This window comes from Psychrobacter sp. NZS113 (assembly GCF_015864825.1).
GTDB lineage: Bacteria > Pseudomonadota > Gammaproteobacteria > Pseudomonadales > Moraxellaceae > Psychrobacter.
Genome location: NZ_JADYWL010000001.1, coordinates 519,043 through 576,713 on the forward strand (window position 1 = coordinate 519,043; position 57,671 = coordinate 576,713).

The following is a 57,671-nucleotide window of genomic DNA, read 5'->3' on the forward strand; positions in this document are numbered from 1 at the left end:
AACGAAAATCGACTTGACTGGCAATGACACCATTGTGCTCGACCGTGAAAAACTCAATCATTTCAAAACCAAAAAAGAGCAACGTGACTACTGGACGCGTCAACTAAGATTCCAATTGATGAGTATTACGCTGGGTCAAGAAGATGAAAAAGCCAAAGAAAAAGTTTTCCTAAGCAATCCCGACATCACTCGTGGACAAGACTTGGTTCGCAATGATGAGCGGACACCAAGCGAGATTTTACAGAACCGTTTGTCACGTCAGCAAGAGCAGTCAAAACGCCTTACCAACGATGAGATCATGGAAACGGTCTTGAATACAGCGATGCTGACTTATGATCCACACAGTAATTACTATGCACCCATTCAGGCGACTGAGCTACAGATTCAATCTAGTTTACAACTAGAAGGGATTGGCGTTTCTATCCGTCCAGACCGTAAAAATCCAGATTATACTCGTATTGTCACTTTAGTAGATGGCGGTCCAGCGGCTAAATCTGGACAAATCAAGCCAAATGATTTGATCGTTGGTATCGCAAAAGACGGTGAAACCATGACGGATGTGGTTGGCTGGTCAACGCGTGAGATTGTCAGTTTGATTCGTGGTAAGCGCGGAACATCAGTGACTATTAAAGTACGTCAACCTAATACCCCTGATGCTAGCGCCCGTAACGTCACAGTCGTCCGTGATATTATTCAACAAGAAGAGTCAGGTGTTACCCATCGTGTCGTAGAAGTACAGCGTCCTAACATCGATAAAACACCAAAACGCATTGGTGTCCTTGAGATTCCAAGCTTTTATCTGAACTATCAAGCCCGCCGTAACGGTGAAGACTACCGTAGCGTCAGTATCGATACTGAAAAAGCACTAAAAGCGCTCAATAAAGAAAATATTGATGGTTTAGTTGTCGATCTACGTAATAACCCAGGTGGTTCATTAGATGAAGTCGCTAGAATGCTTGGCTTCTTTATTAAGAGTGGGCCGATGGTGCAAATTCGTGACAATCGCGGCAATATTCAAGTCTACCGTGACGATGATGGTGGTGAGCAACTTTATAGTGGCGATATGACGGTCATTACCAACTTAGCATCTGCGTCAGCCAGTGAGATATTTGCGGCTGCTATTCAAGATTACGGTCGTGGTCTGGTCGTCGGTAGTACAACGACAGGTAAAGGCTCTGCTCAGATTCAACTGGATAGTTTGGCACTAGGGTCAGCCACTTTAACGCAGCGTAAATTCTACCGTATTACTGGTGGTAGTACGCAGAATAAAGGTGTAGTACCTGATGTTGAACTGGTCAATATCTACGACGATGCCACCTTTGGCGAGCGTGCACAGAAAAAAGCCTTGCCGTGGGATACTATCAAAACAGCGCCTTATAAGCCTGAAGGTAAATTTAGTGACACGACACTAGCGACACTCAATCAGCAGTCTAAAATCCGTCAAGAGCAAAATCCGCAGTTTGTTTATTTATCAGCGTTAAATAGTATTCGCGATATGGAAGATGAGAAAAAACCTATCCAGCTCGATATCAATAGTCGCCGGGCTAAAATGCAACTGATTGAAAAACGTTCGTTGGAAGCTGAGAACAAACGCCTTATAGCAACTGGTGAGCGTCCTTATGCCAATTGGAATACGTATCAAGCGGCAATGGATGCAAAATTTGAAGAGCGCAGTCGCATGAAGGCTAGTGAACGTCCAGAGTTACCTGAAGACGAAGCTTTCATCAATGAAGCCGCTTATGTCATGCTGAGCGCTCAACCGAAAGCGTTGCTTAGTCCTCAAGAGAAGCTATAAGCTACAATGCTGTGAATGACAAGAATGTATGATTCAATCCATGTAAGCATATGCTTACATGGATTGACGTTTATACCTCTTACTAACCATGGGTCAATCTGCGATTATAACTGTACGGCACGGCTGAACGAAAAGGTTCATTGGTACTAGGGATTGGTATCTTACAGGTCGCATCAAGGATAGGTGGTTTGCTGGTTAGGGATAACAGGGCTGGATGCCCGAATAGTTACAAGATGCCCCGGGATTAGGTATCTTATAACGATGACATGGATGGTTAGTGATAAAAGCCGCATAACGCTTGTCGTTATGCGGCTTTGTTACGTCTAGAGAATGGTAGTCGATAGATTTTGGCTGAAAAGCTATTGAACGGCATACAGTCTCAGCAGTATTTTCTATAAATTGTAGGTATAAAAATAAGCACAAAAAAAGGGTCAGTAGCGATGGCTACTAACCCTTTTTAGATTAAACGACAGTCACATTGGTGACTTATCGCCTCATCCTTTCTTACTATTCTCTAAAAGAGATTAGTGCTCAACGCCACCAGCACCATGTACATGGCCATGGTTCAGCTCGTCTTCAGTTGCTGCACGTACTTCTTGGATTTCAACGTCAAACGTCAAACGCTTACCAGCCAATGGATGGTTTGCATCAACGGTTACTTCTTCGTCATTTACAGCAGTAACGGTAACTAGCATTACTTGGCCACCAGCTTCTGACTGAAACTGCATACCAGGTTGGATGTCTTCAACGCCTTGGAAGTTGTCACGTGGTACGTGCTGTACTGCTTGCTCTTGATACTCGCCGTAGCCATCAGCAGGTTCAACTACTGCATTGACTCGTTCGCCAGCAGACTTACCTTCTAGCTGTTGCTCAAGGCCTGGGATGATGTTGCTATGGCCATGCAAATAAGCAAGTGGTTGACCTTCTGGTGATTGGTCAAGAATGTTGCCTTCGTCGTCTTTTAGTGTGTAATTGAATTTGACGGCGGTATCTTTTGCGATAGTAGTCATAAATTATCCTAAATATATCTGTGTAAAAAATTAAATACGGTTGCAATAAACCTAAAAAATCCAATTAGCAAGCCAAATAGCCACGTCATGAGTCAATTATCATCAGTTTATTAAAGTAACTTTAGCAGTTAGCGTCTTTAATTGAGATGACGCATATAACTTTCAAGGTAAAAACAAGAAAAAATGCCATTTAATCTTAATAAATGTCACATTTTATCAAAATAAACACTGTTTTAAGCAGTTTAGGGTGAGCTATTGGGTATTCGTGGTTTGGCGGTTGCGTTTTTGGGTAAGGGCTTCTAACATAATGATAAAAACAAGGATGAAAAAGACGATGACTTCTGTTACCAATACTGCAAATAACCAATTCATAAATAGCAATACCAACAATAATGATGTGAACAATACCAACGTAATCGCTGATATCAGTTATCGATTCAATTTTGATCGTTTCTTTGAGCATCTGATCGATGTGTCGCTGAGCTTTACGGCAACGGCCAATTCCCCTCAGCTTTGGTTGCCAGCATGGATACCGGGTAGTTATCTGATGCGTGAGTTTGCCCGCAACATCACTGCCGTTCACTATCAGGTGTTAGACAGTCAAGCAACGGATAGCAAAACAACTAGCCAAACAACAGATGGCGACACACCACTTAAGACTTATCGTGCGCAAAAAATAGACAAACATACTTGGCAGCTACCTCAAGTAGAGGCAGGGCAGACAGTAGAGGTTCACTATGAAGTGTATTGTTATGATCTATCGGTACGTACTGCCTATGTTGATCAGCAGCGCTTATACGGCAATTTTACCTCGCTTGCACTAGCAGTTGAGGGACAAGAGCATACGCCTGTCAATGTGAGCTTAATCGTTCCGGCCGCATTTTTTGCAGACAAAGAAGAAGATCGTGTTGTTCTGGCATCTGGTTTGAACTCTACCCCTCTAAAACTCGACGGTCAGCATGCTTACGGGCTACAAGCGGATAATTATCACGAGCTGATTGATTACCCTTTTGAAATCGCAGAACAAGACAAGTTTGATTTTATTATTCAAGATAACGAACATCAGACGCTACATCATAGTTTTTACCTCGCTGGTAAGCATAATGCCAATATGGGCAGGTTGCAGCAAGATATCACTCAGATTTGCCAGACGTATTTAGGCTGGCTAGGTGATGCACCTTTTAGTGATTACACGTTTATGACTTTTGCCAGTGGTCAAGATTACGGTGGCCTTGAGCATATCAACTCTACCAGCTTGATTACCCCGCGCCGTGACTTGCCAAGTATTGATGAGCCAAAGATACCAAGCGCAGATTATCAGCGCTTTTTGGGTTTATGCAGCCATGAGTATTTTCATTCATGGTGGGTTAAGACCGTACGCCCTGATGTCATGCTAGAGGTTGATTTGCGCCGTGAGGCTTTCACGCCGTTACTTTGGGTGTTTGAGGGTTTTACGTCTTATATCGATGACTTTATGTTGCAAGCATCAGGTGTGATTGACAAAACAAGCTATCTTAAGCTATTGGCTGAGCAAATCAATCGCTACTATCAAACCGATGGCCGTGCGTATCAAAGTGTCGCAGAGTCGAGTTTTGATGCTTGGATTAAGTTATATCGCAATGACGAAAATACAGGTAATGCGGGTATTAGCTATTACAATAAAGGGGCACTGGTTGCGTTATGTTTGGATTTGACGCTGCTACAAAACAGCGCTGGTCGCTATCGTCTATTTGATGTGGTCAAGGCCTTTTATACTCAAGCTAAGCAAAATGATAACCAACGTGTTGGCATCAGTAGTGCTGATATGGGTGCGGTAATCAGTCAGTTTATGCCGTTAGCGGATTGGGAGGATTTTGAGCATCGCTATGTCAACGGTGTTGAGGAGTTACCAATTGAAGCGCTGTTGGCTGCCAATGGTACTAACATGCGTACTAATAGTAAAGAGACCGCCGATAAGCATGTGCCGTGGGGTATGCGTTGTACTGAAACGCCTGCCGGACTAAAGGTTAATCGCGTACAGCGTGATAGCGTGGCTGCCATAGCTGGGATTTCAGCGCACGATGTTATTGTTGCGATTGATGGCATCAAAGCCGATAGTAAACAGTTAGCTTCGTTTAGCAATGCAGTACATAACGTTGAATGTTACTTGTTTCGCCGTGATGAGTTGATACGTGTCAATGTACTACCGAAAGCAGCTATTAAAATGCAACAGCCAGCCAGTACCGATAGTAGTACGAATGACATTAATGAAAAAGCATTTCCGCATAAAGTAAGTCTGCACTTAGCAAAAGATGATGTATCGTCAAGAGCCAGTGATGAGCACTCTCTAAATAATGCGGGCTGGCAACCATGGCTTAATGCGATAGAACGTTATCAGAATTAAGGGTATTGAGTTAAGTACACTAATTTAAGGTTATCGATTTTCGCCACTCTGCCTAAGTATTCTGTTTGGATATTTATACAAAATAAAAACCCCTGTTAAATGATTATATTTAACAGGGGTTTTGCGTTATACGCTATCGGTATATTCGGGAGTTTTCTTAAAACATCAGAAGTAACTCAGTCTCTAAGAGTCAGGTGCTTCAGCTTTTACATCTACGTCCTCTTCCCCAAGTTTATCCTCTGTACTTTCATCCGTTTGAGAGTCTGCAATCCAATTTTTCATCTGTTTGATTTCAGGTTGTTGAGTGTCGATGATATCTTGCGCCAGTTGACGCATCTCTTCATCAGTACCATATTTCAGCTGGATAGTGGCCATTTCTACTGCGCCCAGATGATGCGGTAGCATGCCGCGCGTGAATGCCATGTCAGGGATGGGATCGGCAATACCTAGTACCATATCACCATTCAAAACATCCATACTTCTAGCATAGGCTTGTTGCATAGCCTCAGTATTAGGTTTAGTTTTGGCTGTATCAGGATGGCTGGCAAGCCATTTATTCAAAATATCGATTTCAATCTGTTGAGCGTCAATAATCTCTTGAGCAAGCTGACGCACTTTTTCATCAGTACCGTATTTCAGCTGAATTTTTGCCATGTCTATCGCGCCACGATGATGCCCAAGCATGCTTTTAGCGAATGCAGTGTCAGGGTCGTTGTAACTCATACCGATCATCATTTCATCATGCATTCTGGTCATCGATTTTGTATAGTCTTTGAGCACATCAGTCATTTGGCTTTCGTCAATGATGTCTTCATTTTCCGCTAAGTCATTAGCTTCAGTTTCATCTTGAGTCTCTGCTATATCAGTCACTGGCGTGGTGATTTCTTCGTCAGAGGTCGCTTCATTATTTTCTGTTGTCGGCTGACAGGCACTCAGTATGAGCGCAGCAGAAATACTGGTGACCAACAATAAAAAACGATGAGAAGCAATCATGATGTATTCCTATTATAAAATACCAAGTAACAAACAGAGGTAACAAACAAACGTGATCGATTACGCAAAACCAATCGCGTGCTGAATCTTATCAGATAAACCTTACTCATTCGAGACACTATGATTAATAGGTCGTAACGAAACTCATTTATCGTAGGGGAGGCTGCGTGAAGCCAGAATATAATGTGTTAGACGCTGGCATGCTTGTTTTTAATCATCGCTTGCTATGTACTCATTTATTTTAGAAAATAACTGGTGTGAGGTAGCAGTATATTATCAAACTCGACAAAGAAAATATAACCTCGCTCTTTATAAAAATCTAACGCTTGCAATGATGTCGTCTCTAACCGATAGTTTATTACTCCTTCGGAGAGGAGGCCATATTCTAAATATCGTAATAATTTTGAATCAAGCTCTTTTGCACTAGCGGATTCAGATACTCATCATTATTCAACATAGAACCAGCGCCTTTTAATTTCTCCAAGAATATCGCCTACTGTCTGATTGTTCTTGTTTTTAGCAACGCACTAGCTCTCTATCGATATATTGAGCCAATGTGTTTCTCATTGAATTTGTTTAGTCCAGCTCTGACTGATACAAAAGCCGCTTTGCCTTATTTTGTATCTTTAGCCTACAGAAAAGAAGTATCAACCCGTTAAGGCGTTAGTCACGTAAGGTATATGCCTTTCCAAACTACCTTGAAAATTAGAGGTAAAGCACAGTAAAAATGTCATACGTTGTGAGTCAACCTTCAAGCTCTTATTAGACTAAAGTATTTTGAAGAAATAAACGGTTCCTTCTAGCTCTCCTGTAGAGCTACGTGCGAATTGCGGAATTTGACCCACCTCGGTGTAACCAATAGAACGATATAACGAAGATGCAACGTCACCTACACGGGTATCGAGTACAAGTAATGACAAATTGATCTCAGACGCTACAGCTTCCATTAGCGACATTAGTTTCTTACTAACACCTTTACCTCGAGCACCCGTATGAACCATGAGTTTTTCGACTTCTCCTCTATGTGAACCATTAGGCTTAGAACAGAGTGAGAGTTGGACTGCGCCTATTACGCTTCCGTCATCATATGCAAGGAACAATTTCCTAAGTCCTGATGCAAGTTCTGTTTCTACAGATGACCAATATGATTGTATTTCTTGCTCATTGACAGGTGTTAAGAAACCAACAGACGCGCCACTCTCGACACAGTCAATTAGCAATGGATGTAATTGCTCGACTAGATCTAAGGTAGTACTTATTTCCTTTATTTCCATAGAACGCTCCTGATTATTTAACGTTTTGCTATATAAAATCCTGTAACGCGCCCATCAATCATAATATCGACGAACATTTTTGGGTGTTTTATATCTATCTATGATTAATGTCTTATCATCAATATGATTTTTATCCCAACCAATCTTTTTAATAGTGTTGAAAGATTTTTCTTATATAATGCTTTAACTAGCAATTTAGCAATCCAACTATTGAGTAATACCTAACTGCTTACAGCGTTCACTATCTAAATGAATTCGTACAAACTCTCCAACAGCTAAATCACTTAACTCAAACCCTGCCACTGACCAGCGTATCAAACGTAAGCAAGGTAGCCCCACATGTGCAGTCATGCGTCTTACTTGACGATTTTTACCTTCATATATCGTCAATATCAGCCATGAGTCTGGCACGCTTTTACGCTCACGTATCGGTGGGTCACGTTGCCAGAGCGGCATTGGCAATTCATCTTTACTGACATGTTTAATCTCAGCAGGTAGGGTTTTGCCATCTTTGAGAATCACACCTTTTTGGAGCTTGCTAAGCTGCTCAGAAGTAGGAATGCCTTCAACTTGTACTAAGTACGTCTTGCCTTGTTTCCGCCCAGCATTGGCTTTGGGTGGATGGGTGATTGCTTTGTTAACTCGACCGTCATCAGTCAGAATCAGCAAACCTTCTGAGGTCGCATCAAGCCTACCAGCCACGCGCAATGATTTGTCCGTAATGTATTCAGATAGCGTGGTGTGGTTGTTATTGCTGTCATCTCTGAACTGACTTTGCACGGCATAAGGCTTATTGAATAGTACGAGACTAGAGGTCGACATAAACAGCTGTTTCCTAAATATAAATGAGTCAGTATTACTTACTATCCAAATGATGATACACCCTAACATCTAAAATAAAAATGAGCATACGCTCTAGATATACTGCGTCCTGCTACAAAAGTAAGGCAATACGAGCTAGAGGCTTCCACTTCATCTATATTTTGATAGTTTTTTCATATTTTTTGGATACTATATATTTTTCTAATTAAGATAAGCATCTATTATAAAGTGTTTTTCTACTGTTCACAGGGCCACTCATATTTTTTGCTAAGATGAATACAGGGCGTAGGCTGTATGATGGCAGCCAGAAAAGGGGTCTACAATATAATCGTTCCAATACAACTTGGATATGTTATTAAAGACCATAAAAAACACCTCAACGCCCTAAGGCAGTTGAGGTGTTTTATTTACTAAGACTTAAACTTGCTTAATCACTTCTAGATATAAAACCCAAAAGCGATTGAGCTTAACTGTCTAAGTGCGATCGCTTAGGAATTATAGCGATGCCAGTGTTTCGTTAAACAAAGCACTTGGACGCATGGCTTTCTTAGCCAATTCTTCATCGGCATAGTAGTAGCCCTTGATATCTACAGGCTTGCCTTGAGCTTGGTTAAGCTCTTTAACGATAGCATCTTCGCTGTCTTTAAGCTTTTGGGCAAATGGTGTAAATTGTGCTTTTAGCTCGCTATCTTGATCTTGTGCTGCCAGCTCTTCAGCCCAGTACATGGCCAGATAGAAGTGACTACCACGGTTGTCTAATTCACCTGTTTTGCGTGATGGTGACTTGTCATTCAACAGCAGTTTTTCTGTCGCTGTATCTAGCGTGTCAGCCAATATTTTGGCTTTAGCATTGTTATCGTTCTCTGCTAAATGCTCCAAAGATACGGTCAAGGCTAAAAACTCACCCAATGAATCCCAACGTAAATGGTTTTCTTCTACGAGCTGCTCAACGTGTTTCGGAGCTGAGCCACCTGCACCTGTTTCGAACAGACCACCACCTTTCATTAGTGGTACGACTGATAGCATTTTGGCACTGGTGCCTAGCTCTAGAATTGGGAACAAGTCAGTTAGGTAATCACGCAAGATGTTACCAGTAGCAGAGATAGTATCTAGACCACGAGCAACGCGCTCTAGCGTATAACGCATGGCACGAACTTGTGACATGATTTCAATGTGTAGACCTGTAGTGTCATGATCCTTCAAGTAAGTTTGAACTTTTTTGATCAGCTCATTCTCATGTGGACGATATGGGTCTAACCAGAAGATAACAGGTGTGTCTGATTCGCGCGCACGGCGAACAGCCAGTTTCACCCAATCTTGGATAGGATCATCTTTAACCTGACACATGCGCCAGATATCACCTTTTTCGACACGTTTTTCGAGTAATACTTCATCAGTATCTACGTCAACAATACGTGCAATACCAGCATTGCTCGACTCAAAAGTCTTGTCATGTGAGCCGTACTCTTCTGCTTTTTGCGCCATCAAGCCAACGTTAGGGACAGTACCCATTGTCGTTGGATCAAAGTTACCATGCCATTTGCAGAAGTTGATCATTTCTTGATAAATACGTGCAAAGGTAGATTCAGGCATAACGGCTTTGCAATCATATAGTTTGCCATCAGCGCCCCACATTTTACCGCCATTACGAATCATAGCAGGCATTGATGCATCTACGATAATGTCGCTTGGCGAATGGAAGTTAGTGATGCCTTTTGAAGAATCAACCATGGCCAGACGTGGGCGATGCTCTTGGCAAGCATGCAAGTCTTGTTCAATCTCTTCACGCTTTGAGGCTGGCAAAGTTGCAATTTTGTCGAACAAATCAGCCATGCCGTTGTTGACGTTAATGCCTAGCTCGTCAAACGTTGCGCCATGTTTTGCAAAGGCTTCTTTGTAGTAGATACGAACCGCGTGACCAAATACGATAGGGTGTGACACCTTCATCATAGTGGCTTTTACGTGTAGTGAGAACAGAATACCGGCTTCGCGGCAATCTTCCATTTCACGCTCATAAAAGTCTAGCAATGCCTGTTTGCTCATAACCATTAGGTCAATCACTTCTTTATCAAGCAAAGCGATCTTAGGTTTCAAGACTTTATTGGTGCCGTCATCAAGTAACAGCTCCATACGTACGGTACGAGCTTTGTCTAAAGTGATAGATTGCTCGCCATCATAGAAGTCACCGCCATGCATGTGTGACACATGCGTGCTTGACCATTGCTTCCACTCACCCATAGAATGCGGATGCTTGCGAGCATAGTTTTTGACAGCTTTAGGGGCGCGGCGATCTGAGTTACCTTCACGTAATACAGGGTTAACCGAGCTACCTAAGCTTTTACCATAACGGCGACGCAGTTCTATTTCTTCGTCAGTCTGTGGATCTTCTGGGAAATTAGGTAACGCAAAGCCTTTGCTTTGCAACTCTTTGATACAGGCTTTAAGCTGCTGTACAGAAGCACTGATGTTTGGCAGTTTAATGATATTGGTGTTTGGATCTTGTGTCAGACGACCAAGCTCAGCCAAATTGTTTGGTACGCGTTGCTCTTCTGTCAAATATTCTGGGAATTCAGCCAATACTCGCGCTGCAACAGAGATATCAGTTGTCTCAACAGCAATCCCTGCCGTTTTAGTAAACGCTTCGACAATAGGTAAGAATGAAAGGGTTGCTAGAGCAGGCGCCTCATCAGTTTTTGTATAAATAATTTTTGACATTGTAATCGGGTATCCCTTTAGTTGTCGTTAAAAATAATACGTACACATAAATTCGAATATCGTTGGATCATACTATGCAATAACGAATTATGTGGTTAGATCAAGTACATCATATGTAGTCTCAGAAATGTTGGAGACCATTTAAATTTTTCTTTTACGCACGGCTATTAGCGTTCATCAAACAGGCCTCTTAAAACAGTACGGTGCTTTGATTGTCTGTCCGAAATGACCTGAAGGGTGAACTGCTGACTTCATATTATAGTTAATCCACTATAAATCGGCTATGATGTCAATCTTGTATAATGAACTAAGTATACTGTTTTCGCTCATATCCTATGTATCTGAATTATATTAAGCTAATAACAACCTTATTCTACCAGTCATCAGCTTCGATATCATCTTTTCCATGCAACTACTGTCTTTTCATTGGCTTTTATAATGAGATGGAGAATAGGATATCAGCACCATTATAAAACATAGCCACCTCTATTATAGTAGGTGGTTTTTTATTGCATATAGATGAAATTTTGCAAATTGTGACAGCAAACTATCAAAAATTTGCTAGGCTAGGTCACTAATCAATCGGTTATCGATAAATATATAGCGATTATAATAATGACAAACAGTATGAGTTTAGAATACGCGCTGATTAATGATACCAGTTGGCAGAGCCAAGCAGACTGGCAGACACCAGATACGCCTTTTATGTCATTTGCCTTTTGGCAAGCACTGGCAGACACAGGTGCGATTGGCGAGCAAGCAGGCTGGCTACCAATATTTATTTTGGTGCACCGTGTTGCCAATTATGCTGATGGCGAAGACAGCAATGATAAAGAAGACAGCAATGGCAATGCAATAGACGGTATAGAAGGACATGCATTACATCCTGTTGCGGTATTACCCGTATTCATAAAGGGTCATCATCGCGGTGAGTTCGTGTTTGATCATGCATGGGCAGAAGCCTATGCACGCTATGGCATTGATTATTATCCGCGATTGGTCAGTAGCGTCCCTTATACACCGATTACCGGTCAGCGCTTGTGGTTGGCGACAGGCGAAACATTAAGTGAAGAAGTGATAAAAACAGCTATCGCAGGTGTTGATGATATTGCTCAGCAAGTAGGTGCATCCAGCTGGCATGGACTGTTTGTCACGCCCGAGTTGGCTTCTGTCGCGACCGCAGCGCTGCCGACAGATATCGATATAGAGCATGCGTTAGCAGCCCAAGATAATGGCTTAGAGCAAACCGCAATTGAGATGCCTATATTAGAGCGTCAAGGCTGTCAGTTCTTGTGGCAAAATAAAGACTTACTACAAAAAGGTCAGCCATTCGCAGATTTTGATGCATTTCTAATGACACTAAAAGCCAAAAAACGTAAAACCATCCGTGCTGAGCGTCGCAAAGTTGCTGAGCAAAATATCAGCTGTCAGCGTAAGTGTGGGGCGGATATTACCGATGCCGATTGGAAGGCATTTTATCACTGCTATGTGATGACGTATGCGGTGCGTGGTCAACAGCCTTATCTGACGATAGATTTTTTTATGGCATTAGCACAGAGCATGCCTGAGCATTTGATGCTCGCCCAAGCACTCAATGATGATGGCGAAATCATTGCTAGCAGTCTGTTCTTGTACGATAAACCTGATAGCGACAATGTTAATGGTGATGTTGATAATAATGCGACTTTATATGGGCGCTATTGGGGCGCGCTGGGCGAGTACGACAGTTTGCACTTTGAGCTGTGCTACTATCAGGGTATCGAGTTTGCCATTGAGCAAGGTCTGACGTATTTCGATCCAGGTACGCAAGGGGAGCATAAACTGATTCGTGGTTTTATCCCAACCACGACGCACTCGCTGCACCGTATTTATGATCCACGTTTTGTACCCGCGATTGCAGATTTTTGCCGCAAAGACCGTGAGCACATGGCGCAGTATCGTCAGCAGGCATTTGAGGCCTTGCCGTTTAATGCGGACAATATGCCAGAGTTTGATACGAACAATTAGTGCCAGCTCCTCTTATTTAATACTTCACAATTAGCCGTTAACTATGTCCAGTACTCAAACGTCCTGTTTTAGCAATCCCTCACCTCCTAGTGAGCTACTACCGTGGCTCAACGCCAAAGGCTCTCTCACTGCCATGCTGGAAGTAAAAGCTGGGCAGCCTTTGCGTGTAGAGCGCAGTTTTGAGGGCTATCGGCAGCTGTCTCTGATACAAAAGCAACAATTGGACCTGCAAGGGTCAGCGCTTAATCGTCCGATGTTGGCTTGGGTGCGTGAAGTACAGCTTTATGGTGATGATGAATTACCATGGGTACAAGCACAAAGTATCTTTCCGCTATCCAGTCTAAAAGGCCGCGCACGCCGTCTACAACAGCTCAAAGGTACTCCCATCGGTTATGTGCTATTCAAGCGCAGCCGAACACTACCTAATCAGCGATTTATTCAGCAAACGGCCACAGGTTGGCAACGGCAAACCCGTTATGATTGGTATGGTCGTACGCTAATGATCAGTGAAACGTTCCTACCTGAGTTTTTATCTAGCCACGCTTAAAAATATTTTATGCCTATATACGTGTAAAACAGCATATCGCCAAGAATTCATAGCAGGTAAATCCTTTATTTTATTGGCTATTTATCTGTGTTATATGGTCATTTAATTCCCTCATCTTAAGGTGAGGTTTTTTTGCGTTCGCAGCACAAATTTTCATGTTACACTTAATCTTTAGCGATGATATCGATGCATATGTGTATCGAATTTATTGCCGAATTGGACAACTTCATGGCTGGCCACTCGCCTGCGTTTATTCTTATTTTAATCTCAGCTAATAGACCCCATTCACAATAATGGTCATACCATAAAACAGATTGTAGAAAAACAACAGACTGCTGAAAAACAGTGCAGAGGTATCACGCGTACTTCTAGCGGCATTGACGCAGTAGTTGTTTTATTGTGGGCAAGCTATAAGCTTCTCTTAAATGACATTTTCTCAATGACAGTCACTACTTAGGACATTAAATATGTTTAAAAATATCTCTCTTCAAAGTTTTGATCCAGTACTTGCTGAAGCGATGGCCGCAGAAAGCGTTCGTCAAGAAAACCACATTGAGCTTATTGCTTCTGAAAACTACTGCTCACAAGCAGTGATGGAAGCGCAAGGTACTGACCTAACCAACAAATACGCTGAAGGCTATCCTGGTAAGCGTTATTATGGTGGTTGTGAGCATGTAGACGTCGTAGAGCAACTGGCTATTGACCGTGCTAAAGAGTTGTTCGGTGCAGAGTATGTGAACGTTCAGCCACATTCTGGTAGCCAAGCAAACTCAGCGGTATTTTTAGCATTGCTAGAAGCCAATGACACGGTATTGGGCATGAGCCTAGATGCTGGTGGTCACTTGACTCATGGCGCGCACATCAACTTTTCAGGCCTGAACTACAATGCCGTACAGTATGGATTGGTAGATGGTACTGGTCTTATTGATTATGACCAAGTAGATGCTCTAGCACGTGAGCACAAGCCTAAAATGATCATCGCTGGTTTTTCGGCATATTCACAAGTAGTCGATTGGCAGCGTTTCCGTGACATCGCGGACGAAGTAGGCGCTTACTTGTTAGTAGATATGGCTCACGTTGCAGGCCTAGTTGCTGGCGGTGTTTATCCAAGCCCAGTACCATTCGCTGATGTCGTAACTACTACTACGCACAAAACCCTACGTGGCCCACGCTCAGGTATGATTTTGTCTCGTGATGAAGTACTTGCTAAAAAACTAAATTCTGCTGTATTCCCGGGCAACCAAGGTGGCCCATTGATGCATGTTATCGCTGCGAAAGCGGTTTGTTTCAAAGAAGCATTGGAAGGCAACTTCTCTACTTATCAGCAGCAAGTGGTGAAAAATGCACAAGCGATGGCAAAAGTGGTTCAAGAGCGCGGCTATGAAGTCATCTCTGGCGGTACTGAAAACCATCTAATGCTGATCAGCCTCGTTAAGCAAGAAATGACGGGTAAAGAAGCGGACAAATGGCTTGGCGAAGCTCACATCACTGTGAACAAAAACGCTGTACCAAACGATCCAAAATCTCCGTTCGTAACGTCTGGTATCCGTATCGGTACACCAGCGATTACTACTCGCGGCTTCAACGAAGCACAAGCGGGCGAGTTGGCAGGTTGGATTTGTGACGTGCTAGACAGCCGCGGTGATGAAGCGGTTGCTACTGAAGTACGCGGTAAAGTAGAAGCGATCTGTGCAGAGTTACCAGTTTACGAAAAAAACCAGTAAGCTTAACTTTGTACTGATTTAGACGGCGCTTATTAAGCGTTGTATGATAAAAAACCGCTTAGCTTTTGCTAGGCGGTTTTTCTTTTTTAATAAAAGGATAATTCAATGACGCTACGTATTCATGCCCTATACCATGTTGATTTTGAAGAACTCAGCTATATTAAACAGTGGGCAGATAATCAAGGTCATAGCATTACTATCACTCGTTTCTACGAAAATGATTCATTGCCTTCTCAAGACAGTTTTGATTGGTTGATTATTATGGGCGGACCAATGAGCATCCATGATGAAGCTGATTTTGAATGGCTAGCTGATGAGAAGGCCTTCATTCAGCAAAGTATCGAAGAGGGAAAAACAGTCGTTGGTGTTTGCTTGGGGGCGCAGTTAATAGCGGATAGTTTGGGGGCAAAAGTTGCTCCGTCAGGTATAAAAGAGGTTGGTTGGATGCCAATTCAATTAACCAAACAAGGGCTAGAGCATCAGCTACTAAAAGATTTGCCAAAGCACGAATTTACAGTGTTTCATTGGCATGGCGATGGTTTTGAGTGTCCTCAAGGGGCGACTGCAATTGCAAAGTCAAAGGCCTGGGAGAATCAAGGTTTTATCTATCAAACGCCAAAACATAAAGAGTTAGGTACGTGGGTGCTTGGTTGGCAATGTCATTTCGAAGTGACTAAAAAGAGCATGGTGGATATGGTGATGCATGGGCAGGATTATATACAAGATGCCATGACTGACTATCCTCACACAGTTCAAGCGGTTGATGAAATCATCGGGCTAGGGGACACGTATATTGCAGATAACAATGCATGGCTTTCTACAATGCTAGATAACCTAGTGAAGTATGGTTAATGGTTTGTAGACGATAGAAGTCCGGTATAAATGAAAGGACTAAAATTTCAGAAAAGTAGATCATGTAACGCAAACCTGTGTTGATATTGTCACTGAGCTCTTTTAACGATATTTAAGTCTGTTATCTATACTAAGAGCTACTACCGACATTTTTTGATAATTATAGTGGATTTGACTGAGTTCGGCTGTCAGCTTTAAAGCGCTAAGTTGATGTTTAATTGAGAAAAATATGCAAATGTTTTTGTTTATATAAAATTATTAGTATATAGTCGACATTGAACATTTAGTAATAATACTGATACAAAGTATAATAAATAATTACACTTTGTATCCGTATCGCTGTAAATGATTATATAAATATTATTTTCACTGAAGGAATTTATATGAAAAAACAATATTTAGTCGCAACGATTCTATTACTTAGTACTACTCTTGCGCAAGCTGCAGAACAATCAGGTCTAGCAGCATTTGGTGCTGGCCTCGATGCCTTTATGGCCAATATATTTGGCTGGTTCGTCGATCTTATTTTCTTTTCAGTACCTCTTGGCGATGTAAGCTTTCCGCTAATTGTAGGTTGGTTATTAGTTGCCGCATTAGTCTTTACCTTTTACTTTGGCTTTATTCAGTTCCGTCATATAGGCTTGTCTTTAGATATTGTCAGAGGCAAATATACTGATCCAAACCCTGCTGTCAAAGAAGAAGGCGAGGTTAGCCATTTTCAAGCACTAGCCACTGCTCTGTCAGGTACGGTTGGTCTTGGTAATATTGCTGGTGTCGGTGCAGCACTCGCTATTGGTGGACCTGGTGCTACCTTTTGGATGATCATGGTTGGTCTGTTCGGTATGGCGACCAAGTTTGTAGAGTGTACGTTAGGTGTTAAATACCGTACGGTACTACCATCTGGCGTCGTATCAGGTGGACCTATGTACTACCTAAGCCGCGGTATGGCTGAACGTGGTATGGGTGGGTTTGGTAAAGTGTTAGCCGTCGGTTTTGCCCTTATGTGTATATTGGCCACTTTTGGTGCTGGTAACATGTTTCAGGGTAACCAAGCCTTTGCAGTCATGAGCTCTACTTTTAGCATTCCAACGGATTACAGTATATTCTTTGGTATTGGCTTAGCGTTTTTAGTCGGTATGGTTATCATTGGTGGTATGCCGCGCATTGCAACCGTTACCGAAAAAGTCGTACCTTTTATGGCTTTATTGTATATCACAATGAGTGTCATTGTACTGGTTGCAAACTTTAATCATATCGGCGCTGCATTTGGCGAGATTTTCACGGGTGCCTTCACTGGTGCTGGCGTGGCTGGTGGCTTTATTGGCGCGTTAATTCAAGGTTTAAAACGTGCAACTTTCTCTAACGAGGCGGGTGTTGGTTCAGCCGCTATTGCTCACTCAGCGGTAAAAACCAAAGAGCCTGCTACGGAAGGTTTAGTAGCGCTGTTAGAGCCTTTCATTGATACGGTTGTTATCTGTACTATGACGGCGCTCGTTATTACTATCTCTGGGGTGAACACTGTCGCAAACTTGCAAACCCAAGCGCTCACTGGTGTGGATCTAACCCGTGCCGCCTTTATGGAAACAGCACCAATTTTCCAGTACTTCTTAGCTGTCGCGGTATTATTGTTCGCCTTTTCAACGATGATTTCATGGTCATACTATGGTCTAAAAGCTTGGACTTACCTCTTTGGTGAAGGTAAAGGCGGCGAGATGATATACAAACTTATCTTCTTAGTCTTCGTTGTTATCGGTACCATCGTACAGTTTAGCTTTGTTATCGACTTCTCAGATGCGGCTCTGTTCGCTATGGCGATCTTTAACATCATCGGTCTATACTTCTTGATGCCAGTTGTGAAAAGAGAGGTTAATTCTTTCGTAGCTCGTGTGAAAAGTGGTGAAATTAAAAAGTATAAATAATGAGTTTGATTGAACACTCTATTGTAACTTGATAATTAAAAAAGCCCGCCAAGATTAGTCTTGGCGGGCTTTTTGATGGCAGGCATTCGTTATTTGCTAGATAGCTATTAGACTTTAGGGAGGAGCGATTTGTGCAGAATTGCCAGTTTACGCAAAAAATCAGTAAGCTTGAATCTGTACTGTTTTGGCTAGCTCTGATTACGTGCTAGTTAAACGAAAAATCGCTTAGCTTGTGCTAGTAGTTTTTTATTACTTATGTAAAATTTTTTTAAATATATATTCTGTATTTAGTAGTTGCATGCGTACACACTTAAAAAGCAGTTAGTTCTTGTTTTTCCCCCTCATTTGAGGTTAAAATAGTGGAACTAGTATTGATAAAGGAAGAAGAATGCACGCTTATAAAATTGAACATATCACCCAGTCAGGTGAGCCTAAGGATGATAGTGATTTCAAGAAAATTGGTCTTCCTTATGAAGTGTTTGCGAAGGCAGTAGATGCAGCATTTAGAGCTTACCAACGCGAAGATAATGATTTTTCTACAAAATCAGCAGCAGGATACAATGCTTGGAATTATGCTGTAAAGGAGTTAAGGCTAAAGGCGTTAGAACATGGTTGGGGGACGCCTTTCGAGAGTAATGGCATTGAAGGTATCAAAAGTCCACTGAGAAAAATTACAATTATTGTTAATTCAGGCAATAAGAATACTGGTATCAAAGATAAAGAGCCAAAGCCTAAGAATCAAAAAGGTTCGGGCTATAACATTCTGATGAGTGATAATTTGGATTTGTTCACTTCTTGTGATGACCTGTTTGACGCAAACGCTATTACTGAAGAATCTGCTGATCCAAATCAAACATGGTTGCTTCTTTTTCATATTGACGAGAAGAAGGAAGAAATTAGATTTGAATTATTACTACCTACAAAGATAGAGAATAGAATTATTTCTGGCTATAAAAAGCGAATTATTTTGTCACCTATTGATATTTCGAATAAGCCTAAACTTATATCCGTGAAAAGTGAAGAAGACACAACTGTAGGGATTGATTTTGATGTGCCTAGAAAGAGTGGATAAAGAGTTTAATCCTGATAGATTTAAAGTTGCAAGACTAAGACGCAAGATGACATATAGAAAACTTGCTGAGCGAACAGGGTTGTCTTCAAAAACTATATCTAAATACGAGAAAGATGGTATTAACAACCCGCCTTCTAGTGAGTCTTTGAAGAAAATATCGCAAGTTCTCAGTTATCCTGCACAGTTCTTCTTTGAAGATGATATTGATGAAATATCTACTGAGACGGTTTCATTTCGTGCATTAAGTAAAATGACAGCTGCACAAAGAGATGCTGCTATATCTGCTGGACGACTTAGTCTCATCGTTAATAGTTATATACAAGACAATTTTGAACTTCCTAAACAAGATTTTATAGATTTAAGAGGTTATGATCCTGAGGTAGCAGCAGAGACAATCAGAGAGCATTGGGCGCTTGGAAGTAAAAAGATAGGTAATTTGATACATCTATTGGAATCTAAAGGTGTTCGTGTCTTTTCGTTGTCAGAAAATACCTTAGATGTTGACGCTTTTTCTTTTTGGAAAGATGGCTTGCCATTTATTTTTCTTAATAATAGGAAGTCAGCAGAACGTAGTCGGTTTGATGCTGCCCACGAATTAGGACATTTACTGCTGCACAAGCATGCTTCACCTTTCGATGACCCTATTGACGTTTCATTATCTCCTAGTCGAGTTGCTGAACAGGAAGCTGATAATTTTGCTTCTGCATTTTTGATGCCAAAGGCAAGTGTTGCAAATGCTATTCCTAACTATATAACTATAGAGGATATCATTGAACTAAAAAGCAGGTGGTCAGTATCCGCTGTTAGCCTAATATTTAGACTACATAAAGTTAATCTTATTACAGAATGGCAGTATAGAAAACTTATGGAAGAAGCTTCAATAAGAGGGTATAGAAAGAAAGAGCCTCAGCCTATTCCTAGAGAAAAATCTTTAATATTTGAAAAGATAATGCCAGTGTTAGCTAAGGAAGGTTTGGGCATAAAATCCTTTGCTAAAGAATTGAAATTACCTCTAGATGAAGTAACCAATTTAATGTTTATGCCAAGTCTTATAGCGCGCTAATACACGAACAATACTCTAATTAGTATTATTATCATTGCACAAAATAAAGCCCCGATTATAGAAATATAATCAGGGCTTATTCACATCAACTCAGTCTAATTTTTTACTAAGTAGCCTACATAAACGGCAATTTCGTAAATATCTGCAAGACTGTTGCATTAACGATATCAACGAAAAATGCACCAACCATCGGTACAATCAAAAATGCCTTAGGCGAGGGCAGATAGCGATCAGTGACGGCCTGCATATTGGCAATTGCTGTTGGCGTTGCACCCATACCAAAACCGCAATGACCTGCCGATAGCACTGCAGCATCGTAGTTTTTACCCATCACTTTAAAGGTGACAAAGTAAACGTATAAAATCATCACAAAAGTCTGTACCAGCAATATAATCAGTACTGGACCTGCCAAATCTGTTAGCTCCCACAGTTTTAATGATAACAGAGCCATGGCTAAGAATAGGCTTAATGACGCATTACCAATCACATCAATCGCACGGTCAAACATATCAAAGTTAAAAATCATCGTTAATGAATTACGCAGAATCACACCGCCTGCCAATGCCCATACAAAGGTAGGTAGCTCAAATGAGGTACCTTCAGCAACGATGGTCATTAAATCAGCAAATGCTAGAGCACCAGCAAATAGTGCTAAAGTTTCGATGGTCGATGATGCGGTAATCAGGCGAATGTTATCGGGCTTTTCAAACATCTCCTGATTATCGCCAGCTTCTTTTTCACTGTGCTTGGTACTGTATAACGACTGTGCACCTGCCACTTTTTCAACATCACTTGGGTTAGCATTGGCGGGTGCGGGTTTTAGACCAAGTTTATTGATTAATCGACGTGCCACAGGACCACCAACGATACCACCTGCTACCAAGCCATAGGTAGCCACTGCAATGCCGAGGGTAGTTGCGCCCACCACACCATACTCTTGCTCTAATACAGCACCCCATGCACCGGCTGTACCATGCCCGCCCGTGAGAGCGATAGAGCCTGTGACGAGTCCGAGCAATGGGTCCAACCCTAGGGCGCTTGCCATTGTCACGCCCACCACGTCTTGCAATATAATAAAGACCGACACCACAATGGTGAAAATCAGTAATGGTGTACCACCTGCTTTCAATCGACCAAAATCAGCACTCAGACCGATAGAAGCAAAGAACATCAGCATGGTGGCTGCTTGTAACCCTTGATGAAAATTAAAGCTGTAGCCCCAAATAAAGTTAAGGGCATACACAATGACTGCAGCAATCAAACCACCTGCGACCGGTTCTGGAATATTAAAGTCTTCTAAAAACTTCACTTTTTTGACCAAAAATCGTCCAAGCAACAATACCAAGGTGGCAAAGATTAGGGTGTAATAGCCATTTAAGGTAATTTCCATAGGTTAATCCTTTCTTTAAAAATAAATTAACCTGAATTTGGGATAAATATGGCTTTATCCCGAATTCAGGCTTGTTTGATGATTTATCGGCTAGGCGTCACCCGTAGACGGCATGACTACCCATAACTGCGGCTTGCCAAAATCTGTGTAGGCATCTTCTATGATGCTTTTGAAGACATTAAAATCTTCCGTGTCTATTTTTTTCACCGATGTTAGATCTAATATCAGATGTGTTACTTCGCTATCTGTTAAGCAATCCCACGCACTATCCCAGTTGTGTGAAAAATAACTGGGAAAATCACAGGCATTGGCCAGATTTGTTAATAACGTGGTTTTATTTAGTACTTCGTCCACCGCTATGGTAACAGCCTGTGTCGGAATGCTAGCATCTAGTGCTGTAGCGTTTTGGTTACTATTCTTGTCTATATAATGTATGGCTTGGCTCATATTATTTTACGTCCAGTCTGCGAAAGCTATCATAGTGGTCAACGGTTAAGTAATAGACAGTTGGTGGGTTGCCACCTGTGACGATACGCCTTGCACCGCGATGGGAGATGCCAGGGGTCGGCACGGTATATTCACGATAGTAGCCTTTCGACTGCGTTGGTAGCTGTCCTTCACGATTATAAAAAGTCGTTCCATCTTTATTAGGGTAGGGAAATGGCCCGCCTTGCTTGATCAGCATGATGGTCTGATCTATTTGCGCATCACCCGTTACGGCAGAGTTAGATGCTGGATTTGAGTTGTCAGAGTACGTTTGAGGTATCGTTGTAGGTTCTGCGCTACCAGCAAAGAAAGTAGACTGTAAATCATCAAAGAAGTAAAACGCGACCGCGATAATGGCGATGAGACTAAACAAGGTAGACAGCGGGCTTTTTTTATTTTGACGCTGGTTTCTAGTATTGCGACCAGTATTTTTTCGGCTAGCATTATTATTATTAGAGTTGTTCTGCCTAGCGTCGTTCTGATTGGCATTGTATGACGACGTGCTCTTGGGGGTATCTGTATTTCCACTTTCTTGAATGCTGAGCGAAGCAGGAGTTACTTCGGTTGCTCTCAACTGATTTTTGTCATTACGTTCACTATTGAAGTAGACTTTTTGTCCGACCGTTATCGGCTGCGGCATTCGCGCTTTGCTAATATGAAAAAATACGTCTTCACTTTGATCGTCGACATCAATAAAGCCATAGCCTTTATCTGAATTCCAGTGTTTGATTTCACCACTCTGCATGAGTCTACTTTCCTATCGCATGTTTGTGTTATGGTGCAAACTTACGGTTGCGCCGCCTATATAACTTATTTATCCCTAATAAAAAACGCCAGCAATGGAGCTGACGTTTTTTGTGGATTATACGGTAAGTAAGCAGATAAGTGCTAGGTTAAGACGCTATCCGTTAAGCGCGCGTCTCACCGTGACCATACACGATCCATTTTTGTGAAGTTAGACCTTCTAGGCCTACAGGACCCCGAGCATGAATCTTATCCGTTGAGATACCAATTTCGGCACCCAATCCATATTCAAAACCATCGGCAAAACGGCTAGAGGCATTAATCATGACGCTGGCAGAGTCGACTTCACGAATAAAACGTTGCGACTTGGTATAGTTATCCGTAATGATGACATCAGTATGATGACTGCCATGCGTATTGATATGCTCAATCGCTTCGTCAATACCTGACAATACTTTTACCGCTAGGATAGGGGCTAGGTATTCGGTATCCCAGTCTTCGGCAGTCGCTGCAGATAGATGACCTTTAAGTGCAGCATTGTCATTTAGTATGGCTTGCGATTTGTCATCAAGACGCAGTTGCATGGCATCGTCAGCAGCGATGATAGCTTCAGCAATTTTTGGCAATAGCTCATCGGCGACTGACTCATCGACCAGTAGTGTCTCCATGGTATTACACGTACCGTAGCGATGCGTTTTTGCATTGACGCTGACTTTGATAGCGATGTCGGCATCTGCATCACTGTCAATAAAGGTGTGACAGTTACCGTCTAAATGCTTAATCACAGGCACACGGGCATCACGGCTGATACGTTCAATCAGTCCTTTGCCGCCACGTGGTACGATGACGTCGACATAGTCAGTCATGGTGATGAGCTCACCGACAGCGGCGCGATCAGTGGTTTGTAGTACCTGCACGCTATGTCCAGATAGATTGACTTTCTCTAGACCTTCTAAGATACATTTGGCGATCGCTTGGTTAGACTCAAAAGCTTCAGAGCCACCACGTAGAATAATGGCGTTTCCTGACTTTAATGCCAGTGAAGCCGCCTCTAACGTGACATTGGGACGCGACTCATAAATCATACCGACCACACCAAGTGGTACACGCATTTTACCCAAATGAATCCCTGATGGCTGATAGGTCATATCAGTGACTTCACCGATAGGGTCTGGCAACGATGCCACGTCTTTTAGACCTTGTAGCATGCCATCAAAGCGCGCATCATTTAGCTCCAGACGATCAAGCAATGCGGCATCCAAATCGTTGTTTCGACCATTGTCCATATCGATCTTATTGGCCGCTAAAATATCTGGCTTGGCGGCTTTTAATACATCATGAATGGCCATGAGGGCAGCGTTCTTATCACCAGTATTGGCAGCAGCGAGGGCGCGTGAGGCTGCGCGTGCGTGCTTGCCAACAGATTGCATGTATGCGGTAATGTCTGTGGTATTCGATTGACTCATAAATTATTTTCCTTATGGCTATAAATGTTTTAAACAGATGAAAGCGCCCAAAAAGGCGAAAGTTTGGCAAAAAGTGACATTTGAATGCTTATCCAGCATTATGCTATTTAACATAGAGCAGATGAGGTCGATAGTAAAGTTGATTTTGTGAACAGCGCCCGTTTTATAAAGCGTTTATGAGCACTGTCTTGATGCTCTTCTTATTTTATTCACATACATTTTTAACATGGCTACTGTTAAAGGTTGGTTAAAAATCAAATACATCGTTACATGGTTTTAACAGAACTGCGTTGTAAGTACTAAGGTAGCGACGATCGATCGTCAGTATAGTAAGTGCTAAGACTGGTATTTTTAAGAATATCAATACAACGCTATTAATCAGATGATTTTTATTGATAGCTAAGCATTAACTATAACGAGCGGAGCATTATTATGGCTACTACAAATGATACTATCGAAAAAAATGGAATGGCTAAAAACTGGTTAACAATAGGGCTAGTGGCAGCTGCATTGACGTTGAGTGCCTGTGGTAAAAAAGATGAGGCTCCTATGGAAACTGAGCCAGTGGCTGATGCACAGACAGCAGTAGAGGAAGATGCGGCTAGTGCAGGTAATGGTGATGATATTGCAGTTGCTAGCGCTGATGATGGCATGGCAGTGGGCGATAATGACGATGTAGCGGTAGCAACTGCCGATGATACAGAGATGTTAGACGGTACTGAAAGTGAAGAGCATGTTTCGACGTACTGATTTTTAACGTGCTAAGTTTTGGTATGCTAGGTTTTGACGTGTTAAGTTTTGACATGCTAAGTCTCGACGTACTGAGTTTGGACATACTGATTTGTGACATACTAAGCAGCTATCACTTATCCACATTAGATATTGAAAGTGGGTAAACAGATAAAACAACGCCTAGTACGTGAAAGTGATAAAATAAGGCTCAGCACTGCAAATGCAGTCTGAGCTTTTTTATGTCAGCTATTCAGTGGTTTATAAATGCTGAGTGGCAGATTGCTTAAACGCAGGATTTGCCTTTTTACTGTGTAATAAGAGACAATGTGTCACTTTTTCTCTTTGTATGACGAGTTATAAGCGTATCACGACCTTATTAGGGTTGATACTTATACTCCATACCACGATTTTTTACGTATTTTCATTCATATTTATTGGAAGTCTGCTGAACCATGCTTGATATTGAAAAAAATCCGACTCGGCCTATCGCCCTAGATTTACAAGACATCCATAAAAGCTATGGCTCATTGGCAGTGCTAAAAGGGGTGTCCCTTACCGCATATGATGGTGATGTTATCTCAATTTTGGGCTCATCTGGCTCAGGTAAATCCACCTTATTGCGCTGCATTAACTTGCTCGAAAAGCCCAATCAAGGTCGTATCATCATTGGTAACGATGAACTCATGCTAAAGCCTGCTAAGTCAGGTGAGTTGCAAGCAGCAGAAATCAAGCAATTAGAACGCTTGCGTGCGCGTGTGGGTTTTGTCTTTCAGAACTTTAACTTGTGGCCACACAAAACGATTTTGCAAAACATCATCGAGGGGCCCACACAGGTCCTAAAAATCAAAAAAGACCAAGCCATTAGCGATGCTGAAAAGCTGCTAGATAAAGTGGGTCTACTTGATAAAAAAGATGCGTATCCAGCGAACTTGTCTGGTGGTCAACGCCAACGTGTGGCTATCGCACGCGCATTGGCTATGCAGCCGCAAGTGTTACTGTTCGATGAGCCAACCTCTGCTCTAGATCCTGAATTGGTCAATGAAGTGCTCGCTGTGATGCGTGAGCTGGCAGAAGAAGGCCGCACGATGCTCATCGTCACGCATGAGATGCGCTTTGCCCGTGAAGTATCAAGCAAAGTGGTGTTTTTACATCAAGGTGTGATTGAAGAAATTGGCACCCCTGAGCAAGTCTTTGACAACCCTACCTCTGAGCGTGTCAAAGACTTTATGGCGTCACATCGTCAAAACTAAGTATTTATCAAAACTAAGCATTGAATAGTTATCGTCTCAAATAATCAGTTGCGTATATTTTTGACTTCTCACAGCCCTGATTCTTTACTCAAAATAATAGGATGGTAAGCTTCTTACCATCCTATTGTCGTTTTAAATAGAAAATTACGGATTAGTAAGTATCGTTAGCCGTTTATTACTCGTTAATGACAGTCGGTATGCAAAACGTTTGTTTTTGATATTTTACTCAGGTATTATCAAAAGGCTTACGAGTAGCTATCTATGACGGCTGCTTGTTTATTTTGCTGTCTATATTGCTTGTCTGACAGGGACGTCAGAGAACAAAATATCAGAACCCTACATTAAAAACCCATCAGAATTTAAGGAATGTATGATGTCGAATTCTCGCCTATTGTGGTCGTCGATGACCGTTACTGCAGCATTAATGTTGAGCGCTTGTGGTCAATCCTCTAACGAAGCCGCCGATACCAATGCTGACGCCCCTGCAGCAGAAACGGCTGGCAAGACCATTCGTATCGCTACCGAAGGTGCTTATCCTCCTTTTAACTATACCAACGCTGACGGCACTTTAGCAGGTTTTGATATCGATGTTGCCAATGCCTTGTGTGATCAAATGCAAGCTAAGTGTGAAATTGTGGCTCAGGATTGGGATGGTATTATTCCAGGTCTATTGGCACAAAAATATGATGCCGTTATCGCAGGTATGTCGATTACTCCTGAACGCCAAGAGAAAGTAGACTTCAGCGAGCCTTACTTTGCCAACACCATGGTATGGCTGACAGATAGTGCTGGTGGTTTCGACCCTATGTCGATCAAAGATTTAACCCTTGGTGGTCAACGTTCAACCACGCCTGGCGCTTATCTACAAGATAACTATGAAGGCAAAGACGGCAATACCGTGCAGTTATATGACAACTATGACAATGCTTACTTGGATCTAAAATCTGGTCGTAGTGATGCGGTATTGGCTGAAAAAGTTTCTGCTAAAGCATGGTTAACGGATAATGCTGAAGGCTTCGGTATCGTTGGCGATGAAATTGATAACAATGACAATATTGCCATTGCTGTCCGTAAAGATGATGCACTCAAAGCTGATTTTGATAAAGCCTTAAGTGAAATCCGTAGCAACGGTGAACTGGCTCGTCTTGAGCAGGCGAACTTTGGTCAATAAGCTTTAATGAATGAGCTTCCATACATCAGTCATGAGTGACTACCGGCTAGTAACTATATTAAGGAACAACGAGAATGACAAATTCAATGACATCATTAATGGGTAAAAAAGCATTGTGGCTGGCTCCACTAAGCGCTGCAATGCTTATGCTGGCAGGTTGTAACAATAGCTCAGCACCAGCAGAAAGTGCGGAAGCTGATACGGCTAGCGATGCGCCTTTGAATATCAAAATTGCGACAGAATCGAGCTATAAGCCATTTAGTTATACCGATGCTGATGGCAAACTGATCGGTTATGAGATTGAACTGGTCGATGCGTTATGTGCGCAAATGAAAGCTGAGTGTGAAGTTATTTCTCAAGATTGGGATGGTCTAATTCCGGGCCTAAATGCACAGAAATTTGATGCAATCATCGCTGGTATGTCCATCACGCCTGAGCGTAAAGAAGTTGTTGATTTTAGTGACCCGTATTTCCATAGCGGTATTATCCTTATTGGTAAAAAAGGTGATGATTTAAGCGTTGAGTCGCTAAAAGATCTACCAATCGCTTCACAGCGCTCAACCGTGGCGTCGCAGTATCTACAAGACGAGCATGCAGATGCTGATATCAAGCTATATGACACTCAAGACAATGCCTATCTAGACCTGACTTCGGGTCGTGTACGCGGCATGATGTCTGATAAAGTAACGGGTATCGACTGGCTAAAAACAGACGCTGGTAAAGACTATGAAGTCAAAGGTCAGGAAATCAGTACCGATGATGATGCGATGGGTATCGCGTTCCGTAAGGGCGATCCATTAGTCGCAAAATTCAATGCGGCATTGGCTGAGCTAAAAGACAATGGTACCTATGATCAGATCACAGGTAGCTATTTCGGTACTAGCTCAACGGCTGCCGCGCAAAAAGCAGTAGCAACAACTGATAGTGTCGAAGAAGCTCCAGCTGATGCGATGGCTGCTGAAGAAAAATAATTACTGAAGAAAATAATTACTAAAGAAAAACAGCCGCAAGCGACTACTGATGTGTCTCACCGTTTATCACTATCCTTAGCTGATATAAGGGTGAGGTCATAGTACTGCGAACAATAGTATCGTGAACAAATACAGTACCGTGAACAAATACAGTACCGTGAACAAATACAGTACCGTGAACAAATACAGTACCGTGAACAATAGTATCGTGAGCAATAGTATCGTGAGCAATAGTATCGTGAACAAATACAGTACCGTGAACAATAGCGCCGTGAATCGGTAGCGGTGAGCAATATTTCTATCAACAAACCCCAAGGATGATCATGAACAACCATTTTGACCAACACAATGCAGTCACGAATGCATCAGTTATCAATGGTATAAAGGCACGACGATTTTCAGTGCCTTTAGTGACGATGGCTGCGCTTTTAACTTTGGCAGGCTGTAGTAATGGTCAAGATGATGCGAATGATGATGCCACTCAAGTGACTGCTGATGCAGAAACGACGGGTGAGGTGCTACGAATTGGTACTGAGGGCGCTTACGCTCCTTTTAACTATACCAATACTGATGGTACCCTTGGCGGTTTTGATGTAGATATTGCCAATGCGCTCTGTGCCGATATGAAAATGACTTGTGAAATTACGGCGCAAGATTGGGACGGTATTATTCCTGGTCTAAAAGCGGGTAAGTATGATGCGATTGTGGCGGCTATGTCAGTCACTCCTGAGCGTGAGCAACAAGTCAGTTTTACCGAGCCATACTTTAGCAATACGTTGGTTTTTTTAGCCAAAAAAGACAGCAGTTTTGATCCTAGTAATAGCAGTGATATCAATGCAAACTCTATCGCTGCTCAGCGCTCGACTATCTCTTCGCAGTGGTTTGAAAAGGCGTATCCAGACGCTGATATGAAGCTATATGATACGCTCAGTAATGCATTTTTGGACTTGGGCTCAAACCGTGTTGATGCGATGGTGTCTGATAAATTGCCAGCGCTAGAGTGGCTTGGTTCAACATCAGGCAGTCAGTATGCGCTCAAAGGTGAAGAGATTGATATCAATGACAACTTTGCCATCGCGGTTCGCCCAGGTGACGAGCTACAAGCGAAGATAAGTCAGGCGTTGGCCAATATCAAAGCAAACGGCACTTATGATGATATCAATAACAAGTATTTTGCGGTACCAGAGACCAGCGCTACAAAAGCAACTGAGACTGATACGGTAGCAGAACCTGCCGAGCAAACTAAGTAGCTTGTTCCGTGATTTGCTCAGTGACTTGTTCAGTAACTCGCTAAATACGCTACTGAGCGCGTAGCCATAATCTGAATTAACAACCGTTTAAATGGTTATGTCTCATCAGCCAGTGTTTGATTTAATCAGTAAGAAGGGTATTACCTTAATGGTAGTACCCTTCTTTTTTTCTAAAAAATAGTTGGATATTAGCTATGTTGACTGCTTGGTTTATAAAAACAGCCCTGATTTGACTCGCTTTTAAGAAGATAAGTGCCTATTTAGGCACTGCTTTTACCTGTGAGTATTAACATAGCTTGCAGTGAATATGATAAAATCAGCCCTCATTTCTACCGTGTCAATTTTCGCAGCAGTTTTCGTATGATTTTGTCGTCAATATATGACGCAAAATGCCCATTTGGTATAAAATACGATTATTAGCAGCGCTCAGCTATTGATGCTGATTCTTTTAACTCATATTTTGCAAATTGCTAATATAAAGAGACAGAGTGGATAATTGTGTTTGATTTACAAGGATTTGGCGCGCTACTACTGAGCGGCGCTACCGTCACCATCAAGCTTGCCGTGACCAGTTTAATTATTGGTATGGCTTTGGGCTTGCTTGGTGCGACCGCTAAGCTGTCTAATGTCTGGCTGCTACGTAAGCTTGCGACGGTATATACGGCGACGATGCGTGGTATTCCTGAGTTGCTATTGGTGCTGTTCATCTATTATGGCGGCTCGATACTGCTGATGACGATTCTCAAAAAATTCGGCTATAACGAATATGTTGAGATTAGTGCTTTTTGGGGTGGCGTCATGGCGCTATCGATTGCTTTTGGCGCTTATGCGACTGAAATCTTTCGTATGTCGATTCAAGAGATTCCCATCGGTCAACGTGAAGCGGCGCAAGCGATTGGTATGCGTCCTTTTCAGACGTTTTATCGCATCACTTTGCCACAAGTTTGGCAGATTGCGTTGCCAGGATTGGGCAATTTGTTTTTGGTCTTACTCAAAGATACCGCATTGGTATCGGTCGTGGGTCTCAAGGACATTATGTATCAGTCATCACGTGCCGCTCAATCAACGCAGCAGCCCTTTACTTTTTATATGGCAGCAGCGATTATTTATTTGGGTCTGACCATGTTGATTACTGGCTTTATGATGTGGCTTGAATGGCGCGCCAATCCAGCAGCACGCTATGCTAAAAAGCTGAGCCGTCAGTCCACTCATCGTCAATCGACCATAGGATAAGGGGAGAGATACTATGGATTGGAATTGGCAGGTCATTTTCGATAATATTCCTGAGCTATTAGAAGGCGCTGTGTTGACCGCACAGCTGGTCGTTGTCTCCGGTATTATTGGCCTATTTTTTGGTTTAATTTTAGCGCAGCTACGCTTGTCCAAGAGCTGGCTGGTACAAATATTACCCTTTTCTTATATCTTCTTTTTCCGTGGTACGCCGCTACTGGTACAGATATTTTTGATTTATTATGGTTTGGGTCAGTTCGAAGCAGTACGTGAGTCGTTTTTATGGGAACCTGTACTTAGCCAAGCGTATTGGTGTGCCATTATTGCTTTCACTCTAAATACCAGTGCTTATTTGGCAGAAATCATTCGCGGTGCCATTCAGACCATTCCAGTTGGTGAATTAGAAGCCGCTGATGCGATTGGTATGTCAAAGTGGCAGAAGCTCACGCGTATTACGTTGCCTCGTGCCTTTGGGATAGTGATTCCAGCCTACAGTAACGAAGTCATCTTTATGCTCAAGGGCAGTGCATTGGCATCTACCATTGCCTTGATGGATATAACAGGTGTTGCGCGTACGATTAGTGCACGTACTTATACCTTGATGGAATTGTTCTTTGCCGCTGGTATTGTGTATCTGCTGTTGTCATGGGTGATTTTATTTAGCTTTAGATTGTTTGAAAAAAGAATGAATCGCCACACAAGTTATGTACCACCAGATGTGATGACCAGTACGATTCCATAGGTTCTAAAGTAAACTCTATATTTACTGTTTTTTGCACGTAATGGCTATTGATATCTTTGTGTGAAAGGCTTATAACTGTCAACAATAATAATTATTGTGAGAGCTATTATGAGTCAGTCATCTACTGCGATTGGTAAAGTGGTTTGCGTTGGCCGAAACTATGCCGCGCATGCCCACGAACTGGGCAACGAAGTACCTAAAACGCCTATATTATTTATGAAGCCTGCTTCATCAGTGGTGACCATTGCTCATCACTCGACCAACCAAACCGTTCTGCGTCCAAACTCCGAAACCTATGGTGATACACACTATGAGGCAGAGCTGTGTATTCAGTTATCAGCAGACCTATCTGCGGCTACTATTGAGCAAGCCAAGCAAGCGATTGGTGGTGTGACAATTGGGTTGGACTTAACGTTACGCGATTTGCAAAGTAAACTTAAAGAAAAAGGCCAGCCGTGGGAGCGCTCAAAATGCTTTGATGGTGCGTGTGTGTTAGCAGATTGGATCGACCCAGAGGCTTTCGGTGATTTCAGTCACGTAGAGTATCAGTTGTATATAAACGATACGCTGACGCAGGATGGTGACAGTGCCTTGATGCTGTTTCCAGTATATGATTTACTGGTCGAAATCAGTCATGCTTTTAGCCTACAAGCAGGCGATGTGATTATGACTGGTACCCCAAGCGGTGTTGGCATATTGCACGCAGGTGATGCATTAAAACTAAAACTCGGCGCTCATGAGTGGCAAGCAGTAGTAGAGTAACTGCCTCTTTAAAATGCAACCTTTCAATACACGCCTGCTATCAAAAAATCCCAAGTCATGACTTGGGATTTTTTGTTTTATATCATGGATAAAATATTACTATCAAATGGGATTACCGAAAATACCTGACCTATTATTCAAATTTTTTCTTCACTTTTTATTATTAAATGTTTGTGATTAGGGTCATACCATTATGACGGTGTCATCAAACCGTCATCTAATATTCAACGTATTGTCATAAATGCTGAGTAAGATAGCGGCTACTTCATGTTTTTTTGGTACCACTAACCACGGTGCCACTACTCTTTTTATGACAATCCAGCCGAATAGCAAGGTGACTGATAATGACCCTATCAAACAACAATCAAATAAATGATAAGCAAAATCTCGCTCATGAAGTCGTTGAAGATTCTAATCCTACTAATAATATGGATTTTCAAACCATTATCAGTCGTCGCTTGAACCGCCGCAGTTTATTGAAAGGCGGTACAGGATTAACCGCTGCCGCTTTCTTTGGTACATTGCCACTGGTTGGTCATACTAAAGACGCCAATAGCACCATGACTATCCGTAGTGGTGATGATGCCGCTGTACCAGCACACGGTGATCGAAGCCGCCCAGAAACATTAAAGTTCACTGCCGTGGCGCATTCGACCGCAGCAGAAATGAGCGTGGCTGACGGCTACAAGGCAGAAATGATATTGCCACTGGGCACACCGCTCATGTCAGGTATCGAGGACTGGAAAGACAACCGTGAGCAATCTGCTGAATCATTTGATTGGCGCATGGGTGACAATCATGATGGCATGTGGTTTTTTGGCAAAACAGGTAATAATTACGATGTCAAAGCCTCTGAAAGCGGCTTGCTAGTCATGAATCATGAATACGTGAACAGCGCCGAATTAAGTCCATTTGGCTATGATGTGAAAAAAGACAGCAGTGCTGAGCCTATTTTTCAAGAAGTTCGCCGTGCCACTGATGTGCGCCGCGAGGTGAATTGTCATGGGGTGGCGGTGGTTGAGATGAAGCGCCGCGCTAGTGGTAAGGGTTACGAGATGGTTCGAGACTCTAAATACAACCGCCGCATCACTAGTAGTACGCCATCACAGCTCACTGGCCCTGTTGCAGGATCTGATTTGGTCAAAACTAAATTTGACCCTACTGGCGTGAAGACACGTGGCATCAATAACAACTGCGGGGCAGGATTGTCGCCTTGGGGTACTTATTTGACCACCGAAGAGAATTTCTTAGGGGTGTTCGCGCGTGGTAAAGACGCCAGCCAATTAAGTGCTGCCCAAAATTATGGCCGCGAGCGTTATGGCGCAAAAGAAGACCATGCTACGTGGGGTTACTTGTGGCATACACCAAAAGCGGCAGAGGCTACCATGCCAGATGAATTTACACGCTGGAATATGACCGTTGCAGGTAAAACAGCCATTGATGATTACCGTAATGCGTTTAATACCTTTGGCTATATCACCGAAATCGACCCGTTTGATAAAAATTCCATGCCTCAAAAGCGTACAGCTTTGGGTCGTTTCGCTCATGAAAACTGTGCGTTTGCACCTGTTAAGCAAGGTCGCCCTGTTGTGTTTTATATGGGTGATGACTCACGTGGTGAGTATATTTATAAGTTCGTGTCAAAAGCTAAGTGGTCTAAAAGCGATATCGGTGGTGGCCTAAAAGCGGGTGACAAATACATGAACGAAGGTACGCTGTACACGGCAATCTTTAATGAAGATGGCAGTGGTACATGGCAGCCGTTGGTTTATGGTCAAAATGGATTGGACAATACCAACAGTGTATTGCCGTTTAATGGTCAAGATGACGTACTAGTCTTTGCGCGTGCAGCTGCCGATGTGTTGGGTGCTACTAAGATGGATCGCCCTGAATGGGTATCTGTCAGCCCCATTACTGGCGAAGTATATGTAACTTTGACCAATAATAAAAATCGCGGCGTCGATGACGATCAGCCTGTATCAGCCAGTAATCCTCGCAGTTATAATGTGAACGGTAAAGCCGCTGGTAATGATAATGGTCATATCATCCGCTGGGTCGAAACAAATGGCGACCATGCTGCAACCAGTTTTGAGTGGGATATCTACCTATTTGCGTCCCCTAGTGACAAGTCTGCAGAAAACTTATCTGGATTGAATGCCAATAATGATTTGTCTTCACCAGACGGTTTGTTTTTTGATCCACGCGGCGTATTGTGGATTCAAACAGATGATGGTGCATATACAGACACGACCAACTGCATGCTATTGGCAGCATTGCCAGGTAAAGTGAATGATGGATCAGTTAAAACAGCCTCGACAGGGCAACAAACTCGTATAGGATCGGCAGCGACTGATGATACTCTTAAGCGTTTCTTTGTCGGTCCTGAAGGCTGTGAGGTGACAGGCATCACCATGACCCCAGATTTTAAAACCTTATTTATTAATATTCAACATCCTGGTAATGCTTGGGGCGCTGTCAAAGGTGGTAGCACGCCACGATCTGCTACGGTTATGATTACTAAAAATGATGGTGATGTGATACTGGCAGAATCGTTCTCGTAAATCATTCGTGCCATATCGAGCTGGTGATAGACATAAATAACTAAGCGTTTTACCAAAAAAACCTCAAGCGATGGCTTGAGGTTTTTTTGTTTGGGTACAGCATAATCAAAGAACTCTAAAATGGGTACAAGGCAGCCGACTGCAGATTGTACGAGTAGTACCTCTAGAGAAGGTAACACTGTAGCGGTTTAGCAGTTTGCTGGCTATATTAAAAAAAGACAAGCAACATCAACTGTCTATCGATACTTTCCCACAATATTTCCTAACAATTAATACACTTCAAAATCCAATGATTTCTTCTATTTACGCTATTTAAAGACTAGTATAGACACTTACCTTTCTGCTGAATGTGTCAATACAATGAGTGCTATGAACAACATTATGAATAGTCCAGATGGTTTTTATAATGACCGTATGAGCCATGGCAATACCGGTAGTAACGCTCGTGTTCGTCATGAGCTCGAAGCACATTTTGCCTCAGAGAGTGATATACCAGTACACAGCCATGTGTATGAGCAGATAGATCAACTCGAAGCCATTGATGTGGATGAGTTAGTTAAGCTATTGGCAGATGAGGGGCATGAAACGACGGTAAAGCCAGTTGCTTTGGCTGAATTTTTTGAAGGATTGGCACAGCTTGCTACCACGGGTGTAGTAGAAGTGACTGATATTGTAGAAGCCATTCATCGCGAAGTTATTTTGCGACCTTTGGGTCGTTTCAATAAAAATCATATAAACAATTGGCAGCGGGGTATCACTGGGCGTATTTATGGCACGATACGGCAGGTCATGCTGATGGTGGGTAATAATCTGGCATCTGTGTTAAGAGTATATCAACACATCGTGATGCAGAAAAAAGTTCAGCCATTGCCAGATTCATTAAAAAAATTAGTGAATGTACTGAATGGCGTCATGGGTGACCATCTTGTCAATAATAAAAATCCACTGGCCGTGCCGATGATGCTATACGATAGCGAAGGTATACCGTTAGATGAAGCACTATCAGAACATGATGAGTCAAAGCATAAAGAGCTTTCGGGACGTGTCGTCATCCTGTGTCACGGTCTATGCATGAGTTATTTGAGTTGGCAATCTCAAGATTCTAATGGTTTAGGCGATGCGATCGAGAACAGCCAGCCTAATAGCACTGTGTTATATCTGGATTATAATACGGGTCGACGTATCTCGCACAGTGGTCGTAAATTTTGCCAGATACTACAAGATTTGGTCGATAGTCATCCTAATATCAGTCAGATAGATTTGGTCGGTCATAGTATGGGTGGCTTAGTCTCTCGTAGCGCGTTGTTTTATGGTGAACAAGACCATCTAGATTGGGTGAAGCGCGTTAGTAATCTCATCACGCTAGGCTCGCCACATCATGGTGCAGTGCTAGAACGTATTGGTAATTACGTGCAAGAAATTATCGGAAAACTGCCTTTTGCTGGTTCGCTTGCCAAGCTTGGTGACATGCGCAGTGCTGGTATTATTGATTTGCGCCACGGTAGTATTCGTGATGTCGATTGGAAGTCTTTAGAAGGTCGCAGTGTGTTGCCGCAAGACTTTCGCCATCCTACCGGTTTGCCCAGTGGTATCAAAACCTACTTTGTCGCCAGTGCTCTGGTCGAGACGCATTATGAGTCTAAGATGACAGATTTATTAGGTGACGGTTTGGTCTCAGTAGCCTCTGCGCTAGGTGAAGATGATAGTGAGCATGCGCTGTTTGTGCCAGATGGTCATAAAGCGGTATTTTATGGCGTAAGTCATATCAATTTAATTCATAGTAGAAGAGTACGTGAGCAAGTGGTCGCGTGGTTACTGGATAATGGACAGCGCGATTATATGGGTGAACCTCGGATATATTCTTATCCTAGGAGTTGGGATGTGGCGGTGTAAAAGATTTTGAGTTTTTTGGCTGTTATTAGCATTATGAATACCAGTATTTTGAAGACTAAGTATAAAACAAAAACCCTCAAGCATCACGCTTGAGGGTTTTTTTATAAACACTAACTTATACTCATAAAGAAAACTTACTCAGCAAATATTGCTGCCACATCATCTTTATTGAACTTATAGACTTCACCGCAGAATCCACAATCCATCTCAAACGTGCCGCCTTGCTCTTCTACGATGTCTAATGCCTCTGCTTCGCCAACTTGCTCGATGGCCATCTCACATTTTTCGCGTGAGCAGGTACAACCGAATGATAACGGCGCAGGTTCAGGTGCGACGATATTTTCTTCATGGTATAAGCGATACAAAATCTCGTTAGCATCGAGGGTTGTCAGCTCTTCTGCCTTGACCGTACGCGTTAATACAGACAGACGTATCCATAAGTCATCATCGATACCAGCATCTTCGTTTTGCTCAACTTCATAAGTCTCTGCAGCAGTACGAGGTAGCATCTGTACCAATATACCACCCGCTTGTAGGCCATCAGACGCCAAATTAATCAACGTTGGAATCTGTGCAGATTGCTTTTGGTAATGCGCCAAGCAGTCAGCCAAATTGTCATGGCTACGCTCAACGATACCTTGATACGGCTCGCCACCTTCAGGCTGAATATTAATAAACAATACGCCTTGTCCAGGTTCGCCTAGCTCAGCAAAGGCTTCCTTGGCATGGATCATATTGTCCCACGCTTGTACTTGCTCATCCGTTTCAGCTTTCCAGCTGGCAAGCGCGCGGATGACACCGTTTTGATCGCACTCTGCCATTGCCCAGTTGAGCAAGCTGTTGCTGTCTGATGACTGTAGTTGAATGGACAAACGACCATTTATTTTAACGGTACTGATGAGCAAACTGGCAGCGGTCAGCATTTCACCCAATAAGCGTTTGATGGCTTCGGGATAAGGCTTTTGTGCAATCGTGCTCGCGTAGCTGCGTGATAGGCGCACCACGTCACCACGTACGGGAGAGTCTTCGATAAAGAAGCGTTGGCGCACGTCGTTGTCATGGTGGTTGCTAGCGGCTTGGCTATCCGTATTTGGGGCTTGAGTGTCTTGTGTCATAGGTCATGTGTAGTATTAAGAAGTTGTTTGCTTTATGGGGATTCATCGTGATTTATCAATCATTTCTCCCGTACTGTTTGCATATATTTGTGGTTTGTCATCAGCTTAAATATCACCAACTCTACCCAGTTTTGTTATAAGAAAGCCACTCGTAGGTCTTATCTGTATAGCATAATGCTAGGATGAATCTGTGAAAAATTAATTGTCTTGACCAAGATGCCTATAGGTATATGAAAGCGGTGAGGTGGTAAGCACCTGCTGAAACGTACATATATGGAAAAATGAATCCTTTACTAAAAAAGTTTACTACCAGCATTAAATTTGTTGTAAAGTAACATTCAGTTGCATTGTGATAAACAACAGCAACAACTGTATGGATACATGGTAACTAGGTTAGGCAATAAGCACTATGTTGTCCAACACTCATTAAATCTCGTAATAATGTGATAAAGGATGTTCTTCATGACTTACTTCTTCTCTAAACCGTTGACTTTAGCCGCTCTAGTGGCATTAGGCCTAACAGGCTGTAATAACAGCAGTGACACTAGCACTGACGCGCCAGCAGATGATGCAGCAGCGACAGAAACCATGAATGGTACGCTACAAAAAATTAAAGACTCTGGCACTATCGTTGTCGGCTATCGTGATTCTTCCATTCCTTTTTCATATGTTGCCGATGATCCTAATCAGCCTATGGGCTACGCACATGATCTAGAAATGAAAGTGGTTGAGGGTATTAAAGAAAAACTCAACATGCCAGATCTAGAAGTTCGTTATAACCTAATTACCTCACAAACTCGTATTCCTTTGGTTCAAAACGGCACGGTCGACTTTGAGTGTGGTTCAACGACCAATAACGTCGAACGTCAAGAGCAAGTGGCTTTCTCTAATGGTTTCTTTGAGATTGGCACCCGTCTATTGACCAAAGCAGATTCTGGTATCAATGACTTTGAAGACCTAAAAGGTAAGCGTCTAGTGACTACTGCTGGTACGACTTCAGAGCGTTATATTCGTCAGTACAATGACGAGAAAAAGATGGATACCGATATCATATCTGCTAAAGATCATGGCGAAGGTTTCTTGATGTTAGAGAGCGGCCGCGCTGATGCGTTTATGATGGACGATGTATTGTTAGCAGGCGAAAAGGCCAAAGCTAAAAATCCTGATGAATGGGTCATCGTTGGTACACCGCAATCATTTGAGATTTATGGTTGTATGATGCGTAAAGACGATCCTGAATTCAAAACAGTCGTGAACGACGCGCTGAACAAAACCTTTAGCTCAGGCGAGATCAATAGCATCTATGACAAGTGGTTCTTAAACCCAATTCCACCAAAGAACGTCAACTTGAACTTTGAGATGTCAGACAACCTAAAAGCACTTATCGCCAATCCACACGATAGCGATCAGCCTAAAGTAGCAGCAGCACAGTAGTATTTGTCCTTCAATCTAGCTTGCTTACGTGTTCAGATCGGACTCATCGTCCATCTAGCACGTAAGTTTTTCAATCGCTGTTCGGAGAGACAATCATGAATTATAGCTGGAACTGGGGTGTGCTCTTTGAGCATACGGGTATTGGCAACGAGCTGTATATCCACTGGATGATTACTGGTCTTGGCTGGTTATTACTGATTGGTAGTATTGCTTGGACCATCGCTATGGTCGTTGGTACTGTCTTCGGTATTATGCGTACTTTACCTAACAAAACAGCTCGTCGCATCGGTACCGCTTATGTGACCTTTTTTCGTAATATTCCGCTGCTTGTGCAGCTATTTTTTTGGTTTTATGTGGCACCTGGTTGGTTGACGCCAGCGCTACAAGAATGGTGGTTTAGAGATCTATCGCCGAATACATCCGCGATGCTCTCAGCCAGTATTGGTTTAGGATTGTTTACAGCAGCTCGTATTGTCGAGCAAGTACGTACGGGTATCGAGTCGCTACCAAAAGGACAGATAAACGCAGCGTATGCGCTAGGCTTCACTATTCCGCAAGCTTACAAGCAAGTACTGCTACCACAAGCATTTCGTATTATCTTACCGCCGCTTAGCTCTGAGCTGACCAACTGTTTTAAGAATGCCTCTGTCGCCTCATTAGTTGGCGTCATGGAGCTCATCAGTCAAACCAAAACCATCAGCGAATACACACAGAATAGCCTTGAGATTTATACTTATGCGACGATTATCTACCTCGTCTTTAATCTCTCGCTCATCGCTATTATGGGTCTGATCGAGCGTAAATTAAGAGTACCAGGGCTTATCGCAGGGAGTCAGAAATGAATATGATGACCGAACTTGCGACCGCGTATCCAGGCTTAATGGGTGGCATGATTACCACGCTAAAAGTCCTGTTTTTGGCTATTATTGGTGGTATCAGCTTAGGTACTGTATTGGCGCTTATGCGCTTATCAGGTATCAAAGCATTAGAGATTCCCGCTAAGCTGTATGTCAATTATTTTAGATCCGTACCATTACTATTGGTGCTACTGTGGTTCTACTTTGCCGTCCCGATGATTTATTTTTGGGCAGCGGGTAAGTATCTACAACTAGATGCAGCCTTTGCCTCTTGTGTTGTCGCGTTTATGATGTTCGAAGCGGCTTACTTCTCAGAAGTCGTCCGTGCGGGTATTCAGTCTATCGGTAGTGGTCAGGTCAATGCGGCTAAAGCATTGGGCATGACTTATGGACAAACCATGCGTCTGGTGATTTTGCCACAGGCCTTTCGTAAGATGCTGCCACTCATATTGCAGCAGTGTATTATCTTATTCCAAGATACGACCTTAGTGTTCGCTATTGGTCTGACTGACTTCTTCCGAGCGGCATACGTACGTGGTGAACTAATGGGTCTATTGACGCCTTACATCTTAGGCGCAGGCGCTGTGTATTTCGTCCTAAGCTTGGCAGCTTCAGTCGGCGTACAGCGTGTACAAAAAAGGTTAAGGTTTTAATAAAGGACTGTTAAGCGTTAGAGTCGATCAATGCATGGTTATCTGAACATGGTTATCTGATCTCATTTGATAGGCTCTAATGCTTTCAAAAATTAACTGCATTTATTATTAATGTATCGTTGATTCAGTTTAAAAGAGAGACAAGGCAACCGAGTGCAGATGTATATGTAATACTTCAAGCGAGGTTAACGCGGTAACTCTTTTATAGAGGATTGACTATATTTTGACTGAATGCAATTGGGCAAGATTAAGAACAAGGCTAGGAGCCAACGATGAATAATGCTAAAACGTTTATAAATGACTTTGGTGGACTGGTCACAGACAGTGGTCATGCTAGCAATGAGATGGTCGTTGAGATAGATAGCGTTAGCAAGTGGTATGGCGACTTTCAGGTATTGACTGACTGTACCGCTCATGTCCATAAAGGTGATGTCGTCGTAGTCTGTGGTCCATCGGGTAGTGGTAAATCCACCTTGATCAAGACCGTGAATGGGCTAGAGCCTTTTCAAAAAGGCAATATTATGGTCAACGGCATCTCTGTCGGTGATCCAAAAACTAACTTACCTAAGCTACGTAGCCGCGTCGGAATGGTGTTTCAGCATTTTGAACTATTCCCTCACTTGACTATTATCGATAATTTAATGGTTGCGCAAATTAAAGTATTGGGTCGTAAAGAAGCGGAAGCCAAGCAAAAAGGCATGGCTTATTTAGATCGAGTAGGGTTGACCGTTCAAGCGAATAAATATCCTGCTGAACTATCAGGTGGTCAGCAGCAGCGAGTTGCTATTGCTCGTGCGCTAGCGATGGATCCCATAGCGATGTTGTTCGATGAGCCAACCTCAGCACTCGATCCTGAGATGATTCAAGAAGTGCTCGATGTTATGGTGGAACTGACTCGTGATGGTATGACCATGATGTGCGTGACGCACGAAATGGGTTTTGCCAGTCAGGTAGCCAATCGTATTATCTTTATGGATGAAGGTCATATCGTTGAGAACTGTAGCAAGGATGAGTTTTTTGAAGGCGCGAAAAGTGAGCGCGCACAGCAGTTCTTGTCGAAGATTTTGAATCATTAAATAGACTTTGATTTACGATTATTTATAGCGCTGTTTCTAACATAAAGACATGTTCTAAAACTTATTTTTCTTTCCACTGCTAATGGTTATACAAAGCGCCTTATTAAAGACAGTTAAACGCTATCTTTAATAGGGCGCTTTGTATTCAGTTTCTTTTGTATAGCTATTTGAAAAACGACTTGGAGCCTATGATGTTCACCCCCAAAGCATTTAAAGAGGAAGACTTTGAGGCTATAAAACCTTTTATCAAAGAGCAGCCTCAGGCTACTATCATCGTACAAACAAATACTGGATTAGAGGCTTGTCATATTCCGATGTACTGGCAAGATGATGGCAGTCAATACGGTTGTCTATATGGGCACATTGCCAAAGTAAATGCTTTGAACAATAGTGATAATATTGATGCACCATGGCTGGTTATATTTCAAGATACCGGTCATTACATCAGCCCCAATTGGTATCCAAGTAAAGCAATAACTCATAAAGAGGTGCCTACATGGAACTATCGTAGCGTGCATATCACAGGATTAGTTCACCTGATAAATGAGCCTGAAATGCTGATTGAAATCTTAACGAAGCTAACCACAGATTTTGAAGCCAATCAACCTATTCCGTGGTCACTTGATGATGCGCCAGCAAACTACATTCAAGCACTTTGTCGAGCGATTGTTGGTATTCGCATCAATATCACGGATGTTCAAGCACAGTTTAAACTTAGTCAAAATAAGTCTGCTGAAAATAGAGCAGGCATAATCGCAGGACTAGGGCGACTGCGAACGGAAAAGGCAGATAAAATGGCTAAGCTAATTGGTTAGACAAGCTTGAAAATATAGTGTTTATGATACTGATGGATGTGATTTTACTTAATGATATCAACTTAATTAGGATTGACTATGACGTTAAAGCGAACTGTTGGCATACTACTGTTTAATGAAGTAGAAGTATTAGACTTTGCAGGACCTTTTGAGGTGTTTTCGTTAGCTGAAAATGCTGCTAACAATAAGTATTTTGACGTTATCACTATAGCTGAGAACCAAGCGCCAATATCTGCTAGGAATGGTCTACAAGTTATTCCTGATTATAATTTTACCAACCATCCAGACATTGATGTATTAATAATCCCTGGTGGTTATGGTGCTGAAAAAATAGAAATACATAATAAGGTAGTGATTGACTGGATCATCACTCAAGCAAACTTGGCAGAGCTTACACTTTCAGTGTGTACAGGAGCGTTACTATTGGCAGAAGCAGGTTTACTGGCTGGTAGGTCAGCAACTACGCACTGGATGGATCTGGATAATTTAGCATCCTATCCTGATATCGATGTGATCTCTCATATTCGTTTTGTAGATGCCAGTGATGATACATGTAATATTGTCACATCCGCGGGAATAAGTGCAGGCATCCATGCAAGTCTATACTGTATCGAAAAACTAATAGATAGTGAAACCATGCGTGCAACAGCACATCGCATGGAGTTCGATATTAACTAATTAAGTGAATTATTGGATAGATGAGTGAATGGCTGTTTACTGATACAATAGCGGTCAATGTTTTGAATAATTAAAATAATTCATAAACCGTATTGGAGTTCATATGAGTGTAGAAAATCCATCAGTAGCATCATCTAAAGGTATCGTCATTATTGGAGCAGGTTTGGCAGGCTGGCATGTCATCGATGCCATTCGTGCAAAAGATAAAGACATTCCGATTACTTTGGTAACGGCCGATAATGGTGATCGTTATCACAAGCCAATGCTGACCATGGCCATTAGCCAAAAGAAAAGCGCAGCAGACTTGGTAAGAGCAACGGGTATTGATGCTGCAGAAGCTGCAAATGTTAAGCTACTTGCCAACACGCAGGTTACGGATGTTGACACGACTACTCAACAGCTGCAATTGGTCTCTGCACAGCGTTCAGATCCAGCCAACACGGATTATGCCACGATCAGTTATGGCAAGTTAGTACTGGCGATGGGTGCGCATCCTATCTTCCCAAAAAGCTTGCCAGAGGATCTCGTCTGGCACGTCAATCATATTGAGCGCTTTGGACAGCTGCAAGAAAAGCTAGCAACGGGTAGTCAGCACGTCGCTATCGTCGGTGCAGGTATGGTTGGGACGGAGATTGCAGAAGACTTACTCAAAGCAGGTCATCAGGTGACACTCATTGATTTAAACGATGCACCACTATCACAAATGCTACCACCAAAAGCGACGGCTCGTATCGCCCAAGCGGTCAAGTCGCAAGGGATTAACTTTTTAGGGGGTTATCAAGTATCTGGTATTACTCGTATCAGTGATAGCAGCAATGAGGGAAAATTACAGGTCAGTTATGAGGCAATAGCCTCAGAAAATACGACTGCTGAGCCAATCGAACCGATTATCGTAGATCATGTGGTTGCCAGTACAGGTCTGACGGTCGATGATAAGCTGCCTGCTGCTGCTGGCGTCGAGTTCAATCGTCGCACTGGTATTGTGGTGGATGCGCCAACCTTGCGTACCAGTACAGCCAATATCTATGCCATTGGTGACTGTATGTCTATCGATGGCGTGCCGTGTCGTTACGTCGCCCCATTACGCGCGCAGGCTGCTACTATTGCTGATGATGTATTGGGCCTAGAGCATAACGGCTATGAGCATAAACCGCCCATGATTCGCCTGAAAAACAAAGCAATCTCTGTCATGGTAACAGGTGTGCCAAAAGCGACTGGCAATTGGCAAGTAAAGACAGAAAGTGATGAAGAGCTGGTCATGGACTTGCTAAATGATAGTGATGACGTTAGCGCTACGTTGACCATCAAGTTGCCGCCAACCGTTAAAGCTTAATGACTGTTAAAACTAAATGGTCGTAAAATTGGGTTTATTCTAATAACTCAGTTTTTAAATCAAATGTTAATAGCAATGTTAACAGCACTGTTGATAGTAATGTTAATAGCAATTTTGATAGCAATGTTAAGAGCTAAGCCAATTGTACTAGTCATAGTATGATTGGCTTTTTTGTGTCAACAATTTGCCATATTTTTATGATAGTTTTAGCGAAGTACCTATCTTTTATAAGATAAAGTTTTAATTAAATGATACGCATTGTATTACTATGATTGACAGCTGTTTGTTTACAACGGTATAGTAGTGACAATCTATATAAGACCTATTCAAGGAAGAATAACGGGTCTACAGGCTATCAATACGTACTATTTATAAATGACCAATACGATAAAAAGTAAAACGAAAGGACTCGTTATGACGCAAACTCCTGATTTTGATGCGACTCACATTGATTTTGATACTATTCTAAATAGCATTCCTAGTATTAATATGGGCGCACGCTCAGCAAATGCACCGCTTACCCAAAGCTATGATAAAGGTCCTGATGTGCCGCTTATTGAGGCGACTATCGGTGATTTTTTTGATGCTATCGTATCCAAGTATCCAGAGCGCGAAGCTTTGGTTTCTCGCCATCAAAACATCCGCTGGACCTACCGCGAGCTGCAACAGCAAGTCAATCAGCTGGCCAGTAGCATGATCGAGATGGGGCTTGAGATTGGTGATCGTATCGGTATCTGGTCACACAACAATGCTGAATGGTTGCTCATGCAATTAGCGACGGCAAAAGTTGGTGTCATTCTCGTCAATATTAACCCTGCCTATCGTACCTTTGAGTTGCAATATGCCTTGAATAAATTGGGCTGCTCAGCGCTCGTACTTATGCGCCATTTCAAAACCAGTGATTACGCCAGTCTCATCAGTGAATTGTGTCCTGAAATTTATCATAAAGACTATACCCAGCTTGATTTGGTCGAGATTCCGACGATTGAGCGTATCATTTGGATTGATGAGCCTGACAGTGAAGAGACCTTTGGCTTTATGCAGAAATTCTCCGCATGGATGGCTGAAGGTGATGCTAACGATCCACGCGTTGCAGAGCGTCAAGCCCAGCTCAAGAACACTGATGCCATCAATGTACAGTTCACCAGTGGTACGACTGGCACGCCAAAAGGTGCAACCTTAAGCCATCGTAATATTCTTAACAATGGTTACTTCATCGGCGAGGCTATGAACCTTACCGAAGAAGATAAGCTGTGCATTCCAGTGCCTTTGTATCATTGCTTTGGTATGGTGCTTGGCAACCTAGCGATTCTCACACATGGCGGCTGTATCGTTTATCCGAACGATGGCTTCGAGCCACTGACAGTCTTGCAAGCAGTCGAAGAAGAGAAATGTACAGGTCTGCATGGCGTGCCAACGATGTTTATCGCAGAGCTTGACCATCCGGAGTTTAAAAACTTTGATTTATCGACTTTGCGTACTGGCATCATGGCAGGGTCTAGCTGTCCGATCGAAGTCATGCGCCGCGTCATTGATGAGATGCACATGAGTGAGGTCACCATTGCGTATGGTATGACAGAGACCAGTCCAGTATCTTGCCAGACCAATGAACATACGCCGCTTGATAAGCAAGTATCGACTGTTGGCCTAGTGCAGCCTGCGCTTGAAGTGAAAGTTGTCAATACAGAAACGGGTGAGACTGTAGCCTTGGGCGAAACGGGTGAATTACTGACACGCGGTTATTCAGTGATGAAAGGCTACTGGGGCAGCCGATTTAAAACTCGCGCGGCCATCCAAGATGGTTGGATGCATACGGGTGATTTGGCTACGATGGATGAGGACGGCTACGTAAAAATTGTTGGTCGTAGTAAAGACATGGTCATTCGCGGCGGAGAAAATATTTATCCTGTCGAAATTGAAAACTATCTCTATCGTCATCCAAAGATTCGTGATGTGCAAATCGTCGGTATTCCTGATAAAAAATATGGCGAAGTACTCGCGGCATGGATTATCCCTAAAGAAGCAGACAGCTTGACGGAAGAGGAAGTTCGCCAGTTTTGTAGCGAGCATATTGCGCATTATAAGGTGCCGACCTATTATCGCTTTGTCACTGAATACCCGATGACCATCACTGGAAAAATTCAGAAATATAAAATCATTGAACAAATGAAAGAAGAGTTGGGTTTGTAGAAATTTAACCATTCTAATCTGTTATTTTATGAATAAGATATATGAGTAAAAGCTAAAATAAAGCATAAAATAAAAAAGCCACTCGCATTTACGCACTAAAGAAAAGGGATGTCATGAGCGCTATCATAACCAGTAAACTGAGTCCAAACGCCGCTGAATTTCAGCAAAACAGTGCCGCAATGCAAGCGGTGGTTGATGACTTATATGGTCACTTACGTAAAGTCGTGCAAGGCGGTTCAGAGCGTGCCCGTGCCAAGCATTTAGCCCGTGGCAAACTCTTGCCTCGTGAGCGTGTTGAGCGTTTGCTCGATGTGGGTACTCCATTTTTAGAAGTGGCACCGATGGCCGCGCACGATATGTATGGTGAAGAGATTCCAGCGGCGGGCGTGATTGCGGGTATCGGCCGAATTAACGGTATTGAGTGTATGATCGTCTGTAATGATGCCACGGTAAAGGGCGGCACTTACTACCCAATGACGGTCAAAAAACATCTGCGTGCGCAAGAAATCGCGCAAGAAAATAACTTGCCTTGTGTCTATCTGGTAGATTCAGGCGGTGCTAATTTACCCAATCAAGATGACGTGTTTCCTGATAAAGAGCACTTTGGTCGCATCTTCTTTAATCAGGCCAACATGAGTGCGGCAGGTATTCCACAGATTGCCGTGGTCATGGGCAGCTGTACGGCTGGCGGGGCCTATGTACCAGCGATGAGTGATGAGTCGATTATCGTCAAAGAGCAAGGCACCATCTTTTTGGGTGGTCCGCCACTGGTAAAAGCAGCAACAGGTGAAGAAGTTACTGCAGAAGACTTGGGTGGCGGCGATGTGCATACCCGTCTGTCAGGGGTCGTCGATCACTTAGCACAGAGCGATACTCATGCGCTATCGATTGCACGCAACATCGTTAGCCATCTAAATCGTCCTGCGAAGCAAGTGCCCAATCAAATTAAACCGCGTCCACCACGCTATGATGCCAAAGAGTTATATGGCGTCATTCCAACCGATAAGCGTAAGCCATTTGATATCAAAGAAATCATTGCTCGTATCGTCGATGACAGTGCCTTTGATGAATTCAAATCACGATTTGGCACGACGCTGGTTTGCGGCTTCGCTCATATCGAAGGGATGCCAGTCGGTATCATCGCCAACAACGGTATCTTATTTAGTGAGTCAGCGCAGAAAGGCACGCACTTCATTGAGCTATGCTGTAAACGCAAAATTCCATTGGTATTCCTCCAAAACATCACAGGCTTTATGGTCGGTCGCAAATATGAAAACGAAGGCATTGCGCGTCATGGTGCCAAAATGGTCATGGCAGTCGCCAATGCAAAAGTGCCAAAGTTCACGGTCATTGTCGGTGGCTCATTCGGCGCTGGTAACTACGGCATGTGTGGCCGCGCTTATAGCCCGCGCTTCTTATGGATGTGGCCAAATGCCCGTATCTCGGTGATGGGCGGCGAGCAAGCAGCCTCAGTATTGGCAACGGTCAAGCGTGACAATTTCGACCGCAAGGGTGAAGAGTGGAGTGATGAGGACGAAGCGGCGTTTAAAGCGCCGATTCTCGATATGTATGAAAAGCAAGGTCACCCATATTATGCCACTGCACGTCTATGGGATGACGGCGTGATTGACCCTGCTGATACGCGACATGTATTGGCATTGGGGTTAAGCGCTGCCTATAACGCACCGATTGAAGAGACGACTTTTGGTGTATTTAGAATGTAAGCGCTCCAAGGTCTGCTCGCAATAAGATGGTGGTGCGACAATTTTTTTAATGTGATTATATCGCGGCATCGGGTTTTGACATCTTACTTTCTTATATGGGCATTATTATGAATGGCCCAAACGTTGGGCTAAATATTTACATAAACATTTACAAATAGGAACACAGAGAAAGCTATGAAAGAAGCGAAATTAAAAAATACTAATAATTATAAAAGCCTGTTGGTCAGCGTTGAGCAGCATGTGGCGACGGTGACATTGAATCGTCCTGAGATACGTAATGCCTTTAATGATGAAATGATAGCTGAGCTGACCGATGCATTCAGTACGCTTGGTGCTGATGATGAGGTACGTGTCATTGTACTAGCGGCTGCTGGCAAGGCATTCTGCGCAGGTGCTGATCTCAATTGGATGCGCGCCATGGCGGATTATAGCTATGAAGAAAATTTAGCAGATGCTGATAAATTGGCGCAAATGCTCAAAACTATTTACGAATGCCCGAAGCCAACAGTGGCGGCAATCCAAGGTGATGTCTATGCAGGTGGCATGGGTCTAGTCGCTGTTTGTGATGTGGCTATCGCCGTTAAGATTGCAAACTTCTGCTTAAGTGAAGTGCGTTTGGGCTTAGCCCCTGCGACTATCAGCCCTTATGTTATCCGAGCATTGGGTGCTAGAGCGTCACAGCGTTACTTCTTAAGTGCTGAAGTATTTGATGCCAAAAAGGCACGTCAGCTTGGCTTTATCCATGAGCGTGTTAGCGAAGAATGGCTGGCTGATGAGGTCGCTATATTTTGTAGCAAAGTTGTCAAAAACAGTCCTGATGCAGTCAAAACCTGCAAGCAGCTATTACACGATGTCACTGGTGTGCCCATCACTGATGAGCTGATTGCTGATACGGTCAAAGGTATCGCTGATATCCGCTCATCAAAGCAAGGCAAAGAGGGTGTACAAGCCTTTTTGCAAAAACGTAAGCCCAATTGGTTGACGGCAGATGAATAATGCACGATAGGTAAATGGACAAATAGACAAGACGTCAAATAACAACGATAACACACAGGGATAGTTATGTTTTCTAAAATTCTAATTGCCAACCGTGGTGAAATTGCCTGCCGAGTAGCCGCGACTGCTAAGCGTCTTGGCGTCAGTACCGTTGCTGTTTATTCTGATGCGGATCGTGAGGCCAAGCATGTGGCTGTCTGTGATGAGGCTATTTATTTAGGTGGTTCAGCACCGAAAGACAGCTATCTCAAAGGCGATGCGATCATTGCGATAGCGCTTGAGACTGGCGCACAAGCGATTCATCCGGGTTATGGGTTTTTAAGCGAAAATGCTGACTTTGCGCAAGCCTGTCAGGATGCAGGATTGGTCTTTATCGGTCCATCGGCTGATGCTATTCGTGCCATGGGCGGCAAGTCTGAGTCCAAGCGTTTGATGGAGATAGCTGGCGTGCCATTGATACCGGGCTATCACGGTGACAATCAAGATGCAGAATTTTTGCAGCAGCAAGCCGATAGCATTGGCTATCCTGTCTTGATTAAAGCCAGTGCAGGTGGTGGCGGTAAAGGCATGCGTATCGTTGAAAAAAGCAGCGACTTTATTGACTTGTTAGACTCATGTCGCCGTGAAGCCATTACCAGCTTTGGTGATGACAAAGTGTTGATTGAAAAATACGCCTTAAAACCGCGCCATATCGAAATCCAAGTATTTGGCGATACGCATGGCAACTATGTGCATCTGTTTGAGCGTGATTGTTCCGTACAACGCCGCCACCAAAAAGTATTAGAAGAAGCGCCTGCACCGGGTGTTGATATTGCGATGCGTGAAGCGATGGGAACTGCTGCCATCGAAGCGGCTCGTGCGGTCGATTATGTTGGCGCAGGCACGGTCGAGTTCATCGTTGAGCAGCGTGAAGACGCTATGAATTTTTATTTCATGGAGATGAATACGCGGTTGCAGGTTGAGCATCCAGTCAGTGAAGCGATCACCGGTGTCGATTTGGTCGAATGGCAGCTGTTGGTCGCGGCAGGTCAGCCATTGCCAAAAACCCAAGCAGACTTAACTATCAACGGTCATGCAATTGAAGCAAGAATCTGTGCTGAAAACCCTGACAATAGCTTCTTGCCAGCGACGGGTACGTTATTTACGTATCAAAAACCTGAACACAGCACCTTTATGATTGATAAAGACGGTAATGGCGTGCGTATCGATGATGGAGTGCGCGAAGGTGATGTGATTAGCCCGTTCTATGATTCTATGATTGCCAAGCTCATCGTTCATGCGCCAACGCGAGAGCAAGCGTTAGCCAAGCTCGATCGCGCACTTGCCCAAACGCGTATCGTGGGTTTGCCGAATAACGCGGCATTTTTACGCTATATTTTAAATACCGATTCATTTAGCCAAGCCAATCTCGATACTGCATTGATTGAACATGAGCGTGATGCGATTTTTAACCAGCAGCCTTTAGCTTTATCGACGCTGGTTGTGACCGCTATTACTCGTCAGCTTGCAAGCGAGATGGCGACGCAAGAGTCGGATATCGATCCATTTAGTAAACCTACTGGCTTCCGTGCTTATAATGATTACACTCGCTCATTCAGCTTGGTTTATGATGAGCATTCTTATATGGCCCGCATGAGCAACTGGCATAATGCGAATTGTTCTGATAGTAAAAAGGGTAGCGATAACCTCAGTAGCTTTACGCTCGTTATCGAAAAAGAAGTGGTTAACACGCAGGATAATAGTAATATCAATGTCGCTGCTCAGACCGAAACGGTTTATGAAGGTCAAGTGAGCTATGTTAGTAGTGACGAACACAATCATACGTTATGGTTAAATGGTGCACGTACTAGCGCGCAAAGCTGGGTGCATAATGAGACCGTTTATGTGTTCACAGACAGTGGTCGTGATGAGATTACGCTTGTTGATATCATGGCGAATGTAGGCGAGGAGTCTGCAGCAGTCGGTAGTTTAAAATCACCGATGCCAGGGCAGGTTGTTGCCTTTAAAGTAGCGGTTGGTGATACCGTGAAAAAAGGCGAGCCGTTAGCAGTCATCGAAGCTATGAAGATTGAGCATACCATTACTGCGCCGACGGATGGCGTGGTGGCAGAATTGCTATTTGCAGCAGGTGATTTGGTCGCTGATGGTGATGAGTTATTACGCATTGATGCTGGTGAAAATACTGAGAGCGAATAGCTGACCAAGCCTAATAAAAAAGCCTCACAGAAAGGCGAATAATAAAAAGGATGATAAGTATGAGCCATTCATATCCAAATCATGTCACCATCGTTGATGTCAGCCCGCGTGATGGCTTGCAAAACGAGTCAATGACGGTACCGACTGAGGTTAAGCAAGCGCTTATCAATGATTTGATTGCGGCAGGTGTCAAAAAGCTAGAAGCAACAAGTTTTGTTTCGCCAAAGTGGGTGCCACAAATGGGCGATAATAGCGCGCTACTTGAAGCACTTGAGAAGACACGTCAGACAGATATTTGCTACTCAGTCCTAGTGCCCAATATGCGCGGTTTTGAAAATGCTATTTTGCATCGTCCTGACGAAATTGTTATTTTCGGCTCAGCCAGTGAGACCTTTAGCCAAAAAAATATCAATTGTAGTATTGATGAGAGTATCGAGCGTTTTGCACCGGTGGCAGCCGAGGCAAAAGCGCAAGGCATCAAAGTACGTGGTGTTATCTCTTGCACGGTTGGTTGTCCTTATGAAGGCGAGATTGACCCAGGCCAAGTAGCGTATGTGACCAAGCGCTTAATTGAGATTGGTTCAGAGCAGATTGGCATTGCCGATACGATTGGTGTTGGTACGCCGCTCAAGGTACAACGAGCATTACAAGCTGCATTAGAATATGCTGATATCTCTATGCTATCGGGTCACTTTCACGATACTTATGGTCAAGCATTGAGCAATACGCTAGCCGCACTACAAATGGGTGTCAGTGAGTTTGATACCTCAGTGGCTGGTCTTGGCGGCTGTCCTTATGCCAAAGGCGCAACGGGCAATGTCGCCACCGAAGATGTGGTATATATGCTGCATGGTATGGGTATCAGTACAGGCATCGATTTGGATAAATTGGTCGTGGCAGGTGAGCGTATTAGTGAGTTCTTAAAGCGTCCAAATGGCTCGAACGTGGCACGTGCTTTAATCAATAAACGTCAGTCTTAAAAAATTATTGTAAAAATTAAATACTAAAATACAAGGAATAGTTATGAGTTTACCTGGATTGAATTTTCAGCTTGGCGAAGATATTGATGCCCTACGTGATATGGTACAGCAGTTTGCAGCCAATGAAATCGCCCCACGTGCAGCTGAGATTGATAGCAGCGACGAGTTCCCAATGGATCTGTGGCAAAAGATGGGTGATATTGGTTTGCATGGTATTACTGTTCCTGAAGAGTACGGCGGCTCTAATATGGGTTACGTCGCACATATGGTCGCGATGGAAGAGATTAGCCGTGCTTCGGCATCGGTAGCATTGAGCTATGGTGCACACTCAAACCTATGTATCAACCAAATCAAACGTAACGGCTCTGAGGCACAAAAACAAAAGTACTTACCAAAACTGGTCAGCGGTGAGTTCATCGGTGCACTGGCCATGAGTGAGACTGGTGCTGGTTCGGACGTTGTCAGTATGAAGCTCAGAGCTGAAGAAAAAGACGGCAGCTATGTGCTGAACGGCAATAAAATGTGGATTACCAATGGTCCTGATGCGGATGTGATGGTGGTCTATGCGAAGACCAATCCTGAGCTAGGCGGCAAAGGCATGACAGCCTTTATCGTTGAAAAAGGCATGGAAGGTTTCGGCACAGCACAGAAGCTAGACAAGCTTGGCATGCGTGGTAGCCATACGGGTGAGATGACCTTTAACAATGTGACTGTGCCGAGTGAAAATATCTTAGGCGGTCTCAATGAGGGCGTTAAGGTATTGATGAGTGGCCTAGATTATGAGCGTGCCGTATTGGCTGCAGGTCCTATCGGTATCATGCAAGCGGTGATGGACAATGTCGTGCCTTATATTCATGATCGTAAGCAGTTCGGTCAAGCGATCGGTGAGTTTCAGCTTATCCAAGGTAAAGTTGCCGACATGTATACGATACTGCAGGCAGGTCGCAGCTTCTTATATACCGTTGGTAAAAATCTCGACATGCTAGATCAGCGCGGTGCTGGTCATAGCCGAGAAGTGCGTAAAGACTGCGCCAGTGTGATTCTATGGTGTGCTGAAAAAGCCACATGGATGGCAGGCGAAGGTATTCAAATATTTGGTGGCAATGGCTATACCAACGAGTATCCACTTGGTCGCTACTGGCGTGATGCCAAGCTATATGAGATTGGCGCAGGAACCAGTGAAATCCGCCGTATGCTGGTCGGTCGTGAGTTGTTTAACGAGACTAAATAATACTAATAGGTATAAATAATTAGCTAATTTTTATCGAATTATGTTCACTGTAAAACTAAAAATGTGCTACGTTATGTCTTTCATAGCGTGGCACTTTTTAATGACTTAAATAAAAGACTTTTATAATGATTCGTAAACGAAATACCAAGTTCGCTCTTAATCACATAGCTTCCAACAAGACAGCTTCTCATTTTCTTACCAACATAAAATCTATCAGTACTTATGGTCTGTTAACCACTCTGTTTGCATTGTTTACGATGACAGCAAGCATAACGACTGCACAGGCAGAGCTGGTTGATTTGTCTAGTCCTGAACCTGTTATTAAGTTTGCTAGTCGTGAAGCAGATTGGTCAAAGTCACCCGTTTTTGATTTCGATTTTGATTTCAATAGGGGTTATTTCTTCTGTATAGATAAGGAAATTCGTGAAAGAACTAGATTTTTTCATGGACAAAAACTTAAGGTTTTGTTGGAATTGTTAGTCGATAGACAAGGTGAAATTGTCAAAGTGAATATTAAAGAAACCAGCGGTAATAAGTGTTTTGATCGAAGCGCTGCTCGTCAGATAAGAAGTGGTCGGATGAGGCCATTTGTGTTTGAAGGAAAAGCAATACGTGGAAAAGTTGATGTACCTATTATTTTTATAGCAGAATAGGTGATAACAAGGAATTAGGTTTGTTAAATTAGAAAAAGCAGTACGCCTCAGACGTACTGCTTTTTCTATTCTAACTTTATAAAATACGACAACACACTTCAATTATTTACTATGATCAAAATATCGTGCCAGACCATTTAATAATAAATCATCACGCAGACGTACCGGACGGTTGACGTGCTGCGAGATAATCGCTGCATCACCACCCGTCATGATAACTTCAAAGTTGGGGTGACGATGGCTAATCTCATTAATCGCACCGACGATTGATAATAGTATGCCGCGATGTACCGCATCTTGTGTGGTCACACCTTGGCTGACACTGTCGAAAGTCCCATTAGATATGGTGATTTGCTTGGTACCAGAAAACAGTGACTCACGTTGCAGGTAGATACTGGGAAAGATATAACCGCCCAAATGCTCAGCATGATCGATCAAATCAATGGTCACTGCTGTACCGCAACCAATCACACATTGACGCTTTTTCTTATCGACTGCGCCTAGCATTTGTAGCCAGCGATCACAGCCGAGCTGCTCATCGTTATATTGACTCTTCATTAGCGGGTGAGCGGCGTCGACATGGACGAATTCAAACGGAATATTTAGACGGCTTAAGGTCTCTGATACCTTGGCATTCAGCTCGTTACCTAGTACAGATGAGATACCAATAAAGTCAGGGGCAAAACGCTCAAAGCGATCCGTCAGACCCATCAGTAATTCGGCTGGTGCTTGCAAATGTTGTTTGGCATCATGTGTGACTATCTGACCGATATCATCGGTGAGCCAGTATTTCAGGCGGGTATTTCCAAGATCAAGCCAGAGCATAAAATTCCCTTTATATACAGTGAAGCAATTATCAACATCCTATCCTGATAGCTACTGCACTTTAGTGCTCGTTGATTAAACGATTAAGTCGTTTGAATAACGTCAATGCGTCCGGTGAAAAGTGCAGAAATCTTACCGTTATCTTGGCGCAATTGCAAACATCCATGTGTATCGATACCACAAGCGTAACCCGTGAGTATATTGGTTTGACCGTTATGCTCTTGGGTCACACGTAATCGCAGTTCGCTTAGTGCATCCATCGAGTCAAACTGCTTTAAAAAGCTGTCCAGATAATAACGATGTCCCGTTGGTTTTTCTATACTTAGGTGCTCAAAGCGCGTCATCGCAGCCATTAGCGCTTTACTCATTTGCTGATAAAGCACACGTAAGCTCGGTAGACTGGCAGCCTGCGCTTTTGGCTGTAGTGTCTCAACAATATCTTGTAAGCTAATCGCTTGATAACTCATGCCTTCAGAGGTTTGTGCAGTTAGCTTTGGCGTGGATTGGACATTGAGACCCACACCTATCACCAAACCAACCAGTTTGCCTGCTTGCGATACGGGTTCAATCAGAATCCCAGCAAGCTTATTAAACGGCAGTGTCTGATGATTTAATTCCGTATTATGCACATCAGCGCTATCTAAGGCAGATTGGCTTTGAGGCTGATTCTGGCTTTGATTTTGACTTTGGTAAAAGCCTAAATCATTTGCCCACTTCACGCCGATTGGTGTTAGTCCTTGCGTTTGTAATTGCTCATTTAGTACTTGGATAACGGGCATTTTTGCCAGCTCTACACCGATGATTAGTGACAGTAAGCCACTAACGGGTATGTGAACAGGATGATAGAGCGATAGGTAGACATTGCCACGCGGTGATTGCCATGAGCGCCCGTGTTGTCCGCGACCAGCGCTTTGGGTTTCAGCGGTTAGTAGATGCATCTCGGCCGCATTCAATGTGCCATTCTGTACATCAGCTATTAGCTCGCTATTGGTAGAGGCGCTACTGGTAAGATGGCTATGATTCAGCTCAGGTAAATGCTCAAGTGTTAATGACTCCGATGCAGAATCAGAGGATTGGTTATATGTCGGCATAAGTTTATTCTATTTGAGTAATGTCGCTGGGATAATTTTTGATATACTGGGCGGTTTTCGATAGATATGAAAGTTGGTTAAGTTAGATAGCATAAAGACCGGGTTGCGATTTGGCAAATGCAATTAATAGTATTGATAAGCAAGATAGAAAATAAAATTTGAAAAACAAGCGTGATAAAAGGTTAATTCGATGATGCTATATGTGTGGTTTGTGATTGCAGGGGCGTTTGCTGGCGTGAGTGCTGGATTGTTTGGCGTTGGCGGTGGCATGATTATCGTTCCGGCACTGGTATGGATTTTTACCGCATATGATTTTTCGCCAGAAGTGGTGACTCATTTGGCGATTGGTACATCACTGGCGACCATCGTTGTGACCTCGATTAGCTCACTCACTGCTCATAATAAGCGCGGCGGCGTACGCTGGGAAGTATGGCGAAAAATGGCATTGGGTTTGGTCGTCGGTAGTCTGGTGGGTGCAGGTGTTGCGGATATGATTGATGGCAAGGTACTACAAGCCATTATCGGTGTCGGTGCGCTTTTGGTTGCGATCAAGATGCTGTTTTTCTCTAATAAAGAACAGTTGGGCAAGCCATTGCCCTCGGCTGGTGTCCAGTTTGGTGCTGGTACAGGCATTGGTATGGCATCTTCTATCTTCGGAATTGGCGGTGGTAGTTTGACTGTACCGTTTTTAAACTGGGCGGGGCTACCGATGAAACAATCGGTCGGTACGTCAGCAGCTTGCGGTCTACCGATTGCATTGGCTGGCGCGGCAGGGTTTGCATGGTTCGGTCAAGACGTGGTCAACCTACCTGAGGGTACGATAGGGTTTGTGCATATCACGGGATTTTTATGCATCTCAGTGGCGAGCTTTGCCATGGCAAAAGTCGGTGCCAAGCTCGCCCATGTATTGCCTGCACTGATGCTTAAGCGTGCGTTTGGCGTGTTGTTAGTGTTTGCTGGTGGGCAATTGTTATTGAGCGGGATTGGGGTGTTATAGAAA

Annotated in this window: 46 protein-coding genes (1 of these 46 running past the window's edge); 34 read left to right on the top strand and 12 right to left on the bottom strand. The window is 43.2% G+C overall.

All coding sequences use genetic code 11. The features are described from left to right. Nucleotides 1–1,795: the 3' portion of a carboxy terminal-processing peptidase gene (locus I6E61_RS02210; RefSeq protein ID WP_197129054.1), read on the top strand. The gene continues 416 nt to the left of window position 1, outside the view; the window shows 1,795 of its 2,211 coding nt (coding positions 417–2,211); the start codon falls outside the window, past its left edge; it ends in the stop codon at nucleotides 1,793–1,795. A 524-nt stretch (nucleotides 1,796–2,319) separates the two neighbouring features. Here I6E61_RS02210 and I6E61_RS02215 read toward each other — a convergent pair. Further along, on the bottom strand, nucleotides 2,320–2,805 hold the full coding sequence (locus I6E61_RS02215; RefSeq protein WP_197129057.1) for a peptidylprolyl isomerase: 486 nt from the start codon (nucleotides 2,803–2,805) through the stop codon (nucleotides 2,320–2,322). Between the two features lie 334 nt (nucleotides 2,806–3,139). On the opposite strand from I6E61_RS02215, the gene I6E61_RS02220 reads away from it, so the two are divergent. After that, entirely contained in the window at nucleotides 3,140–5,188 is a 2,049-nt protein-coding gene (locus tag I6E61_RS02220; RefSeq protein WP_197129060.1) for a M61 family metallopeptidase, read from the top strand. 183 nt (nucleotides 5,189–5,371) lie between these two features. On the opposite strand, the gene I6E61_RS02225 is transcribed toward I6E61_RS02220, so the two are convergent. The 4 genes from I6E61_RS02225 to I6E61_RS02240 all read right to left on the bottom strand — a co-directional run bounded on the left by I6E61_RS02225 (nucleotide 5,372) and on the right by I6E61_RS02240 (nucleotide 10,992). Next, on the bottom strand, nucleotides 5,372–6,181 hold the full coding sequence (locus I6E61_RS02225) for a DUF305 domain-containing protein (protein ID WP_197129063.1): 810 nt from the start codon (nucleotides 6,179–6,181) through the stop codon (nucleotides 5,372–5,374). Between the two features lie 767 nt (nucleotides 6,182–6,948). After that, complete coding sequence (locus I6E61_RS02230) at nucleotides 6,949–7,455, bottom strand: GNAT family N-acetyltransferase (protein WP_197129066.1); 507 nt, start codon at nucleotides 7,453–7,455, stop codon at nucleotides 6,949–6,951. Nucleotides 7,456–7,662: 207 nt separating this feature from the next. Next, complete coding sequence (locus I6E61_RS02235) at nucleotides 7,663–8,277, bottom strand: pseudouridine synthase (protein WP_197129069.1); 615 nt, start codon at nucleotides 8,275–8,277, stop codon at nucleotides 7,663–7,665. A gap of 495 nt (nucleotides 8,278–8,772) precedes the next feature. Then, nucleotides 8,773–10,992 carry an NADP-dependent isocitrate dehydrogenase gene (locus I6E61_RS02240; RefSeq protein WP_197129072.1) on the bottom strand — a complete coding sequence of 740 codons (2,220 nt, stop codon included), beginning with the start codon at nucleotides 10,990–10,992 and terminating at the stop codon, nucleotides 8,773–8,775. A gap of 627 nt (nucleotides 10,993–11,619) precedes the next feature. On the opposite strand from I6E61_RS02240, the gene I6E61_RS02245 reads away from it, so the two are divergent. From I6E61_RS02245 to I6E61_RS02275, 7 genes are all read left to right on the top strand, one after another. Beyond that, nucleotides 11,620–12,999 carry a GNAT family N-acetyltransferase gene (locus tag I6E61_RS02245; protein WP_197129076.1) on the top strand — a complete coding sequence of 460 codons (1,380 nt, stop codon included), beginning with the start codon at nucleotides 11,620–11,622 and terminating at the stop codon, nucleotides 12,997–12,999. 43 nt (nucleotides 13,000–13,042) lie between these two features. Next, complete coding sequence (locus I6E61_RS02250; RefSeq protein ID WP_197129079.1) at nucleotides 13,043–13,546, top strand: chorismate lyase; 504 nt, start codon at nucleotides 13,043–13,045, stop codon at nucleotides 13,544–13,546. Between the two features lie 467 nt (nucleotides 13,547–14,013). Next, complete coding sequence (gene glyA, locus I6E61_RS02255) at nucleotides 14,014–15,270, top strand: serine hydroxymethyltransferase (RefSeq protein ID WP_197129082.1); 1,257 nt, start codon at nucleotides 14,014–14,016, stop codon at nucleotides 15,268–15,270. Between the two features lie 105 nt (nucleotides 15,271–15,375). Then, nucleotides 15,376–16,122, top strand: a complete 747-nt coding sequence (locus tag I6E61_RS02260) for a type 1 glutamine amidotransferase (protein ID WP_197129085.1) — start codon at nucleotides 15,376–15,378, stop codon at nucleotides 16,120–16,122. Nucleotides 16,123–16,505: 383 nt separating this feature from the next. Continuing rightward, the gene (locus I6E61_RS02265) at nucleotides 16,506–18,041 is read left to right on the top strand and encodes a sodium:alanine symporter family protein (protein WP_197129088.1); all 1,536 of its coding nucleotides are present in this window, start codon (nucleotides 16,506–16,508) and stop codon (nucleotides 18,039–18,041) included. Between the two features lie 388 nt (nucleotides 18,042–18,429). After that, complete coding sequence (locus tag I6E61_RS02270; RefSeq protein ID WP_197129091.1) at nucleotides 18,430–19,113, top strand: hypothetical protein; 684 nt, start codon at nucleotides 18,430–18,432, stop codon at nucleotides 19,111–19,113. Continuing rightward, on the top strand, nucleotides 19,091–20,176 hold the full coding sequence (locus I6E61_RS02275) for an ImmA/IrrE family metallo-endopeptidase (RefSeq protein WP_197129094.1): 1,086 nt from the start codon (nucleotides 19,091–19,093) through the stop codon (nucleotides 20,174–20,176). Before I6E61_RS02270 ends, I6E61_RS02275 begins: the two co-directional genes overlap by 23 nt. A 115-nt stretch (nucleotides 20,177–20,291) precedes the next feature. On the opposite strand, the gene I6E61_RS02280 is transcribed toward I6E61_RS02275, so the two are convergent. The 4 genes from I6E61_RS02280 to I6E61_RS02295 all read right to left on the bottom strand — a co-directional run bounded on the left by I6E61_RS02280 (nucleotide 20,292) and on the right by I6E61_RS02295 (nucleotide 24,262). Next, nucleotides 20,292–21,566 carry a sodium/glutamate symporter gene (locus I6E61_RS02280; RefSeq protein ID WP_197129097.1) on the bottom strand — a complete coding sequence of 425 codons (1,275 nt, stop codon included), beginning with the start codon at nucleotides 21,564–21,566 and terminating at the stop codon, nucleotides 20,292–20,294. A gap of 90 nt (nucleotides 21,567–21,656) precedes the next feature. Continuing rightward, nucleotides 21,657–22,013, bottom strand: a complete 357-nt coding sequence (locus I6E61_RS02285) for a barstar family protein (protein WP_197129100.1) — start codon at nucleotides 22,011–22,013, stop codon at nucleotides 21,657–21,659. Nucleotide 22,014: 1 nt separating this feature from the next. After that, nucleotides 22,015–22,797 carry a ribonuclease domain-containing protein gene (locus tag I6E61_RS14270; RefSeq protein ID WP_197129108.1) on the bottom strand — a complete coding sequence of 261 codons (783 nt, stop codon included), beginning with the start codon at nucleotides 22,795–22,797 and terminating at the stop codon, nucleotides 22,015–22,017. Nucleotides 22,798–22,960: 163 nt separating this feature from the next. Beyond that, a complete protein-coding gene (locus I6E61_RS02295) occupies nucleotides 22,961–24,262 on the bottom strand; it encodes a glutamate-5-semialdehyde dehydrogenase (RefSeq protein WP_197129111.1) in 1,302 nt (433 codons plus the stop codon). Nucleotides 24,263–24,694: 432 nt separating this feature from the next. Here I6E61_RS02295 and I6E61_RS02300 point away from each other — a divergent pair, with 432 nt between their 5' ends. The 10 genes from I6E61_RS02300 (at nucleotide 24,695) to I6E61_RS02345 (ending at nucleotide 36,824) form a co-directional block, all read left to right on the top strand. Further along, complete coding sequence (locus I6E61_RS02300) at nucleotides 24,695–25,012, top strand: hypothetical protein (RefSeq protein WP_197129114.1); 318 nt, start codon at nucleotides 24,695–24,697, stop codon at nucleotides 25,010–25,012. A 434-nt stretch (nucleotides 25,013–25,446) separates the two neighbouring features. Next, nucleotides 25,447–26,244, top strand: a complete 798-nt coding sequence (locus I6E61_RS02305; protein ID WP_110921791.1) for an ABC transporter ATP-binding protein — start codon at nucleotides 25,447–25,449, stop codon at nucleotides 26,242–26,244. A gap of 370 nt (nucleotides 26,245–26,614) precedes the next feature. Continuing rightward, the gene (locus I6E61_RS02310) at nucleotides 26,615–27,415 is read left to right on the top strand and encodes a transporter substrate-binding domain-containing protein (RefSeq protein ID WP_197129117.1); all 801 of its coding nucleotides are present in this window, start codon (nucleotides 26,615–26,617) and stop codon (nucleotides 27,413–27,415) included. A gap of 74 nt (nucleotides 27,416–27,489) precedes the next feature. Beyond that, nucleotides 27,490–28,386 (top strand): transporter substrate-binding domain-containing protein, encoded by an 897-nt coding sequence (locus I6E61_RS02315; RefSeq protein ID WP_197129120.1) that lies wholly within the window; start codon nucleotides 27,490–27,492, stop codon nucleotides 28,384–28,386. A gap of 323 nt (nucleotides 28,387–28,709) precedes the next feature. Then, the gene (locus tag I6E61_RS02320) at nucleotides 28,710–29,636 is read left to right on the top strand and encodes an ABC transporter substrate-binding protein (RefSeq protein ID WP_197129123.1); all 927 of its coding nucleotides are present in this window, start codon (nucleotides 28,710–28,712) and stop codon (nucleotides 29,634–29,636) included. A gap of 498 nt (nucleotides 29,637–30,134) precedes the next feature. Beyond that, a complete protein-coding gene (locus I6E61_RS02325) occupies nucleotides 30,135–30,869 on the top strand; it encodes an ABC transporter permease (protein WP_194195957.1) in 735 nt (244 codons plus the stop codon). 13 nt (nucleotides 30,870–30,882) lie between these two features. Next, on the top strand, nucleotides 30,883–31,608 hold the full coding sequence (locus I6E61_RS02330; RefSeq protein WP_194195956.1) for an ABC transporter permease: 726 nt from the start codon (nucleotides 30,883–30,885) through the stop codon (nucleotides 31,606–31,608). A 108-nt stretch (nucleotides 31,609–31,716) separates the two neighbouring features. After that, on the top strand, nucleotides 31,717–32,370 hold the full coding sequence (locus I6E61_RS02335) for a fumarylacetoacetate hydrolase family protein (protein WP_197129126.1): 654 nt from the start codon (nucleotides 31,717–31,719) through the stop codon (nucleotides 32,368–32,370). Nucleotides 32,371–32,714: 344 nt separating this feature from the next. Further along, entirely contained in the window at nucleotides 32,715–34,931 is a 2,217-nt protein-coding gene (locus tag I6E61_RS02340; RefSeq protein WP_197129129.1) for a PhoX family phosphatase, read from the top strand. A 369-nt stretch (nucleotides 34,932–35,300) separates the two neighbouring features. Next, complete coding sequence (locus I6E61_RS02345; RefSeq protein WP_227685629.1) at nucleotides 35,301–36,824, top strand: GPI inositol-deacylase; 1,524 nt, start codon at nucleotides 35,301–35,303, stop codon at nucleotides 36,822–36,824. A 134-nt stretch (nucleotides 36,825–36,958) separates the two neighbouring features. Here I6E61_RS02345 and I6E61_RS02350 read toward each other — a convergent pair whose 3' ends face one another. Further along, on the bottom strand, nucleotides 36,959–37,939 hold the full coding sequence (locus tag I6E61_RS02350) for an Hsp33 family molecular chaperone HslO (RefSeq protein ID WP_197129132.1): 981 nt from the start codon (nucleotides 37,937–37,939) through the stop codon (nucleotides 36,959–36,961). Between the two features lie 462 nt (nucleotides 37,940–38,401). On the opposite strand from I6E61_RS02350, the gene I6E61_RS02355 reads away from it, so the two are divergent. The 14 genes from I6E61_RS02355 to I6E61_RS02420 all read left to right on the top strand — a co-directional run bounded on the left by I6E61_RS02355 (nucleotide 38,402) and on the right by I6E61_RS02420 (nucleotide 54,755). After that, nucleotides 38,402–39,373 (top strand): glutamate/aspartate ABC transporter substrate-binding protein, encoded by a 972-nt coding sequence (locus I6E61_RS02355; RefSeq protein WP_110921781.1) that lies wholly within the window; start codon nucleotides 38,402–38,404, stop codon nucleotides 39,371–39,373. A gap of 95 nt (nucleotides 39,374–39,468) precedes the next feature. After that, entirely contained in the window at nucleotides 39,469–40,215 is a 747-nt protein-coding gene (locus I6E61_RS02360; RefSeq protein ID WP_189582821.1) for an amino acid ABC transporter permease, read from the top strand. After that, a complete protein-coding gene (locus I6E61_RS02365) occupies nucleotides 40,212–40,883 on the top strand; it encodes an ABC transporter permease subunit (RefSeq protein WP_197129135.1) in 672 nt (223 codons plus the stop codon). Before I6E61_RS02360 ends, I6E61_RS02365 begins: the two co-directional genes overlap by 4 nt. 344 nt (nucleotides 40,884–41,227) lie before the next feature. Next, nucleotides 41,228–41,959, top strand: a complete 732-nt coding sequence (locus I6E61_RS02370; protein ID WP_194196339.1) for an amino acid ABC transporter ATP-binding protein — start codon at nucleotides 41,228–41,230, stop codon at nucleotides 41,957–41,959. Nucleotides 41,960–42,150: 191 nt separating this feature from the next. Then, the gene (locus tag I6E61_RS02375) at nucleotides 42,151–42,774 is read left to right on the top strand and encodes an FMN-binding negative transcriptional regulator (protein ID WP_197129138.1); all 624 of its coding nucleotides are present in this window, start codon (nucleotides 42,151–42,153) and stop codon (nucleotides 42,772–42,774) included. A gap of 78 nt (nucleotides 42,775–42,852) precedes the next feature. Further along, nucleotides 42,853–43,452, top strand: coding sequence for a DJ-1/PfpI family protein (locus tag I6E61_RS02380; RefSeq protein ID WP_197129139.1), 600 nt, complete (start codon nucleotides 42,853–42,855; stop codon nucleotides 43,450–43,452). Between the two features lie 103 nt (nucleotides 43,453–43,555). Beyond that, entirely contained in the window at nucleotides 43,556–44,785 is a 1,230-nt protein-coding gene (locus I6E61_RS02385; RefSeq protein WP_197129142.1) for an FAD-dependent oxidoreductase, read from the top strand. A 414-nt stretch (nucleotides 44,786–45,199) separates the two neighbouring features. Then, complete coding sequence (locus tag I6E61_RS02390; protein ID WP_197129145.1) at nucleotides 45,200–46,975, top strand: AMP-binding protein; 1,776 nt, start codon at nucleotides 45,200–45,202, stop codon at nucleotides 46,973–46,975. 113 nt (nucleotides 46,976–47,088) lie between these two features. Further along, nucleotides 47,089–48,699 carry a carboxyl transferase domain-containing protein gene (locus I6E61_RS02395; protein WP_197129147.1) on the top strand — a complete coding sequence of 537 codons (1,611 nt, stop codon included), beginning with the start codon at nucleotides 47,089–47,091 and terminating at the stop codon, nucleotides 48,697–48,699. A gap of 174 nt (nucleotides 48,700–48,873) precedes the next feature. Further along, the gene (locus I6E61_RS02400; protein WP_197129150.1) at nucleotides 48,874–49,695 is read left to right on the top strand and encodes an enoyl-CoA hydratase/isomerase family protein; all 822 of its coding nucleotides are present in this window, start codon (nucleotides 48,874–48,876) and stop codon (nucleotides 49,693–49,695) included. A 66-nt stretch (nucleotides 49,696–49,761) separates the two neighbouring features. After that, on the top strand, nucleotides 49,762–51,891 hold the full coding sequence (locus I6E61_RS02405; RefSeq protein ID WP_197129152.1) for an acetyl/propionyl/methylcrotonyl-CoA carboxylase subunit alpha: 2,130 nt from the start codon (nucleotides 49,762–49,764) through the stop codon (nucleotides 51,889–51,891). A gap of 59 nt (nucleotides 51,892–51,950) precedes the next feature. Further along, nucleotides 51,951–52,871 (top strand): hydroxymethylglutaryl-CoA lyase, encoded by a 921-nt coding sequence (locus I6E61_RS02410; RefSeq protein ID WP_197129155.1) that lies wholly within the window; start codon nucleotides 51,951–51,953, stop codon nucleotides 52,869–52,871. Nucleotides 52,872–52,914: 43 nt separating this feature from the next. Beyond that, nucleotides 52,915–54,102 carry an isovaleryl-CoA dehydrogenase gene (locus I6E61_RS02415; RefSeq protein WP_197129158.1) on the top strand — a complete coding sequence of 396 codons (1,188 nt, stop codon included), beginning with the start codon at nucleotides 52,915–52,917 and terminating at the stop codon, nucleotides 54,100–54,102. Between the two features lie 125 nt (nucleotides 54,103–54,227). Further along, entirely contained in the window at nucleotides 54,228–54,755 is a 528-nt protein-coding gene (locus I6E61_RS02420) for an energy transducer TonB (RefSeq protein WP_197129160.1), read from the top strand. Between the two features lie 102 nt (nucleotides 54,756–54,857). Here I6E61_RS02420 and I6E61_RS02425 read toward each other — a convergent pair whose 3' ends face one another. Together I6E61_RS02425 and I6E61_RS02430 are read right to left on the bottom strand one after the other, a co-directional pair. Continuing rightward, the gene (locus tag I6E61_RS02425) at nucleotides 54,858–55,580 is read right to left on the bottom strand and encodes a pantothenate kinase (RefSeq protein ID WP_197099817.1); all 723 of its coding nucleotides are present in this window, start codon (nucleotides 55,578–55,580) and stop codon (nucleotides 54,858–54,860) included. A gap of 83 nt (nucleotides 55,581–55,663) precedes the next feature. Continuing rightward, nucleotides 55,664–56,671: a biotin--[acetyl-CoA-carboxylase] ligase gene (locus I6E61_RS02430; protein WP_197129163.1), complete on the bottom strand. Its 1,008-nt coding sequence runs from the start codon at nucleotides 56,669–56,671 to the stop codon at nucleotides 55,664–55,666. Nucleotides 56,672–56,864: 193 nt separating this feature from the next. Between I6E61_RS02430 and I6E61_RS02435 the strand changes: the two genes are divergently transcribed. Then, nucleotides 56,865–57,668 (top strand): sulfite exporter TauE/SafE family protein, encoded by an 804-nt coding sequence (locus tag I6E61_RS02435; RefSeq protein WP_197129484.1) that lies wholly within the window; start codon nucleotides 56,865–56,867, stop codon nucleotides 57,666–57,668. Nucleotides 57,669–57,671: the final 3 nt, after the last annotated feature.

Bases quoted from the DNA above. Each gene is read 5' to 3' on its own strand.
- I6E61_RS02395 (WP_197129147.1), top strand. From the start codon at position 47,089: ATGAGCGCTATCATAACCAGTAAACTGAGTCCAAACGCCGCTGAATTT.
- I6E61_RS02355 (WP_110921781.1), top strand. From the start codon at position 38,402: ATGACTTACTTCTTCTCTAAACCGTTGACTTTAGCCGCTCTAGTGGCA.
- I6E61_RS02275 (WP_197129094.1), top strand. From the start codon at position 19,091: ATGTGCCTAGAAAGAGTGGATAAAGAGTTTAATCCTGATAGATTTAAA.
- I6E61_RS02365 (WP_197129135.1), top strand. From the start codon at position 40,212: ATGAATATGATGACCGAACTTGCGACCGCGTATCCAGGCTTAATGGGT.
- I6E61_RS02370 (WP_194196339.1), top strand. From the start codon at position 41,228: ATGGTCGTTGAGATAGATAGCGTTAGCAAGTGGTATGGCGACTTTCAG.
- I6E61_RS02250 (WP_197129079.1), top strand. From the start codon at position 13,043: ATGTCCAGTACTCAAACGTCCTGTTTTAGCAATCCCTCACCTCCTAGT.
- I6E61_RS02295 (WP_197129111.1), bottom strand. From the start codon at position 24,262: ATGAGTCAATCGAATACCACAGACATTACCGCATACATGCAATCTGTT.
- I6E61_RS02435 (WP_197129484.1), top strand. From the start codon at position 56,865: ATGCTATATGTGTGGTTTGTGATTGCAGGGGCGTTTGCTGGCGTGAGT.
- I6E61_RS02320 (WP_197129123.1), top strand. From the start codon at position 28,710: ATGAACAACCATTTTGACCAACACAATGCAGTCACGAATGCATCAGTT.
- I6E61_RS02260 (WP_197129085.1), top strand. From the start codon at position 15,376: ATGACGCTACGTATTCATGCCCTATACCATGTTGATTTTGAAGAACTC.
- I6E61_RS02305 (WP_110921791.1), top strand. From the start codon at position 25,447: ATGCTTGATATTGAAAAAAATCCGACTCGGCCTATCGCCCTAGATTTA.
- I6E61_RS14270 (WP_197129108.1), bottom strand. From the start codon at position 22,797: ATGCAGAGTGGTGAAATCAAACACTGGAATTCAGATAAAGGCTATGGC.
- I6E61_RS02225 (WP_197129063.1), bottom strand. From the start codon at position 6,181: ATGATTGCTTCTCATCGTTTTTTATTGTTGGTCACCAGTATTTCTGCT.
- I6E61_RS02265 (WP_197129088.1), top strand. From the start codon at position 16,506: ATGAAAAAACAATATTTAGTCGCAACGATTCTATTACTTAGTACTACT.
- I6E61_RS02285 (WP_197129100.1), bottom strand. From the start codon at position 22,013: ATGAGCCAAGCCATACATTATATAGACAAGAATAGTAACCAAAACGCT.
- glyA (WP_197129082.1), top strand. From the start codon at position 14,014: ATGTTTAAAAATATCTCTCTTCAAAGTTTTGATCCAGTACTTGCTGAA.
- I6E61_RS02390 (WP_197129145.1), top strand. From the start codon at position 45,200: ATGACGCAAACTCCTGATTTTGATGCGACTCACATTGATTTTGATACT.
- I6E61_RS02300 (WP_197129114.1), top strand. From the start codon at position 24,695: ATGGCTACTACAAATGATACTATCGAAAAAAATGGAATGGCTAAAAAC.
- I6E61_RS02315 (WP_197129120.1), top strand. From the start codon at position 27,490: ATGACAAATTCAATGACATCATTAATGGGTAAAAAAGCATTGTGGCTG.
- I6E61_RS02215 (WP_197129057.1), bottom strand. From the start codon at position 2,805: ATGACTACTATCGCAAAAGATACCGCCGTCAAATTCAATTACACACTA.
- I6E61_RS02220 (WP_197129060.1), top strand. From the start codon at position 3,140: ATGACTTCTGTTACCAATACTGCAAATAACCAATTCATAAATAGCAAT.
- I6E61_RS02405 (WP_197129152.1), top strand. From the start codon at position 49,762: ATGTTTTCTAAAATTCTAATTGCCAACCGTGGTGAAATTGCCTGCCGA.
- I6E61_RS02375 (WP_197129138.1), top strand. From the start codon at position 42,151: ATGTTCACCCCCAAAGCATTTAAAGAGGAAGACTTTGAGGCTATAAAA.
- I6E61_RS02240 (WP_197129072.1), bottom strand. From the start codon at position 10,992: ATGTCAAAAATTATTTATACAAAAACTGATGAGGCGCCTGCTCTAGCA.
- I6E61_RS02330 (WP_194195956.1), top strand. From the start codon at position 30,883: ATGGATTGGAATTGGCAGGTCATTTTCGATAATATTCCTGAGCTATTA.
- I6E61_RS02270 (WP_197129091.1), top strand. From the start codon at position 18,430: ATGCACGCTTATAAAATTGAACATATCACCCAGTCAGGTGAGCCTAAG.
- I6E61_RS02235 (WP_197129069.1), bottom strand. From the start codon at position 8,277: ATGTCGACCTCTAGTCTCGTACTATTCAATAAGCCTTATGCCGTGCAA.
- I6E61_RS02415 (WP_197129158.1), top strand. From the start codon at position 52,915: ATGAGTTTACCTGGATTGAATTTTCAGCTTGGCGAAGATATTGATGCC.
- I6E61_RS02350 (WP_197129132.1), bottom strand. From the start codon at position 37,939: ATGACACAAGACACTCAAGCCCCAAATACGGATAGCCAAGCCGCTAGC.
- I6E61_RS02230 (WP_197129066.1), bottom strand. From the start codon at position 7,455: ATGGAAATAAAGGAAATAAGTACTACCTTAGATCTAGTCGAGCAATTA.
- I6E61_RS02280 (WP_197129097.1), bottom strand. From the start codon at position 21,566: ATGGAAATTACCTTAAATGGCTATTACACCCTAATCTTTGCCACCTTG.
- I6E61_RS02340 (WP_197129129.1), top strand. From the start codon at position 32,715: ATGACCCTATCAAACAACAATCAAATAAATGATAAGCAAAATCTCGCT.
- I6E61_RS02420 (WP_197129160.1), top strand. From the start codon at position 54,228: ATGATTCGTAAACGAAATACCAAGTTCGCTCTTAATCACATAGCTTCC.
- I6E61_RS02385 (WP_197129142.1), top strand. From the start codon at position 43,556: ATGAGTGTAGAAAATCCATCAGTAGCATCATCTAAAGGTATCGTCATT.
- I6E61_RS02430 (WP_197129163.1), bottom strand. From the start codon at position 56,671: ATGCCGACATATAACCAATCCTCTGATTCTGCATCGGAGTCATTAACA.
- I6E61_RS02425 (WP_197099817.1), bottom strand. From the start codon at position 55,580: ATGCTCTGGCTTGATCTTGGAAATACCCGCCTGAAATACTGGCTCACC.
- I6E61_RS02410 (WP_197129155.1), top strand. From the start codon at position 51,951: ATGAGCCATTCATATCCAAATCATGTCACCATCGTTGATGTCAGCCCG.
- I6E61_RS02310 (WP_197129117.1), top strand. From the start codon at position 26,615: ATGATGTCGAATTCTCGCCTATTGTGGTCGTCGATGACCGTTACTGCA.
- I6E61_RS02380 (WP_197129139.1), top strand. From the start codon at position 42,853: ATGACGTTAAAGCGAACTGTTGGCATACTACTGTTTAATGAAGTAGAA.
- I6E61_RS02335 (WP_197129126.1), top strand. From the start codon at position 31,717: ATGAGTCAGTCATCTACTGCGATTGGTAAAGTGGTTTGCGTTGGCCGA.
- I6E61_RS02360 (WP_189582821.1), top strand. From the start codon at position 39,469: ATGAATTATAGCTGGAACTGGGGTGTGCTCTTTGAGCATACGGGTATT.
- I6E61_RS02245 (WP_197129076.1), top strand. From the start codon at position 11,620: ATGAGTTTAGAATACGCGCTGATTAATGATACCAGTTGGCAGAGCCAA.
- I6E61_RS02345 (WP_227685629.1), top strand. From the start codon at position 35,301: ATGAACAACATTATGAATAGTCCAGATGGTTTTTATAATGACCGTATG.
- I6E61_RS02400 (WP_197129150.1), top strand. From the start codon at position 48,874: ATGAAAGAAGCGAAATTAAAAAATACTAATAATTATAAAAGCCTGTTG.